Raw genomic sequence first — 56556 nt, 5'->3', positions numbered from 1 at the left:
TCATGAACGAGGATTTATGAATAATGGGGAAGTGGAACGACTGATTAAGCTTCTCAAAGGTTTCGGTCTGCCGGTAACCATTAAGAATAAAGATCCTCAAGCATTGATCAATCTTATGGGAGCAGATAAAAAGAACTACAAAGGACAAAAAGTTCTGGTCTTACCTAAAGGGATAGGTCAAGGGATCGTGATTCGTGATGCGGATAATGAGGAAATTCTAAGAGCTTGGAATAAAGTGATTGAGTAAGAAATTTAACTTCAAACATAAAAGAAAACCACGGCTTTGCGTCGTGGTTTTTTAGTATCTCTACGGTTTAGGGTCTTTGAAAAGCCTTAAAGTCGAATAGCACTAAAATAAGTAAGAAAACCTTTGAATAAGAAAAATTCTCCCTAAATTAAAGAAAGATTGTCTAATAAGAGTTCTAAAGAAGGAATTCTTCATGGAATTGGTAGAATATTATGTTTGTATCCAAAATAGGACTAAATTACTATGGAATATAGGAGAATGGTATGATTTTATGGGGAATCAACGTAAACAGGAAGGTTTTACACTGCTTGAAGTCCTTTTGATTCTTTGTTTGATGATGGTAATTATCGGTATTGCATCACCCCGATGGAGCTCAGCTGAGAATTACACTTCTACCCAAGGAGATTTAGCCAATCGAGTGCGTATCGAAGGGGCAGTGGAGCTGTACAAATTGGATACAGGAATGTTGCCTGAAGGAATTGATGCTTTATATTCACCCCCTCCGGGAATAAAAGGCTGGCGGGGGCCTTACCTCAGACAAGATTTTGTCAAACCTACCCGTAATGGAGAAAGTTATGAACTTAATGAGCGAGGTAAAGTCATCCCATGAAAAGTTATGGTGAAAAAGGCTTTGTTCTCTTGGATGTCATCCTGGCCCTCTTTCTTTTTACCGTAGGTTTTGTGGCTTTGTATGGTTTAAGCGAGAATGCTTTGGCTGAAGCGGACCAAGCCCTTCGTCTTACGGAAGCGGCCAATCATGCTCAAAGTATCATGGAAACCTTAGGGGCGGAGTCTTGGCTCGACAACATCCATAGAGGACGCATTATTCCTGGTGGAGAAGTGGGAGGGGAAGAGGGGCTTTTCCGCTGGAAAGTTCATGCCGATTGGGACATCCCGGACGAACTTTTGAGAGTTAAGGTAGAGGTTTCCTGGCCGGAACAAGGAAATGTTCAGAGTTATGCCTTAGAAAGCCTCTATTCATTGCAATGAATCCAATAGTCCCGATTAGGCGGAGGGGCTTCGTTATGCAAAATATTCGAGGGAATCAAAAAGAGCGTTTAGACAGAATAGGACAGGATAGGGGCTTTACCTTAATAGAAGTTTTATTTGCCCTTTTAATAACCGGCATACTTTTAACTGTCGCCTTGAGGTTTTTTACGGGGAGTGGAATACCAGCCGGACCATAAAAGATAAAATGGAGGCTCATTATGCTGTGGTCACTGCCGGAAGATGGGTGAGTGATGCCATCCGCGAAGCCGAGTCGGTTCAGTGGGCCCATCTAGGAAAATGGACTCTGACAGTAACCCCCAGCGGGGAGACCTATAGTGACCAGTATTATCTTGATGATAAAGATTATGATGGGGTTAAAGATTTGTATCGTTATCATAAAGGTGCCCATAACCCCGTAGTGGGCGGGATTGTGGATTGGAATTGCACTCAAGGAGTATCAGGGTTGTGGACGATAACCTTTCAAGGAGAAATAGGGAAGCAGAAGGTTTATTGGCAGGGAAGGATCAGAGCAAGGGACGAGGTGAATTAGGGTATATTACCCTCTTAATCCTCATTCTCGTTGCCACATTTTCGTCGTATGGTTTGGAAATGTATGTGAAGGCCCATTCGGAAAATAAGATTGCCCGGCGGGAGGTGAGCTCCCGTCAGGCAATCTACGGAGCTGAAGGCGGTATTGAATGGGCTAAGGTGATGCTGGAAAAGGATCCGACCTTTATGGGAGGAGACATCAGCATCGGGGAAGGTACAGTGAAGGTTAAGGTCATAGCCAGGGAAGGAGATTATACTATAACTTCTTTGGCTCAATACGGCCGGGCCCAACGGAAGCTTAAAGTGGAACTGGAAAAGGTGGACGGGCGTTGGCTGATTACAAAGTATCAGGAGATTCACGGGAATGAATAAGATACCCCTTTGGCTGAATCGTCGCAAGAGGGCTGGAGGCCAGGAGAGTTTTCGAGAAGAGTGGAAGCAACAGACCTCCCGTGAGGGAGGATTTGGACAATATTTAATAAGTCAACAGAAAATTGACTTCGGTCAGTTGTCCAGTGCTTTACAGGAGCAAGAAAAAACAGGCGCCCGTTTGGGAGAAATTCTTGTCCGGCATAAGGCACTCGCCTTGGAGGAATTGCTCATCGAGCTTAGCAGATATCTGGGTGTCGTTAAAGTGGATTTGACTCAGGTCGATATCGACCCTGAAGTAGCCTCCCTGCTGAGTGAGCAGGCTGCATTGCGTTATGGTGCTATTCCTGTAGGACTTAAGGATAGAATTTTGCAGGTCGCCATGTTTGACCCGGGAAACCATCGTTATGTGGAGAATATTCGGATATTAACAGGTTTTGAGGTCGAGCCCCTGCTGGCAGAGGAGGCCCAGGTGGTGACGGCCATCAAGAAATATCTCACTGTGGAGAAAAGCATTGCGGAACTCACCTTAGGACAGGATGAACTATGGGGCAAAAGGAGGGGGCGGATAGATACACTTGATTCCGAGGAGGGAAAAGATGCCCCAACGATTCAGTTGGTGGATTTTCTGCTTCGGGATGCCATTATGCTGGGAGCCAGTGATATTCATTGGGAGCCGGGTGAGGTGGTAATGCGAGTGCGTTACCGGATTGATGGGAAGTTGGAAACCAAGCGTACCTTTCCCTTGGGGGTTGTCCGAAATGTGCTGGCCCGGATTAAGATTATGTCCGGCATGGACGTGGCGGAGCGGAGGCTGCCCCAAGACGGAAGAAGCAGCTTTTTTGTCAGCGGAAAAACGATTGATCTACGAGTATCCAGCCTCCCAACGGTCTATGGGGAGAAAATCGTAATACGTATTCTGGATCAGGATACGGCACAACGTTCCTTGCAATCTTTGGGGATGAGCGGATCGGTTGAAAAGAGTATTCAACGCTTAATCAAGGAGCCCCACGGAATTATCCTCGTAGTAGGTCCTACCGGCAGCGGGAAAACCACTACCCTTTATGCTTTGCTGCAAGAGCTCATTTCTGAGCAGCTTAATTTGGTCTCCATCGAAGATCCGGTGGAATATCAGTTGCCCGGAGTTGTATCTGTTCAGGTTCAGCCAAAGATTGGTCTAACCTTTGCCCAAGGGTTGCGCTCCATATTGCGACAGGATCCCGATGTAATTATGATTGGGGAAATACGAGATGAAGAGACAGCCCGCATTGCTATTGCTGCGGCCTTGACGGGCCATTTGGTTTTGTCTACCTTGCATACCAATACAGCTGCTGAAGCGTTTACCCGCCTTTTGGATATGGGTATAGAACCCTATCTGGTGGCGGCCGTTTTGAGGGGAGTTCTGTCACAACGTTTGGTTCGCCGTCTTTGTGAACATTGTAAAGAACTTTGGCGCCTGGATTCCCATGAAAAAGATGCCATGGATTTACCGGAGGGCATCCAGCAGGTATTTAGAGCAAGAGGCTGCCCTCAATGCCGGGGCACCGGTTATTCCGGACGTATCGGCATCCACGAATTACTGCTTTACCACCAGGATATCAGGGATTTGGTGTTGGAAGGTCAAGGCGCAGGGGCAATAGAAGAAAAAGCTATTGCCAATGGAATGATCCCCCTGCGCCGGGACGGGTATAGCAAAGTACAGCAGGGCTTAACAAGCCTGGAGGAAATCTGGTATTCAACCAGCGGCATAATGAGATGAGGAGAAGCCACTCAAAAAGTATACAGAGTGCGGGGAATGAGGGATGGTTTATGAGATGTCGTACCTTTGCATGGAGGGCTTTGGATCAAGAGGGGAATATACTCGAAGGGATTTGGGAAGTCCGGCAGGGGAGAGAAGTCAGAAGCCGTTTATTTGCCAAAGGATATTACCCTTTATCCATCAGCCCCCGCCGCCGCAGGCTTTTCGATATCCTCTCATACCTTGAATTCCTGAATAAGAAAAGTGATCAACTAAGGATCTGGGCAGGTATCACTCAGCACCTATCCCTTCTTTCAGGGGCTGGTCTGCCTTTGCTCAAAGCTATTAATATTTTGGAAAAGCGGAGTAAGGGACTGCGGATAACACCCTCAGCCTGGAGTGGGGCGAAAGAACAACTGGAAGCGGGTGTGGAATTATCAGAAGCCCTTGACTTCCTGATACCCCCTCCTACACCTTATATCCGGGCCATGGTTCAGGCCGGTGAACGTGCTGGCAGATTGCCGGAGATTCTCGATAATCTTTCCAGAGACCTTTTTGAGGAGCATACTTATCGTCACAGACTCAAAGGCGCCCTGGCTTATCCTCTATTCTTGCTTGTGCTGACATTAGGGTTGATTTATGTTCTAAACCGCTTGGTTTTACCTGTATATGAACAGATCTTCCTAGATATGGATGCTGAATTATCAATTCTGACTCAAGTCATATTTCAGGTCTCCCATGGTTTGCCGTTTTTGGTCCTGGGGGTGTTAATCGTGGGAATTATTTATTTTCTCGTTCTGCGCTTTCGTCGGCCGGATGATTGGAGAGAGAAACTATGGGATGCACTGAGTAAGGTACCTCTCTTTGGAAGAATATATAAGCTTAATGATTATCTGCAATTTTCTCAGGTGCTGGGGACATTACTGGAGGCAGGAATTCCACTTCTGGAGGCCTTAAAGCTGACCCAAGGGGCAGTACTCACCTCTTCTATGAAAAGAGTGGTCGGAGACCTTGAGGAAGGGGCACGGACGGGGAAGGGGCTGGCTGCTGTTCTGGTCAATCGATCCGATTTTCCTGGGGATGCGGCACAGATGCTTGAGGTAGGAGAGGAATCGGGTCAATTGAGTACAATGCTGCATCACCTAAGTCGATTGTTTCGGATGGAGCTTGAAGAGCAGATGAATAAAGTGCCCCACCTGGTGGGACCGCTGCTCGTCATGGTTTTAGCGGGAGTCATCGGCCTGGTGGCTGTCGGTGTACTATTGCCTATCTTTGATTTGGGGACGCACCTTCAATAGGGAGGAGTTTTGATAAAGGGAGAGTAGGATATGATGCACTTTGGGCAGAGAAAAAGAGGCAAAGGACAGGAGGGCTTTACCTTAATTGAAATATTAATGGTGGTCTTTATCATAGCCATACTGTCTGCAATCATCATTCCCAGGGTAAGTGCAAGTTCAGAAACAGCACGGAAGAACTCAGATATTGCTACAGGTCATCAAGTGAAGTCTGCTTTAGATCGTTATCAAGTGGAGAATGGGAGATATCCAAAATCCGCCGAAGTAACCCAAGATGGAGGGAATATTTCTATACCTGTACTTATCCCTAAATATATCGCCAAGTTGGGTGTGCACACTACACAGCAAGAAGTGTCTGAAGGGAAAAAGGGCTTTGGCATCGGAACCTTGGCTGCCGATGGGTCCATACCTGAGGGTAGCCAGACCCATCTTATTATGCTCTATCTCACTGCCGATGGATCGGCTGCGGAAGTACGAGTCTATGACGCAAACTTAACCAAGGTACTTTGGAGCTCAGCTAATTAAGCCAGCGAGCTCATTGAACTAACCTTCAGTGATACATCATTATTTCCATAATAGAAAGGACGAAGCGAGTGGGAGTTGAATTCAGTATATTATCCGGAATAGTGGGGGTGATCATCGGGAGCTTTTTAAATGTGGTGATTTATCGTGTTCCTCAAGGAAAGTCTATTGTTTTCCCCGGTTCTCATTGTGCCGCATGTGGTCATAATCTTCGCCCTTGGGAACTGGTTCCGGTTCTAAGCTTTCTCATCTTAAAGGGACGATGTGCTCAATGTCAGGAGAAGATTTCATGGCGTTATCCCTTAATTGAGGTCCTCAATGGATGTTTGTATTTTTATGCTGCTTGGCTAAACAAAAGTGGCTCATTTCTCCAGTTGGGGATCAATTTCTATTTTCTATCTGTGCTTTTAGTTCTCGCTGCTATTGATTGGGATACCTACAGTCTGCCGGATGTTTTCACTCTTCCTTTACTGGGCGTCGGCATTATGGCAGGCTTTTTTCTGCCCCAGGGTCCATCGGGGTGGGAAAGTCTGGCTACAGCTCTGGGGGTAGGTGGAGTATTTTGGATGATCACTCGGATCTATCCTGAAGGGATGGGCTTGGGGGATATAAAGCTTATTGCCGGACTGGGCGCATTTTTGGGGTTTCCGGAAGCTTTAATAGCTATTTTCATTGCTAGCTTTACAGGGTCCATAGGTGGACTTTTGATCCTATCCTTCAAAAAAAGAAGTTACAGGGATCCGATTCCTTTTGGACCTTATTTGGTATTGGGGGCTTGGATTGTGTTCTTTTGGGGACAAGATATCCTTTCTTTTTATAATTCTCTGTTTTGATATTGGTTTTTGGAGGATTTGATGCATGATGTTTGCAGATCAAGGTCGAGTCTGTGTTGAACTAACCGATCACGAACTGCGTTGGCTTTGGTATACCCAAAAAGGGAAGGACAAGTGGTCTTTTCTACCTACTCAGTTCGAGATTACCCCTCTTCCCAGAGGGTTAATAAAGCAGGGCAAGATTCTCCATCCAGACACCTTCCTGGCGATTTTACAAGGATACCTTGAGCAACGAAAGGCGGATTTCAAATTCTATCGTAGCCCAAAGATTTGTATTGGGTTACCTCTCCAGAACCAATTCATTCGTGAGTATCATTTGCCTTGGGTGAAAAAAGGAAACCGTGCCGGACTTCTTCACTATCTGGCGGAGGAAGAAATCCCTATTCCTCAAGAAGAATTGGTTTACGATTACTCCCTTGAAGAGCAAAAGGAGTCATCCCAGGGATTGAAGGTGATTTTATCAGGGATAAGGGATTCGGTTTTATCTCCGGTCATTCTTTGCTTTAGGAAAGCAGGCTTTGAGATTAACAGGGTATGCTTTTCTCAGCTGGCTTGGGGAAAGGCATTGGGGTTTGGCTCAGATGGGAATACTCTGTTTCTCCGGGAAGATGAGGGGCAGATTCAATATATCTTCTATAAAGGAAGGATACCTGAGATCGTTCGCAGCCTTCCCTTCGCCCTTCAATCCTTCGGCGAGAAAGAATGGAATCATGAGATTTATCGGATGCTGCTCTATCTTTCATCACTTCATGACCAAGTGGAGTTGAATAGAATCCTCTGGGGCCAGAACAGGGAGGCCGAAAAAACAGGAAAAAGAATAGGGGAATACCTAAAGGGCGTCGGAGGAAAAGTACCCGCCTTGCAAGGGGTGGATGAAGCTTTCTATGCTTTTTGGGGAGCGAAATCTTTCGATGCCTTTCATTCTTATGACCCGGAAAAGTACTTAACCGTATTAGGGCTGGCCCTTGAGGAGGAGAAATGGGCGCTGAATAATTTCCATAGAACCGAAAATCTAAGGAAAAAGGAACAACAGATAAAGTGGATTGCCGCAGGGGTCATGTTGCTTGTGAGTATAAGCGGTTCGGGAATGCTTGTATCCACCCGGCAGACCCTTGATAGCTTGCAGGTAGAGGCTCAACGGCTCAGTGAAATAAACACCAGCCAGGCTTGGGAGAATGAGAAGCAAACTGCCCAAAAGCAGACCTGGGATAAGATTGCGGGGAACCCCACCGCTGTGGGTCAGGGGATAAAGGAGTTAACAGCCAATGCACCTAAGGGGATTCACCTTGAACGGATTGAGATTAAAGGGCGGACTTTGTCAATACAAGGCCTTGCCACAGAATCCCTGGAGGTTCAAAGGATGTTTCAGCAACTTCAAGCATTAGGATGGGGGAAGGTCCAATTGGCAAAATATCAAACAGCAGGGGATTCAATTAGGGAGGGAATGCTGATTCAATTCGTTTTGAAGGCGGAGGGATATGATTAAAAAGAAAGAGATCATGAGGAAACACCTCCCAAAGCTCAGCCATATCGTCCTGTTAACCCTGGTGATTGTGCTCTGCCTGATTGGTGGGATATTGGTTCTTCGCCGACAAGAGGTTGGGGCTCTTCGCAAAGAGATAAGCCATATAGAAGGGCTTATCCTTCAGACTTCGGCAAAAGAGGCTGCTTCAGATCCATTGCTGATGGATGATTTGCTTGTGATCATGGATGAATGTGTTAAGGGTTTCACGGATGAAAAGCTAACGGTCTTTTCTTATCATCTTGAAGGGATTCTTGAAGGAGAGGTTAATCCATCTATTCTCCGCTTCGCATTAATTCGTTTACGGGTGCAAGGCTCGTGGGCAGAGATAGAGAGAGGATTAACCCATATTGAAACCATGCCCCGGGGTGGTATTCATGTGGAAGAAGTAGTTTTAGAAGAGAATGGGGGAGAAATTCTCCTTAAGCTCTTTTTCCTTGAACCTGACAATCTCTCTTAACCATAAGATGGGTAAGAGGGGGTGGACCCAGTGGAAGACTATCTGATTCAACCGGGAGATACCTTTTACCGGCTTGCCCAAAGATGGGGGGGAACCTGTGAGGAGTGGCAATTAGCCAATCCGGGGATGAACCCGGATTATCTGCAAATTGGCCAGAAGGTTTATCTTCCCCGATTGGCGAATCCCAGAGGGAATGAGCACTATGCTGTTATTACACCACATCAGGGAATGGAGTATTCGGGAGATCATCTTGACGAAGTGGAGATGGAAGTCGAGGGAGTAAAGTTCAGAATCAAACGGATAGGGGAAAGTAGAATTCCTCATGAAGTTCATCTTACAGTACCGAGAACCGAAATACGTAAGATTCAGCCTTATGGTGATAATGGTCCCTGTGAAGTACAGATTATGCTAAGTAATGTCAATCTCATTCATTCTCCCCGCTTAATGAGCGATCGGCCCCGCACTGAAACCCAGAATAGCGGTACAACCCAAGGTAATCAAGAGAATGCTCAGCAGAATAATAGCGGAGCGCCGGAACTTTCTCAAGTCAGGGAGCTTTACTCCGATGTGCGGCAGGATCGGCCTATTTTTTAGTCATTTGACGACCGATGGAATCCCTTGATATGGCAAAGAATAGAATATCATGACTTTTTGGGCGTATGCTAATATTCGTTTTTAGAAAATGATCTTACACCTAACCGTAGGGAGAGACCTCTGTGGTATTCTGAAAGGGAAAAAACCTTCCTTTTCGGATGTTCTGAGGGTCAATCTCTACGTTTTTTTGTCGTGGACACTGGTGGAAAGAAGAAAATTATGATAAAATTCTGGGGTGTACGGCGTGTATTAAGGAAGTGAATACTATGGGAAAGATTTGGGTGCTTCATGGCCCTAATTTGAATTTGTTGGGACGACGTGAGCCGGATAAATACGGGGTTCAGACTCTCGAAGAAATTAACAAGGAACTTATACATAAGGCTCAAACTGCAGGAATTCCTATACAGGTGGAGCAGACCAACTTCGAAGGGGAGTTAATTCAGTGGATTCATAGTATGGGACCGGATGACTTTCTGATTATTAATCCTGGAGCATGGACCCATTACAGCTACGCTGTACGGGATGCCATAACCAGCGTTCAGGTGCCGGCTATCGAGGTTCATTTATCCAATATCCATGCCCGGGAAGAATTCCGAAAGACCTCGGTCATTGCTCCTGTCTGCCGTGGACAAATTTCCGGCTTGGGTGGAAAAAGCTATAGTTTGGCCTTGGATTATGCCCTGGAGGTCTTGACACAGAATTAAAGAAAGTTCATTATATAGGAAGCTTGCTTGTTCACAAGCTTAGCCGACTTATCCTCTGTGAGGACAATTAAGAAGTAAATTTGGTTCGATTGGGATAAGCTAAACAACAATAAAAATGAATATTTAGGAGGATAATTATGATTTCATCCAATGAATTTAAGACGGGTCTAACAATCGAAGTGGACAATGATGTGTATACAATTATTGAGTTCCAGCACGTTAAGCCAGGTAAAGGTGCGGCTTTTGTAAGAACTAAATTGAAGAATGTAAAAACCGGCGGTATTATCGAGCGGAAGTTCAATGCAGGTGAAAAAGTGCCGAAGGCTCATGTGGAGCGTCGCGAAATGCAATATCTCTATAAAGATGGCGAGCATTTCGTTGCTATGGATAATGAGACCTATGAGCAAACCTCTTTGACTGAGGCTCAAATCGGTGATGGAGTAAAATATCTTAAAGAGAATATGAACTTAGGTATCCTTTTCTTCAACGGCACTGTCATTGGCGTCGACCTTCCTAACACCGTAATTCTTGAGGTTGCTCATACTGAACCCGGTGTTCGCGGCGATACAGCTACAGGCGGCTCCAAACCGGCAACTATGGAGACTGGTGCAGTGGTTCAGGTTCCTTTCTTTGTCAACGAAGGAGAAAAATTGATCATCGATACCCGCACAGGAAACTATGTCCAACGGGCTTAAGGATAGCATATCTTCATAGATTCTCGAATCATAATACCTCCTTTAGGGAACCCTTTTGTTAGAAAAGGTGTACCAGAGGGGGTTTTTATTGTATGAAGTTAAGTATTATCCCTTTAGGGGGAACCGGTGAAATCGGCAAAAATCTCTTGGTATTTGAATTTGGAGATTCCATTATTGTCATTGACGGTGGGGTTAAATTTCCCGACGATGAACTTTTAGGAATCGATCTTGTTATACCGGATATTACTTATTTAGAGAAACGGAAGAGCAAAATTCAAGGTATCTTCATTACCCATGGCCACGAAGATCATATTGGCGGTCTGCCCTTTATTCTGCCTAAATTAGAAGCCCCCGTTTACGGCACTAAGCTCACCATGGGTTTGGTTCGGGCTAAGCTAAGAGAACGTGGCGGATACCCGGAAAATTTACTGAGGATCATTAATCCAGGGGAGCCTGTTAAGATGAGGGACTTCGAGGTCGAAGCCTTTAGGGTAACCCATAGTGTACCGGATGCCGTAGGATATGGAATTCTGACTCCCATAGGACGAGTGGTATACACCGGGGATTTTAAAGTGGATTATACTCCCATTGATGGTCAGGAGATGGATTTAGGAAGGTTGGCAGCCTGGGGTCAGGAAGGAGTTTTAGCGCTGCTCTGTGATTCTACCAATGCAGAGCGCAGCGGCTCCACCATTTCAGAGAAGGTTGTGGGGAAAACTTTGAGGGATGCTTTCTCCAGGGCTGAAGGAAAAATAATTATGGCTACCTTTGCCTCCAATGTTCATCGTATACAACAAGCACTTGAGGCAGCGGCCATACTTAAGCGGAAGGTATGCGTGGTAGGCCGGAGTATGGAAGCGGTAGTGGCCACTGCCAAGGAACTAGGGTATCTCCACTTTCCTGATCCGGATATGCTGATTGATCCCGGTTCAGTGAATGAGATATCACCATCCCGTTTACTTATCCTAACCACGGGCAGCCAGGGAGAACCCTTGGCGGCTTTGACACGGATGGCTACCGGAAGTCACCGTCAGGTGAATGTTTCGGCAGGGGACACTGTAGTTATCTCAGCCACACCTGTTCCAGGGAATGAAAAACTCATTGGAAGAACGATCAATCATCTGTTCCAGATAGGAGCAGAGGTCATTACGAAGGATATGGGACTGGTTCATGTCTCCGGACACGCCAATCAAGAGGAGATTAAGCTCATCATTCGCTTAACCCGGCCGAGATTTTTAATTCCTCACCATGGTGAAGTAAGACATCAGGTGGCCTTCCGCAAGATTGGCAATCTTATGGGTTATGATGATCAAAAGATTGCCATAACTCAGATTGGAACTCGTGTTCTTCTGGATACGGATAAGATGGAATGTGCCGAACGGGTGGAATCCGGCAGCGTTTTTGTGGATGGATTGGGGATTGGTGATGTGGGGCAGATCGTCCTCAGGGATCGTCAGCAGCTCTCCCAGGATGGAGTGGTAGTGGTAGTGGCGGCACTTAGTAAAGGATCTCCTACCACATTGGTGTCAGGACCGGATATTATCTCCCGCGGCTTTACTTTTATGAAGGAGGCAGAGGAACTGGTGGAGGGGGCAAAGAAGGTTGTCGCGGCCAGTATCGAAGCTCAGATCAGCAAAGAGCGCTGGGAATGGGGAGTTCTCCGAGGGTCCATCCATGAATCCTTAAGTCAATACCTTTGGGATAAAACCCGCAGAAGGCCCATGATCCTACCTGTGCTCCTCCAGTTTTAGGAGCTATGGCTGGGAACCAAGGGAACTGATAAAGTGGTCCTCCGGACCAAGGTGCTTGTTGTGACAGCAAAGAGACTCGATGAGCCTGGATAGGCAATCGGGTCTCTTTTTTTTCCTGAAAAAGGTGACTGCCCATGGACAAGTTTTTTGGCGGGGAGTACGAAAAGCATGTCTAAAACTTTAGGTACAGACATACCTTTTTAACAAAGGGGGACAACACCGTGTCGCTGCGTTATACCTTACATTCCGCGAAACCCAATCCTGAACTCAAATCCAAATCGATAACTTTTTCTGTAAATCAGGAGAAAGAGGAAGAAAAAAAGTCCCTGGAGGATTTTGGACGTTGGTTCGGAAACAATCTCGCTCATATTTTCATGCAGATTCATGCTATGGCTTTCAAAGATATGGAAGAAATCCGCTTGCGCGTCAATCGGCCCCTTTTGATCCGGGGTCATCATAAAGAACTGTTCATTGATGGACAGGGTAGAGTTGTTGCAGCAGAAAAAGGGTATCGGGTTCAGCGGGAAGATGTTTTGCAAGCCTTGGAACGCATGACTCAAAGCTCCCTATATGCTGCCGAGGAGGAAATGAAACAGGGGTTTATCACTCTGCCTGGGGGGCATCGGGTTGGGATCACGGGTGAAGCTATCATGAAGAACGGGGAAGTACAGACTCTGAAGCATATTTCAGCTTTGAATATCCGCTTGGCCAAGGCCGTTGAAGGCAGGGCAGAGCTTATTTTACCAAAGCTTTTAACGAAAGAAGGGGCTTTGCATCATACTTTAATTCTTTCACCTCCACGAGGAGGGAAGACCACCCTGCTGAGAGATTTAATCCGAAGACTCAGCGATGGCAGTCCTGGACTAAACCTGCCGGGGCAGACTGTAGGGGTGGTAGATGAACGGAGAGAACTGGCCGGTATGTGGCAGGGGATTCCTGCTTATAACTTAGGGTGCCGTACCGATATTCTGGATGGCTGTCCCAAACGCATGGGCATCAACATGCTCATCCGCTCCATGGCTCCTCAGGTGGTGGCCGTGGATGAGCTAGGGCATCCTGAAGATGTGGAGGCTGTCTTGGATGCTTTGAGAACGGGGGTAAAAATTTTAAGTACCGCCCATGCATCCAATATGGACGAGGCATTGAAACGTCCCACCCTAAGGTCTTTGTTCGAGCTCGGGGTTTTTGAACGGGTGGTTGTACTCAGTCGCCGCCAAGGGCCCGGAACCGTGGAAGAGATTATCATTTTGGAGCAAATGCATAAGAGCCATTTAGGGATGGTAAGGGGGAATGATCTTTGATTTGGGTGGGTGCTTTTTTAATGATTATGGGTTGCGGAAGTTTAGGGCTCTATAGTGCCGCCCGCATCCGCAAAAGGCCGGTGGAATTGAGGGAGTTCCTGACGGCTCTAACCCTTCTTGATACGGAAATCTTTTGGGGGAATACTCCCTTGCCGGAGGCTTTTTCAATTTTAAAGGACAGGACGGACGGAGCATGGTCCGGGTTTTTTGCAGAATTAGCTGAACGGCTGCATAAAGGAGAAGGGGCCTATGATGCCTGGAATGCTACTATTGAACACCAAAAGAAGAATTTTTGCTTAAAGACTGAGGATTGGCAGGTGATAAAAGACGCAGGTAAAGGCCTGGGACGCTCTGATCGTCAAGAACAGCATAAGCAAATAGAGTTGGTCAAACAACAAGTTTCTCTTGTTAAAGAACATGCAGCCCAATGGTCTGAGAAACAAGCCAAGATGTGGTCCTATCTCGGATTTTTGGGGGGAGCCGCTGTAGTTCTCTTCTTAATTTAGGCAGATGAGGTGGAGAATATGGATTTTTACATGGTGATGAAAATAGCGGGAATCGGGCTTCTGGTGGGAGTTCTCGTCATGGTTCTGGAGCAGGCCAACCGCAAAGATATTGCACAGCTTACCGTTTTGGCAGGGGTTGTGGTCGTTCTCTATATTGTAGTTCAGGCTGTGGCTGACCTTTTTAACCTTGTACGCAGTGTATTTCAGATCTATTAGGGAGGTCTGAATGTGGAGATATGGCAGATTGTAGGAATTGCCTTAGTGGTAGCCATTATCGGGGTGGTTTTAAAAGAATTACGCAAAGAAATTGCCCTTCAATTGACAATATTGACCGGAGTCATTATCTTTACCCTGATTCTGGACAAAATCAAGATCGTCATCGATTTACTGCAGAATCTTGCGGATCAGGCCAATATTAGCTCTTACTACTTGATTATTGTCTTAAAAATTGTTGGGGTCGCCTATCTGGCGGAATTTGGTGCTGATATCTGTAGGGATGCGGGAGAAAAAGCCCTTGCAACTAAAATAGAGATCGCCGCCAAAGTGGGGGTCTTAGTTCTGGCGATTCCTATTATCGTAGCGATACTGGAGTCCGTTATGCGACTTGTGCCGTGAGGTGAAAAAATGCAGCGAGTAATTCTAATCTTTCTTTTCTTTTTTTTCATAGGAAATGGGACAACTCCCTCCTTGGTTTATGCTGAAGGAGAAATCACTGAACCTTCGGCAGACCTTGCCGTTCAAGTGGATCTGACAGAAGTTCGGGGATTTCTGGAGCAGATTGATCGGGATGTTCAGGAGTCTTTGCCCAATTTTTCCTTAGCTAAACTCTTTGATGACCTGCGCCAAGGTAATATTAATCTTCACCCTGTGGAGATTGGCAGAACACTGCTCGCTTTATTAGGAAAAGAGATTCTTGAGAGTGCTCCCTTAATCGGAAAGCTCTTAATTCTGGCTGTATTGACCGCTGTTCTTCAACAACTTCAATCGGCATTTAGCGGTGAAGTGGGAAAAATGGCTCAGATTCTTGCCTATTTAGTGCTGATGGGGATTGCCCTGGCCACCTTCCAAATAGCCATAAAAGTGGCCTCTGATTCCATTCAAACCATGACAGGGTTCATGCAGACCCTCCTCCCGGTCATGATGACCATGCTGGTGGCTATGGGAAATTTGACCACTGCCGCCTTATTCAAGCCTATAGTATTAGGCAGCTTGACCTTTTTGGCTACCTTAATCAAAACTGTAGCCTTACCCTTGTTCTTTTTGGCTGCAGTACTGAAACTCTTTAATCATATTTCCAACGAATTCAAACTCAGCAGACTAGCCGGCCTCCTGGAGTTTACCGGAAAATTAAGCTTAGGTATTATCCTAACCGTCTTCATTGGAGTCATGGCGGTTCAAGGGGTTACGGGAGGAGTGGCTGATGGAGTGGTTCTGCGTACAGCAAAATACTCCGCAGACCTGATCCCTGTGGTGGGTAAATTCTTTAAAGATGCAGTGGAATTGGTGGTTACTTCAGGACTCTTGTTAAAAAATGCTTTAGGGATCGTAGCCATTATCGCCCTGGCTTTAATTTGTTTAGGTCCGGTGGTTAAGCTGGTCGCCATGATTCTGGTTTTTAAAATCTCCTCGGCTTTGATTGAACCTCTTGGACAAAAGGAATTAGCGGATACCCTTCAAGAAATGTCCAAGAGTTTGATCTTTATTTTTGCATCCGTAGCCTCTGTAGCGATCATGTTCTTTATGGCCATTACCGTGGTGGTGGGGTCCGGCAATTTAACCGTAATGCTGCGGTAGGGGGGTGAGGTTTTTGGAGAGTTTACAAACTCTTGTTCGCAATTTAGCTATCATCTTGCTTTTGGCAAGCTTTCTGGAGATGCTGCTCCCTAATAAGTCCATGAAGGGCTTCGTCAAACTGGTTATGGGATTGTTTGTCATTTCGGCGATCCTTACTCCCATTACTTCATTATTGGGAATGACCATGGAGAGCACAATACCGGCTTGGACCGAAAGCTCCGCCCAGGAGTTGGCGGTTCTTGCCTCTGGGGAAGAGGGCGAGACCATCGGTACCAATGCAGTGCAAGAGCAGTACAAAGCCATCGTCGTCAACCAGATTAAAGCCTTAAGCGTCGGAATTGAGGGAGTTAAGGAGCTTCAGGTGAACGTGGATTTGGCTGAAGGCTCAAGAGGATTGACAGATATACCTCGCATCAACCGGATTATGATTCATTTGGATCCCGAGGAACAGGGAATCCAACCTATTGAAGACATTGTGATCAGCATGGATGAGCCCAAGTCGGATAAGGAGCCGGTATTGTCGGCAGCAGCTCTGGAAATCCGGGATAAAGTAGCTGTCTTTATGCAGATGCCCAGGGAACAGATCATTATAACGGAAGGGTAGATTTTCATACTGCCTGCGGCAGTGCCGGCAGTGGGTGAAAAAGCTGCTTGGGTCGTGTAGCTTTGCGCACAACGCTCACTCTATAGCTCCGGGGCTGGTCAACCCGCTTTCTTAACAGTCAAGCCAAACCTCTGGGTAATACCTGATGTGAACCGGTGGCTCGTCCAAGTTAAGAAAGCCTTGTTGACCCGACCACCCCTCCGCTAAAGCCGTTCGCCCTTGTGCGTAAAGCTACGCTTGTAGGTCTCTTTTAGCACTTCTTTAGAGCATATTTTATGAGCCTTTTTCAGATCTATTTTCTGGGTAGACTCCCATGCTGCTGCTGCAGCACCAGCAAAAGATGAGAAGTGTTATCCGGGTCAGGTAGCGTACCTATATCACACCGCTCAGACCCGAAAGGCAGCCCAAGGATTTTGCTTTACAGAAGTGAACGGATTTAAGCGAGCAGGTAAGCAATCTTTGCGAAAGACTGCAGCGGAGTCGGGTTGGAAACAGGACGTTTCCAACCGGCCATTGAGAACAAGTGCGAAAGCAGTGCTTTCGAGGAGCGATTTGGCCGGACCGAAACCCGGACGAGGGTTTCGCCCAAGCCGCCACACCACAGAGAATGACTTAACGGCGCAGGTACCGACGGAGTGGAGGTCTTGAGCGATTAGATTGCTCCGCATAGCTTATGGAGTGAACGGCGTAAAGCAAAATCCTGAAGATCCCCGCCCCGGGACCCCTGTTTCTGGAGAATCCGCTTCCAGCCAACCGGCTTGCAACTTTTTTTCGCAGTCGTTGCCCATGCTGCTGACAGCACGATCAATGATAAAAACAGAAAAGATTAGAAAGTAAGGGAGGAATAACTCATGAATCTTTTTAAAGATATCCAGCCCAAAATCCTAATTCCCGCTGTGCTCGTAGTAGCTGCGGTATGTATGCTGCTCTATAGCAAAGGTGGGGGCAGTGCGCCGGTGGTGCCCATGAATCAGGCCGTGGAGACCCGGGATCCCGTTGAAGTTACCCGAATCAGCACTTTGGAAAAAGAAATGGAGAAGAAGTTGGTACAGAACCTTCAGCAGATGTCAGGGGTTGGAAGTGTTCAAGTATCCGTAACCTTATCCTCCAGTCTTCGTTCCGATTATGCTACCAATGGCAGTGTGACCAAGAAAACGACGAAAGAGTCCGATAAAAGTGGCGGGACACGGGAGTCCACAGAGGTCACCGAAAACAATCAGCTGGTGATGCCCAACGGTGCCAGCCAACCGGTGATTGTCATGGAAGAACGGCCTAATGTTGCAGGAGTTCTGATCATTGCCGAGGGGGCCAGCGATCCGAATGTCCGGGAAAATATCCATAACGCCGTACGAACTTTATTAAATATTCCTTCCGATAAGATCAATGTTCAGCCCATGGGAGGGGTACTATGAAAATCATGACTCTGAAACGTTGGGGTGATTTAAGCAAAGGACAAAAATGGCTGCTGGTGGGAGTTGTCATGGTAGCGTTTCTGCTGCTGTACACTATTTGGCATCTGGTTCACGGCAATGAAACCTTTAGCCGTCCCACTCAAGAAAGTGTACCGGTCCAGGCACAGCCGGAAAGCCGGAGCATTTATTTTTCCTCGGAGGTGGTCAAGCCTTTGCCTCAAGGAGGGGATTATTTTGTCAATTATCGGCTGCAGCGGGAAGCTTCCCGGCAAGAGGCCAAGAATATGCTGGCTCCCCTTTTAGATTCCAGTGTTGTAAAAACAAGGGAGGAAGCCCAAGGAAAATGGCTACAGCTGAGTCACAAGATTCAAAAGGAAGAAGAGATAGAGAATCTCCTTAAAATCAGTGGAATTAAGGATGCCATCGCTGATTTTGGGAATAATGAAGTTGCAGTTATTGTCTATGCTCCCAATCTGGAAGCAGCAGAAATCAAGCTCATTCGCGACATTGTTCTTCGTGTTACCAATACTTCCAAAGATCAAATCCGAATATCTTACCGTTATTAACATCAAAAAGATTCTGTGCATGGCAGCCATGGGATTATCAAAATATAAAGTACAGAATCTTTTCGATTTGCGCATAGATCCGATCTCGAAGTATATACTGTATACTTTGGCGTGATATTGTATACTTGACGATGTTTCGTTGAAAAAGATTTACCAGTTTCATATAATAAAACATAAACCAAATTTAGAAAGAGAAAAGTGATACAGGGTATTAGAGAGAGGGGTTATGCTGGATGAAACCGGTAAAAATTACGGATACGACACTGCGTGATGCTCATCAAAGCCTTTGGGCTACCCGGATGAAGACAGAAGATATGCTCCCTATTCTAGCAGAATTGGATCAAGTGGGATATCATTCCCTTGAGGTCTGGGGCGGAGCGACTTTTGATGTGTGCCTGCGTTTTCTTGGGGAAGATCCCTGGGAAAGATTAAGAACAATAAAACAGCATGTCAAGAAAACCCCATTGCAGATGCTGTTAAGAGGGCAATCTTTAGTGGGGTATCAGCATTATCCTGATGATGTGGTTCGGGAATTTGTTCAACTGAGTGTAAAAAATGGAATTGATATTATTCGAATTTTCGATGCTTTAAATGATGTTCGCAATATGATTGTTCCCATGGAAGCGGCCAAAGCAGCCGGAGCCCATGTTCAAGCTTCCGTGGTCTATACCATCAGTCCTGTGCATACTTTGGAGCATTACCTGGAAACAGCTAAAGCCCTTGTGGATTTAGGAGCGGACTCCATTTGCATTAAGGATATGGCTGGTCTGCTGACCCCACAGCGTGGGCATAAACTCGTCAGATTGCTCAAAGAGGAACTAGGGGTCATGGTTCAGTTACATACCCATTATATCGGCGGTATGGGAACCATTGCCTATCTCAAGGCTGCCGAAGCGGGTGTGGATGTTATCGATACAGCCAGTGTTCCCTTAGCCTTCGGTGCAAGTCAACCACCCGTAGAGCTTGTGGTACGGGCGCTTCAAGAATTTGAATTCGCTCCGGAGATGAACATTCCTCAGCTCTTTACCATTGCCAATTATTTTGAGGATCTCCGCAAGAGCAGAGGCTTTGAACGGGGAATCACTCGCATTTCGGATATGCGTGTCTTTGAACACCAAGTACCCGGAGGAATGATCTCCAACCTCGTATCCCAACTGGAAGAGCAAAAAGCCCTTAATCGCATCAATGAAGTGCTTGACGAGATACCCAGTGTTAGGGCAGAATTGGGTTATCCACCCTTGGTAACGCCAACCAGCCAAATCGTGGGGACTCAAGCTGTATTGAATGTGTTGAGCGGGGCAAGATATAAATTAGTGCCTGCCGAGGTTAAGGCCTATGTCCGTGGGCTTTATGGCAGACCTCCCGCACCCGTGGATCCCGAGATCCAGAAGCTGATTATCGGAGATGAAGAAGTCCTCACTATTCGTCCTGCGGATAAATTAGAACCTGGTCTTAAAAAGGCAGAACAGGAAAGCAAAGAGTTTGCCTTATCCCGGGAGGATGTCTTGAGTTATGCCCTGTTTCCACAGGTGGCTAAAAAGTTCTTTATTGAGAGAGAGAAGGGAGTCACGGTCGCTGCTAAAAGCCCGTCGGTCCCAGTTTCGAAGGAGGATTCCAAAATGGATTTAAAAGAAATCAAAGAGCTCATAAAACTTATCGGAGACACCGATATCACAGAGTTGAACCTTGAAAGCCAAGGAGTAAAAGTCGCCATCAAAAAGGGCAGTACGGCCGTACCGGCCATGGCACTGCCTGTAATGGGAGGAACGGCCACGGAAGTCAGCCTCCAGCCTGCATCGACAGTGGTCGGTGCACCGGTGGTTAAAGCTTCCCCAGAAATTCAAAACCCTGCTGAAGCTCCTAAGAAAAACCTACAATACATCAAAGCGCCTATGGTGGGAACCTTCTATCGTTCGCCGGCTCCAGATGCTCCATCCTTTGTTGAGCTGGGACAGATGGTTAAAGAGTCCCAGACGGTATGTATTATTGAAGCCATGAAACTCATGAATGAGATAGAGGCGGAAATCAGTGGACGAATCGTAGAGATTTTGGTGGAAAACGGTCAACCGGTGGAATTCGGTCAGCCTTTGTTTGCAGTTGAATAATGAGGAGATAGGCAGCATGTTTAAAAAGATATTGATAGCGAATCGGGGAGAGATTGCCTTACGGATCATAAGGGCGTGCCGGGAAATGGATATTGAGACCGTGGCCGTCTTTTCCGAGGCTGATCGGGATGCTTTGCATGTCCGGGAAGCTGACCAGGCACTATGCATCGGTCCCCACCCTTCAGCCAGGAGTTATTTGAATATCCCCAATATCATCAGCGCTGCTGAGTTAACCGATGTGGATGCTATTCATCCCGGTTATGGGTTCTTATCGGAGAATGCACGATTTGCCGAGATTTGTGAATCCTGCGGTATCACCTTTATCGGTCCTTCGCCGAAAGCGATTGAAACCATGGGCGATAAAGCGACTGCCCGTAAGACCATGATCGAAGCCGGGGTCCCGGTGGTTCCCGGTTCCAAAGAGGTGCTTACCGATGTGGAATCCGCCTCGGTTTTGGCCAAGGAGATTGGGTATCCTGTCATGATCAAAGCCTCGGCGGGAGGCGGAGGTAAAGGGATGCGCATTGCCCAGAACCCCAAAGAACTGGCCAAATCCATTCAAGCTGCTCAAAGTGAAGCTCAGGCAGCCTTTGGCAATTCGGAGATTTACTTAGAGAAGTATGTGGAGGAACCTCGTCATATCGAGTTTCAAATTCTGGCGGACAAACATGGCAATGTGATTCATCTCGGAGAACGAGACTGCTCCCTGCAAAGGCGGAATCAAAAATTACTGGAGGAAGCTCCTTCCAGTGCCCTTACTCCCGAGCTGCGTCAAGCCATGGGAGAAGCGGCAGTAAAGGCTGCCAAAGCTGCCAATTATTCCAGTGCCGGGACCATCGAATTCCTTCTGGATAAGCACGGAAATTACTACTTCATTGAGATGAACACACGAATTCAAGTCGAGCATCCGGTGACGGAGCTTATAACCGGGATTGATCTGTTGAAAGCGCAGATCCGCGTTGCAGCCGGTGAGCCTTTAGGAATTAAACAAGAAGATGTTCAAATTCGCGGCTGGGCTATGGAATGCCGGATCAATGCAGAAAACTCAGAAAAGAACTTTATGCCCTCACCGGGGACCATCGAATTCTATCATCCTCCGGGCGGCCCGGGAGTTCGGGTGGACAGTGCTGCTTATCAGGGCTATACCATCCCACCTTATTATGACTCCATGATAGGAAAGCTGATCGTTTGGGGTGCTGATCGGGAAGAAGCCATCCAAAGAATGAAGCGTGCTTTGGAAGAGTTTTATATCGAAGGAGTTCACACCACTATTCCCTTCCATCTCAAAGTGCTGGACAATGCTTTTTTCCGTCGGGGAGAAGTGTACACAAACTTTATACAAAGGCGGATTTTAGGAGAATAGATAGTACATTCACCTTTGCCAGCATGGTATTCTTTTGTTATAATGACAAAAGATACTTATGGATTTATTAAGTGGATATGAGGTGAAAATATGGAAAAACCAGATATAGAAAATACACTGGGAACGATAAAGATTGCAGATGAAGTGGTAGAAATCATTGCCGGTCTGGCTGCTTCTCAAGTGGAAGGTGTAGCCGGCATGAGCGGTGGTCTTGTGGGAGATATCGCCCAGATGCTTGGTCGCGGCAAGAACCTCTCCAAGGGCGTTAAGGTTGAAGTTGGAGAACAGGAAGCTGCTGTCAATCTTTATCTCGTTGTGGAATATGGTGTGTCTATACCTGAGGTGTCTTTAAAGGTTCAAGAAGCCGTGAAAGAGGCTATTGAAGGTATGACCGGTCTATTAGTAGTAGAAACCAATGTCCATGTCCAGGGAGTTAATTTCCGCCCTGTTCCAGAGATTAAAGATGAAGAACTTGCTCGGTTAAAATAAGCGAATGGATTTACCCCCCCTGGTGACCAGGGGGGGTAAACAAATATAAGGTGGTGACCGATTTGATAGGGTATAGTGTTGGTGCCTTATTGGTAGTCATAGGGGGATATATTTTAGCCATAGGTACTGGGTGGAGACTTCCTTATGAACTTATATTGGATGGATTAAACTGGTTAAGAGCCAATACTTGGGAAAGCTTAATCATAGCCATCTTTATTATAGTTCTGGGAATATTGCCCTTCATAAAACCCCGAAAAAGCATAGACCATACCTTCCGCACAGTTTCCCAGTTAGGTGAAGTGCGGGTTACTGTGGATGCCATTGGGGATCTAATTGTGCGCAGTGCTCAGAGTAAAAATGGGGTGCGTCTGGTCAAGCCTTTGATTAAGCAGAGGGAAGATGGACTGGAAATTCTTCTGGACTGCCAATTTAATCCTGAAACGGTGATTACAGAGGTGTCAGAGCAACTGCAGACTCAAATCAAAGAGGATGTAGAACGTTTCACCGGAATTAAAGTTGCTGAGGTGAAAGTGTTGGTGCGCCGTTTGGATCCTGTTCAGCCCAATCGTTCCCCGCGAGTCAGGTAAGCTTTTGAACGGAGAGTAATACATAATATAGTGATCTATGACATAAATCCGTGACCTAAATTAATAATTCTAGGAGGAACCTATGAGCCGCAGATTAGCTCGGGAGACCGCATTGCAAGTTTTATTCCAGCTGGACATGACCGGGGAAAACCAAGATCTGAAGCCCACAATTCACAAATGGGCGGAGGAATTTGCTGTTCCGGAAGGAAGCATTCCTTTTGCGGAGGAACTGGTGGAAGGAACATGGACCCATAAAGAAGTGATCGATGAGAACCTGGAGAAATTATCCGAAGGCTGGTCATTATCACGCATGGCCAATGTGGATCGGAATCTTTTACGTCTTGCCAGTTATGAAATTCTCTTTCGGGAAGATATTCCCGGCCGGGTGACCATTAATGAAGCCATAGAGATTGCTAAACGCTATGGTAGTGAAGAATCCGGCAAATTCATCAATGGGATATTGGATAAGGTCGTAGAAAGCGTCAACAAAAGGGATGAAAAAGGGAATGACACTCTACCTCGGAATTGATACAAGTGCATATACCACTTCATTAGCGATTGTGGATGAGCGGGCTGAGCTGGTCTATGAAAATAGGAAGGTTTTGACCGTTCCCAAAGGTGAAAGAGGGCTCGCTCAATCGGCAGCCCTTTTTCAGCATGTTCAGAATTTGCCTCAACTGGTGACCTCGGTGCCGTCGGAATACTGGGAGAAAATCAGTGCTCTGGGAGTAAGCACTGCACCTCGTCCTCTCAGAGAGTCCTATATGCCGGTTTTTCTTCCCGGATATGGTGTGGCATCGGCTATGGCTTCTGCCCGCTGTATCCCCTTGGTTGAAACCAGTCATCAGGAAGGCCACTTGGCGGCAGGAATTGCCTCCAGCAAGCTGAAAGAATCTCATTTTCTGGCCGTTCATATTTCAGGGGGAACCACTGAGCTATTGGAAGTTCATCATGTTCAGCCGGGAAAACTCGATATACGGCTTTTAGGAGGGACAACGGATCTCCATGCCGGTCAATTCGTTGATCGGGTGGGAGTCCGTTTAGGTCTGCCCTTTCCAGCGGGCAAAGACTTGGAGGAGTTGGCCCGCAAGGCCGATCCAGAGGCAGCGGCATGGCTTCCTTCGGCTGTCAGGGGATTTGAAGTGAGTTTTTCCGGAGTGGAAACCGCTGCGCAAAGGTTAATCGATCAGGGCAAAAATCCCGCCGATGTGGCTCGAGCCGTGGAAGGGTGTATCGTTCGAACCTTAGGAAAACTACTGCGGGCAGGAATGGAAAAGACAGCATTAGCAGAAATTCTCATTGTGGGTGGTGTAGCTTCCAATCAATTCATCCGCAAAGAACTGGAAAAGAAACTTGTTAAACATGCCAACCTTCACTGGGCACAACCCGATTGGAGCCGGGATAACGCGATTGGTGTGGCAATACTTACCTTGGAAAAAGTCAGGGGACGTATAATATAGGCAGGAAATATGACAGACCATATCGAATAGTTAGAAAGTTGTTATCTTTTTGTATAGAAATTAAGGAGGAGTGCACGTGTATCGGGTAGTGAAAAGAAGGCAGCTCGCTTCAGCTCCCTGCATCGTTTTGCTGGAAGTTGAAGCCCCAGCAGTCGCAGCAAAAGTCGAACCAGGCCAATTTGTCATTGTGCGTATGGATGAACAATCTGAACGTATCCCGCTCACCGTCATGGACTTTGATCGGGAAAAGGGCACCATAACCATTGTTATTCAGGATGTAGGCTATTCCTCAGCTATGATTAACTCCATGGAGGAGGGGAGCTACTTCCTTGATTTTGTAGGTCCCCTGGGGGTTCCTTCCGAAATTGAGAATCATGGTACAGTGGTCTGCATTGGAGGAGGACTCGGCGTGGCACCGGTATACCCCATTGCCCGGGCCTTAAAAGAAGCAGGCAATAAGCTTATTTCTGTCATTGGTGCACGGAGTGCCGACATCCTTATTCTTGAAGAAGAAATGGCTGCTATCAGTGATGAGCTTGTCATTGCCACCGATGATGGGAGCAAAGGGATCAAAGGCTTTGTCACCAATGGCCTGGAGCAGATTCTTGCTCAAGGGACTAAGATCGATGCCATTTGGGCTATCGGTCCGGTGGTCATGATGCGTTCCGTAGCCAACTTTACCCGTCCCTTAGGTATCAAAACCATCGTCAGCATGAATCCCATCATGGTGGACGGTACGGGGATGTGCGGTGCATGCCGCCTTACTGTAGGGGATGAGACCAAGTTTGCCTGTGTGGATGGGCCTGAGTTTGACGGTCACCTGGTGGATTTTGATCTGGCAATGAAGCGGCTCAGTTTTTATAAAGATGAAGAAGAGCGTGCCAAAATCTCTAAAGACTGTGATTGCGGAAAGGGGGCGCAATAATAATGGCTTTAAAAGTACCCCGTCATGAAATGCCCTGCCAGGACCCAAAAGAGCGTGCTCACAATTTCAATGAAGTCGCCTTGGGATATGCTTCGGAAACTGCTATCGAAGAGGCTCAACGTTGTCTTCAATGTAAGAATCCCAAGTGTGTTCAGGGCTGCCCTGTGAATATTTCCATTCCAGAATTTATCCAAAAAATTACGGAAGAGGATTTTGAAGGAGCTGCAGCAATTATTAAGCAAAGCAGTTCCTTGCCCGCAGTGTGCGGTCGGGTCTGTCCCCAGGAGTCCCAGTGTGAGGCTAAATGTATCTTAGGGATCAAGGGTGAATCGGTGGCCATTGGCCGCCTGGAGCGCTTTGTTGCTGACTACGAAATCAGCAAAGGATGTAAAATTCCTGAGGTGGCTCCACCCAGCGGTAAGAAGGTTGCCATCATCGGTGCGGGGCCGGCAGGCTTAGCCTGTGCCGGCGATTTGGCCAAGGCTGGGCATAAAGTAACGATCTTCGAGGCGCTCCATGTCGCCGGCGGAGTTCTGATGTACGGTATTCCTGAATTCCGTCTGCCCAAAGATATTGTTCAAAACGAAATCTGTAACCTAGAACCCATGGGTGTTGAGATTCTGGTTAACCAAGTGGTGGGTAAGGTGACCTCTGTCCATGAGCTTTTGCAAAATGGCTATGATGCGGTGTTCATCGGCACAGGGGCCGGACTGCCTAATTTCTTGGGAATTCCCGGTGAAAATTTAAACGGAGTCTATTCCGCCAATGAGTTCTTAACCCGTACCAATCTTATGAAAGGGTATCGTTTCCCTGAGTACAAGACTCCGGTTAAAGTGGGCAAGAAAGTTGTTGTCTTTGGTGCCGGTAACGTAGCCATGGATGCTGCCCGTACAGCGCTGCGTTTGGGTGCGGAAGAAGTCAGCATTGTCTACCGTCGTTCCCGGGCGGAAATGCCTGCCCGTCATGAAGAGCTTGAGCACGCAGAGGAGGAAGGGGTTAAATTCCAACTTCTTACCAACCCGGTATCCATCCAAGGGGATGAAAAGGGTGCGGTCAAGTCCCTTACCTGTCTCCGCTACGAGCTGGGAGAACCGGATGCCTCCGGTCGTCGCTCTCCCGTGCCCATCCCTGGATCTGAGTTTGACATTGAAGTGGATACTGTCGTTGTCGCGATTGGGCAAGGCCCCAATCCCCTGGTCACTCAATCCACTGAAGGATTGGAACTGAACAAATGGGGCAATATCGTAGTCAATGAAGAAACCCTGGAAACCTCTATTCCCGGAGTTTTCGCAGGGGGCGATATTGTGACCGGTGCCGCTACGGTTATTCTGGCTATGGGCGCCGGCAAGAAAGCCGCTGCGGGAATTAACGCCTATCTTAAGAATAAGGGTTAATTCCAGGCAGTAGAATTCAGGCAATTCAATAGCCAAAAAATAAAGCAAGCCTCTGGAGAATCATCTCTCGAGGCTTGTTTCGTATTTTTCAACCCCCCCAATCATGGATAACCCAGGGAGATTCTTCGGTTTCTTTAATAGGAATATAATCCCAATTATCCATACCTCTTCCTTCCCAGCCTTCGGAAAAAATCACATGAAGGCACATGGATTTATAGGGGTCCTGACCGTAGTTGGTACGATAGCTGCTCGGGGGAATGTTAGCTGTGGTATATTGACCCGGATATTCGATAGACTCAATTTTTAGTGTGTAATTACCAATGTTGCCATTGTTATAAAGCTCTTGTTTATACCTGCCGATTGTTTTGTTTAACGCTTTTAAATCTCCGTTATTTAAAGCATCAATATGATCTTTGATCACTTGTTTGCTTTCTTCGATATCTTTCGTGGTAATATTTTGCTCGACTAAAGAACTATTATTTTGAGTGTTGTTTTGCATAGGGGAGCAAGCTATCACAGTGAAGGAAAAAATGAATAGGAAGGCGGCTAAAATGAGCCTTTTCATGATTAAGGATCGCTCCTTTCGATATTTAAGTAAGGATGAGAACGGAATTGCTGAATCATTCAAAACAAATTCCGTTCTCGTGATATAGTTTGATTAACTACTGAAATTAGCGCTATTAAAGGACATTTTTCTGATATAGCAATTATTTCCGCCCCATGCTGTAATAAGCTCCCAAAGGTTACGGTTATATTTATCGTATGTGTGTTGAGACACCAGTACCTGGTTATATTCCGTTGTCGAAGAATCCAAGCTGTAGGTTACAAATACTGAGTGAGCATACTCTCCAGAACTACCGCTTCTAATCTGTAAAGCATTTCCATAATAGATGCTGCTTGGTGGAAGGTTATAGTAGGGCTGATTGTTGTTTGCTCCTGTTGCTCGCGGTCCGTCTCCTGTATTTGTCGTAACATAGTTCCACAGATTGGTGGCATTTTCCCAATTAGGAACTCCTCCTCCGATTGCACCCGCTTGCCATACATTGTTAACCATTCTGACCCTATTATAGATATTATTTTTGGTCTGCGTATCATTTCCTTCAATATATCCTCCGTAACCGGCCCAAATACATTGAGAGACAAAATTGGTACAATCATTTCCGCAAGCAGTATAAAAGAACCGGTCAGATTCACCTAGTTCAGCAAATCTATGCGCCCAATTACGGGCAAGCATTCTATTAAAGGAGTATGTTGCCATAGGAGTTACTTCGTTTGTCGGCTCCGTACCATTTATTGAATTATTTTCACTGCTTAGGGGATTGCCGGAAATATATTTAGTGGTATCTCGAATGCCCTGTGACCACTCCTTTGCTGTTTTATTAATAGCATCTATTTTGCTTGTCCGGGAAGAAGTAAGCTTTTCCTCAACGGATTGTTTGAAATGATCAAATTCATGGAAATCGGATTCAATGAAAGTTATTTTATATCCATTATTTTGATTGACTAGCTTAAATCGATAATCAATATTACTCATCGAAGATTCTGCGTCCGGTGTTGTGGAATACATATAATCACAATTCATCAACAGGCTTACATTAATGGCATCTTTTGCATAAGTAATCTCCTGATAATCCAGATCAGCTTTATAAGTGGTATATCTTAATCCTACTAATTTATTCCCATCAACGAAAACCTCGTGCATTTTCTTATATAATAAGGTGTTTTCGTTCTCTTCAACCAGATCATCTGAATCGATAAGCTCAAGGGTCTGATATGATTTGAAATAATTGTCAAAATACTGGGAGATCACAGATTTGACCGCCTCTTCCGCAGATAAAGGATTTGAATTACTTGTTGCTGCCAAAGTGTTAGGCGCAATACCGAATACAAATAACACAGCTACGAGCAGGAAAGCGAAGAAGTTTCGTCTGGTTTTCATTAAAATCAACCTCTTTCCAACTAAAAGGAGTGTTAATTTGGAAATAAAACATTCCGCTTGTCAATACCAATAACTTGAACTTGTGTAATAAGCCTTCTCTACCGATGCATCATTCTGATAAACTGCCCCTGTCGAAATCAGGCGGTAATAATACCCGCTTACGACATACTTTTTTGGACTAAATACCCGCTGTTGCTGTTTGAAGTACTCGCCCAGCTTTTAACCGTTTGCCAGCTTCCATTGGTGTATTGCTGGATGCTGGCGTCTATGACGACTTTATTTATGTTGCTGCGGGCATAAAGACTGGTATCAAATTGAGCTAAACCACTGCTGGAAATGTCAAAGGAATTGGTGAATTCAGTAATATTGACCCACATTGGGCCTACTTCTGGCTCCATTGCCTGACTTGTGCTCTGAGCAAATATCTGCATAGGGGTCAGACAAAGAATAAAAAGGGACAGGGCAAGAATTACTGCTTTTCTCCTCATGGTAATCACCCCCCTTCTTTGACTTAAGCATATACTTATGCTTTCGCCTATGTCTATTTTCGCAGGGGGCGATATTGTGACCGGTGCAGCTACGATTATTCTGGCCATGGGAGCTGGAAAGAAAGCCGCTGCGGGAATTAACGCCTATCTTAAGAATAAGGGTTAATTCCAGGCAGCAGAATTCAGGCAATTGAATAGACAAAAATAAAGCAAGCCTCCGGAGAAGTGTCTCTTGAGGCTTGCTCATATTATTCAAATTCCATAATCATGGATAACCCAGGAGATTCTTTGATTTCTTTAATATAACATGGAAGCACATGGATATATACCTTTGCCTCAAAGATTGCTACGTTCTAATTAGTTAGATAAAGTACATACAAAACGCACCATATTAAAGCGCAAACAAGAGTCATAATGAAAGTTTCTATCTTGGTGCTTTTATTGTCGCGAATTTTTTTGATTGCGGTGATGAGGGTCACGGGAAAGATAAGGACTCCAACCAGGCTTCCAAGTATTGCAATTACTTCAATAATCATATTAGTAGCTAATAATGTTTCCAGTATTGGTCATTCTTACAGCCTTTTCGACCATTTTTTCAACACCTGCAGAAAATCCTATACCAAACGCAACAGGTAATGAGAGAGAAGGTTCCAGAGACAAGATAGTATGTCCGTATCCAAAAACAAACGCAGCCTCTTTAATATGGTTAGTTCCTGTTCGACTTACTGTAACTATTAAAGCTCCTTTTTTGACATAATCGCTACTACTACCATTAATACTCATTGGAAATTTTGAGTAAGCGTGACCATAAGGGTTATCTGTTGCAACAGATGCAGTCGTTGAGAATTGATAAGTAGTACCGGTATAATTATAATGGTGTAATGTACAAGACGAAAATTCAAGTGCTAAATTGATTGGTTGACCAGCGGTATCTGTACCTTGCCATCTTATGCCGACAATATCCTTAATGGCAGGCCCAGACAGTATCGGACAATTCGACCAGTCCCAACTGAACTTAATTGAAAGAGTACCAACAGTTGCCGAAATCCCCTCAACAGTACAAGTCATTGTAGCAAGGATCGCACGCAGCTCTGGCGATTTTTCAATAGGAGAACCATCATAATTTTTTATGATTTGTGCTTGCTCTTTAGTGTATCCATACTTTTCTATCAGTTCTTCTGTAGGCATCTTAGAATACTTGAGTAAAGTTTCTTCAATTAAGTTAGATTTGATGGCTTTAATGGTTTCTGTTTCATACCCCTCTTTAAGCAATTGTTCATTTGTTTTATTTCTTGTGGAAACATAGACATCATATTCGTTAACAGTAAATGTATATGGTTGTGAATTGGTGATTTTTTCATCTAAAGAATTAGTGTTTAACTCTGAACTAGAAATTTCAGTTGCTAATACAGTAGTCCCCATAGTTAAAATCAACACAAGAGACAAAACACTTGAGAGTAGTTTTTTAAACATAGATATTCCCACTTTCTTGCTGTTTAGATTTGAATTATGTTGCTAGTCTATCAAACTAAATTAACTTAATACCAATAGCTTGACCCTGTGAACGAAGTTTGCTCCATCAGCACATCATTCTGATAGACGGCTCCTGTCGAAACCAGCCGGTAATAGTATCCGCTCACGACATACCATTTTTGAGCCAGATAACCGCTGTTGGTGTTGGAAGTGCTCGTCCAGCTTTTAATCGTTTGCCAGCTTCCATTGCTGTATTGCTGGATGCTGGCCTCAATGACAACTTTGTTTACGTTGCTGCGGGCGTAAAGACTGGTATCAAATTGAGCTAAACCGCTGCTGGAAATGTCAAAGGAATTGGTGAATTCAGTAATGTGGGTCCACATGGGGCCTACTTCTGATTCTGTTGCCTGACTTGTGCTCTGAGCAAACATCTGTATTGGGGTCAGACAAAGAATTAATAGTGACAGAGCAAACGCTATTATTCTCTTCCGCATAATATCACCTCCCTTCATTGTCCTTCATACCAATTAACAAATGAGGGATGAGAAATGTTACACATATTGAACAAAACTTTCAAAAAGATTTAGGGCGATTCTTATAATGCACTAAGAGATTGGCCGGAACCTGTAAGATAAGTCCTGCATAGAGAGAGCTTAAATGGGGATGTTTTCCTCTAGTTTGGTTTTTTCCACAAGTACAAGAGGGTGTCGCAAAACGTATTTTCATCACGTTTTGCGGCACCCCCAAGGACTTTACTGTGCCTATGAAACACATATACACATTACTATTGGAGTCGGCTTAAACGATCTACTCAACATCTTCAACGCCAGCATTATTGAGCAGTTTATTCACTATTTCTTTACTGTCTTCAGCTAAAGGGTTAAAGATTTTAAAGCTACCAACGACAGTCACACCATCAAAATCATATAGCGGTACTTCGCGATATGCTGGAGCGCTCTCCAGTTTTTTGTTCCACTCCAGAGCTTCTGTTGGGTTTTTAGGTAAATCATTATTAATATCAGCCTTTTTTATATACCCTTGAACACCATTATCTCCATCTGCCAAAATTAAGTCGGGTAAGCTTAAAGAATCAGGTGCATACATCCCGGAGCCATACGTCTGGCCATTCTCGTTAATTTTATATTGAGGAACAGCAGCAGTCGTTTGAACGGTCTCGGCAAATAAAGATATTGGACCAAAACTTAACGATCCAGCTATTAGACCTATAACAAGAGCGCCTGCGATAGTTAAAGCATGAGATCTTCTTTTAATCATAACTGTTACTCCACCTCCTAATTGTGTAAATATGGGGTATAACCACTAAACTTCTCAGTATAGTCATAGCCATTATATATGTTGAAATTACCTCTTGCTCTATAGTAGTCACTATAACCGCTATACCAATCCGTTGAAGTCCCCCATGACGTAGCAGTGAGTGAGTTGTAAGACCATTCAGAAAGACTTACATAAGATCCCACCGATTGCCTATACAAATACGCACGTGCTCCCATGTAACCTGCAGGTGCTGAATTGCCGCATTCTATGCCAGCGGATCCAGCGGCATGTCCACTATCGGTAAAGACAGTTGCATCACCCCAGTAAGCGTGATTATAAATGGTTCCAAATGATGATAGTGGGCTGGATGCACTAGCTGCTAAGGCCACAGCTGAAAACGAGAGAAAAAAACCCAAAACGAAAGTAAAAAAGGTAATTCTGAATCGCTTAAACATAATTTTCTCCTTTCATAATTTATACAGGTAAGTTATCCATGAATCTGAGGTTTAATATAGATACTCACCTCCCTTCTTTGACCTAAGCATATGCTTATACTTTCTTTTATGTCTATTCTGCATCGTTTTATAATGCTGGTCTATCCTCCACATGGAGGATATTTTCGACTGTTTTCTTCCTAAATGTGCATTTTATACACGAATTGAATCAACTCAATTTGGCTTGAAACTCCTAGTTTGCTGTAAATATGTTTGAGATGAGTCCTTACTGTAGTTATTTCAATATTTAATGTAGCTGCGATTTTTTACTGCTATAGCCTTTCGCCCTTAATCGCAGTACTTCCTTTTCTCTGTAGGTCAAGCTTTGGATAACCCGGTTTTGATCAGCCGGAAAATTCATGCCTTTCCTCCTTCCTAAAACGTTACACTTTAAAAGAATTAAAACTATAGTGCTGGATGCCGGCACCAATAATGATTTTGTCCTTCATACTAATTAACAAATGAAGAAGGGAGTCTGTTACACTTATTAAGAAAAAACTTTGAAAAGATTTAAGGATAATTGTTATAAGAGTTGCCTGTTTCTTGAAGAATCTCCAAACCTGTAAATTTAAGGATATTGTGCTATAATATAATAACCTTATTGCCCTGCCCAGATCACTAAAGCTCACCCTGAAAAAGGAGGATAAACTCATGCTGATCGCTTTGGCATTCGTACATAATAAAAAAAGCCGCAGCCAGCTGGAAGTTTTATATAGAGATCATGCATCCGCTATGTATAAGGTAGCTTATCGAATCCTGAAGGATGAACATCTGGCCGAGGACGCTGTTCAGGAAGCCTTTATCAATATCGCCCGCAACCTTGATAAAACCATGGGCACCGAGTGTAACAAACCAAGAGCTTTATGCGTTATTATTGTTAGGAACTCCGCCATAAATATTTATCGGCGAAGAAAAAAACAATATAGCGTGGCTGCGGAAGAGATTGAAGAACATATCTCTGAGCCGGGCCCCAGTGTTGAGGACATCATCCTGGGCAATGAGGCTTTTACCAGAGTAACAGAACTTATCAAAGAATTACCGCCTGCTTATGCCGATATTCTTTCCCTTAAACTCTATTACCACTATAACGACGAGGAAATAGCCCGGGTGTTGAATATTACGCACGGAAGCGTCCGCACCCGGCTCCATCGGGCCCGCAAGAGTCTGCTCAAGTTATTATCCCAAGAACAGGAGGGAAGGCATCATGAGTGAACAAGAATCAGCAAAAATACTAGCCAAAGAAAAAATGCTGGAAGCCCTCCTGGAATATGCTGCGGCCTGTCATGTGGAAAATATAAACTCTGAGTATCCTCTAGAGGACGATTCCTCTTCCGAGGTCACACTTCCGCCTGATTTTGACCAGAAAATGCAGAAGCTGATTGCTAAGCATGACAGAAAGGAAACATTGACCAGGATAAAAGAACGAACCATCAGGTTCCTGCCTAAAGCAGCTGTTTTCTTGCTGGTTTTATTAGGAAGCTTTACAATCGTCGTGGCCAGTGTTCAAGCATTAAGAGTAAAGGCTTTAAATATCATTCTGGATATACAGAATCAATACACCAGTATTCAATCCACAGACAAACATAAAGGGCAAGCTAACCAGGGACATAAGCAAATTCCGCCGGATTGGCAGGGGTATGCTCCTAGCTATGTTCCTCAAGGATTTAATGTGGACAAAACAGAAAAGCGGGAGCATCTGGAAATCATTTACTACTCCAACGACCAGGGTCAAACCATCCGTTTCACCCGATATTTGAACAGCAATACCGATGTGAGAATAGATACGGAAGGCGCCGTGCTGCAAAATATTTTAATTCACGACAGAGATGCACTTTTAGCCGAAAAGCAGGGCTTGGTCAGCATTGTCTGGGAAGATGATTCATTGTTTTCCCTTATCGGAGAAGTAGACCGAGCAGAGTTGATTAAGATGGCCGAAAGTGTCAAAGAAAAATGGATGACAGAATAATCGAAAGGTTTACAAAAATACTTCACAAATTGCTTCCAAGGAGAGGGAATTCAAGTCGTAATGGAGAATAGTAAAGGGCGAACTTATATTTCATACATGAGAAAGAGAGGAGTGGGATTTCATTGGCTCAATTGTTAGACGGAAAAGAAATTTCTAAAGTCTTAAAAGAAGAGATCAAGGAAGAAGTGAAGAGGTGGAAGGAACAAGGGGTGAATCCTAAGCTGGCGGTGGTTCTCGTTGGGGACGACCCGGCCTCTGTGGTCTACGCGAAATCCAAGCAAAAAGTAAGTGACAGCTTAGGCATTGATTTTGAACTTTCCGTTTTGCCTGCCGACAGCTCAGAAGAATCCATCCTGGCCCTTATTGATTCCCTTAATGCCAATCCGGATGTTCATGGTATTATGATTGAGCTGCCCTTACCGAAGCATATCTCAAAAGAGCGTGTCATGGCAGCCGTGCGTCCTGATAAGGATGTGGACGGAGTTCATCCCATTAATCGTGGATATATCCTTAGCGGAGAAGAAGGCCTGTTCCCAGCGACTCCCGAAAGCTGTATTGAAATTATGCTCCGTTCAGGGGTTGAAATTGCCGGAAAGCATGTGGTCATCATCGGGCGGGGAGAGACGGTAGGAAAGCCTTTGGTCTTCCTAATCCTTAAACATAATGCTACTGTAACCATCTGCCATTCCCGTACTCCGGATCTGGGGGCCTTTACCCGCCAGGCAGATATCATCGTAGCAGCTGTAGGCAAAGCGAAACTCGTCAAGAAGGATATGGTAAAACCAGGTGCCATAGTCGTTGATGCCGGTATCAATGAGATCCCGGGCGGAATCTGTGGGGACGTCGATTTTGAGGAAGTTAAAGAAGTCGCCTCTCTCATTTCCCCAGTACCGGGTGGAGTAGGCTCATTAACGACTGCGTTAATCATGAAAAATGTTCTGAAGGGGATTACCTTGCAGCATAAGGAGGGTCAATAATGTCTGAGAACACAATCTGGCAATGGACAACCGCGGAATTTTTAGCACAGTCCGCCAGCGCTGCCCCCACTCCCGGTGGCGGAAGCGTGTCTGGATATGTAGGAGCTTTAGGCGCCTCCATGGTGTGCATGGTTGCAAATCTGACTGTAGGTAAAGAAAAATATAAGGATGTAGAGCCTCAAGTCCAGGTAATCTTGGAAAAAGGTGAGAAGCTGCTCCATGACCTTAAGAACGGCTTGACTCAGGATATTGAAGAATTCTCCAATTTTATGGCTGTATTGAAGCTGCCTAAGGATACGGAGGAACAAAAACAAGTGCGCTCGGCAAAAATGCAGGAAGTCTTGGTTTCAGCTACGGATACTCCCTTGGCAATTGCTCAAAACTGCTACGCAGTTTTGGAGTTGGCACAAGAACTGGCCCCCATCGGCAATAAAGGGGCCATTAGTGATGTGGGTGTGGCCGCCTATCTAGCCGAAAGCGCCCTCAAAGCAGCCATGTTCAGTGTGGATATTAATCTTCCCCAGGTCAAAGACAGCGACTATCAGGATAAGGTGAAGCTAGAGCGGGAACGCCTCTTTGCCCAAGCTGAAAGGCTTAAGAATGAGACCGTAGCTGTGGTGCAAAGCAGACTGTAGTTCTTGACGCCTAACCTTGAACTTTTGTGCGAAGTTTGGATTAAACAATGGAAGCTCTGTAATCCAGGGTTGTATATAAATGTTAGTGTTTGATTAAAAATGGGAGTGTCGTAAAACTACTTGCTTTAAGGTAGCCGACGGTGCTCCCATTTCATATCTTAACACTATCCTAAAAGAGACCAGAAAAGAGCAAAAAAGACCCGCAAGCGGCATGGCCAACTACCCTGAAAAATGACAGACGGTGATAGAAGTATGTTTATGTTTTTCTTTTGGCCATAATAGTAATATCTTTTAACCTATTTTTCCAGTGTTTTGGAGAGAAGCTTTTGCCTTTGAGAATAAAAAATATGTAACACTATGCATTTTTATAAGAGAGTAGCTTATTGACACATATTAGTTCAAGGAGTATAGTTCTAATGTAGCTTAGAATGATGGGATGTGATTAAACTGGACGCAGGAGGCCCTAGTCGAAGGAAATTGAATAGTTTATCCAAAAATAAGGGTGTGTCCGGTTTTGAAGCAAGGTTTGTGATTCAGCCGGCCACCTAAAGGGGGGGACCGGATGCTCAAAATTTGTAAAAATGATGCGGGCAATTATCAAGAATTATCTTTGAACGATCTGGTTAAAGGAGTCTGGATTCAACTTGTGAATCCGACCTCATGGGAACTCAATGCCGTAGCTGAGGCTACGGAAGTGCCCATGGATATTCTCAAAGCTGCCTTGGACGAAGAAGAACGATCACGTATTGAACTGGAAGACCATTGCATATTGGTAATTACTAATATTCCTTTGATGATTAACGAGACCAATTACGATACTCTGCCCCTGGGGATGATTGTGACAAAAGATCATATTATTACGGTCTGCTTGGAAGACAACCCAGTGTTTGCGGAGTTTAATGCCGATACTTGTCGGAGCTTTAATACGGCGAAGCGGACCCGCTTTTTATTCCAGCTCCTCTATAAATCTGCTTCCTATTATCTGAAGTACCTGCGCCAGATTAATAAGTACACGGATCAAATTGAGATGGACCTGCGCACTTCCATGAAAAATCAGGAGATTTTTCAATTGATGGATCTGCAAAAAGGATTGACCTATTTTACGGTCTCACTTCGCTCCAATGGAGTGGTCATGGACCGTTTGATGCGTTTACGTTCCAATAGTCAAAGCCAGCACTTGATTAAGATGTATGAAGAAGATGAGGATTTGCTGGAAGATGTCATCATTGAAAACAATCAGGCGATCCAAATGGTTGAGATGTACAGCCATATTATCGTTGGTTTCTCCGATGCTTTTGCTTCGATCATCTCCAACAATCAGAATATGGTCATCAAGCTTTTGACTTCTATAACCATTATTATGGCGGTACCGACCATGTTGGCCAGCTTTTGGGGAATGAATGTTCCCGTTCCTTTTGGGGATAACCCTTACGGTTTTGGCTTGGTTACCGTGATTGCGTTTAGTATTGCCGGTATCAGTGCCTTGGCCTTGTGGAAAAAGAAAATGTTCTGATAGGGAGGGAAACCTCCCTTTTTGCTTTTACTCTATCTTGAAAAGTCGCAGGCGTCTTTGTATTATGAGTAAGAGGTGAAAATTGTGCCCAAGATTTGGACAGTTGCTGAATTAACCCGAGAAATCGGTCAGACCCTCAATGACAACCCGGATTTTATAAATTGCTGGGTCAGCGGGGAAATTTCCAATTACAAAAACCACCGTCCCTCGGGACACTGGTATTTTACCTTAAAAGATGAACATTCCAGCATTAAAGGGGTCATGTTCCGAAGCCGTGCCGAACGGGTTCGCTTCACCCCTCAAGATGGAATGAAAATCCTGGTGCGGGGAAGTATTCGCATCTATGAGCGGGATGGCACGATTCAGCTTTATGCCGAGGAGATGCAGCCCAGCGGGGTAGGTGCCCTTTATTTAGCTTTCGAACAGCTAAAGGAGCGTTTAGCCCAAGAAGGTTTATTTGCTCCGGAACGCAAAAAGGCCATTCCCCGCTACCCCCGTCGCATAGGTATTGTTACCAGCCCCACGGGAGCTGCTATTAAAGATATACTGAAGGTCATGTTTCGCCGTAATCCGCAAATTTCCTGGATTCTGGCACCTGCCGCTGTTCAAGGAGAACTTGCTCCCAGGGAAGTAGCTCAGGCTATAGCCCGGCTGAATCGGCACTCTCAAGTGGATGTGATCATTGTCGGCCGCGGCGGAGGCTCCCTGGAAGAGCTTTGGGCTTTCAATACCGAAGAGGTAGCTCGTGCCATTGCCGCATCCGGGATACCGGTGATTTCTGCAGTAGGCCATGAGACCGATGTGACCATTGCGGATATGGTGGCAGATCTGCGAGCTCCCACTCCTTCGGCTGCCGCTGAACTGGCTGTTCCTGTGTGGCTGGAATTAAAAACCGATCTCGAGCAGTTGAAGTCTCGGCTACACAGCGCCATGAACTCGCAGCTTCAGCGCAAAAGGCAGCGGTTGGACAGCTTGAAAGGAATAGGGCCCCTTTCCAATCCTTTCTGGCGTATCGACCAAAATCGCCAACGCTTGGATTCCCTCAGTGAACGTATGGAGCAAGGGATGACTAGATTTGTTTCTGATAAAAATGGTATACTAAAACTATTGACTGCGAAGCTGGATCTACTAAGTCCTTTAGCGATTTTGGGGAGGGGTTACTCCCTCACTTATGGTCCGAAAGGGAATGTTCTGCGCAGGAGTGAAGATATCAATGTGGGTCAACAGGTGCAAGTACGGCTGCAAGAAGGTATACTGACTTGCGCCGTATTAGCTAAAAGTGTTGATTCCAATTAATAAGCAGATTCTTAAAGGGGAAATACGATGGAAACAGTGAATAAAGAACTATCCTTTGAAGAGGGGATCGAGCATTTAGAGCGTATTGTACGGGAGCTAGAGCAAAAAGAAGTACCCCTTGAGCAGGCTTTGAATCTCTTTCGCCAGGGAATAGAGCTTGTTCAGAATTGCAATAACCAGCTTGATTATGCTGAAAAGCAAATGCAAATTCTCTTGGAAAATCCCAATGGGGAATTAGAAGTACGTCCGGCAGATTTTCCTGTGGAAGGATGATTTAATGTTTCAGAAGGAATTAGATGATTATGCTCGATTAGTGGACTCCTATTTGGCACGACTTCCTTGGCAGGCCGGTACCCTTACTGAAAGCATGAAGTATTCCCTTTCTGCAGGGGGCAAACGCATTCGCCCTGTTCTGGCTCTTGCGGCGGCTCATGCTGTGGGGGGTGAAGGTGAAGATATCCTTCCGGCAGTCTGTGGTTTGGAGCTTATACATACCTATTCCTTAATCCATGATGATCTTCCCGCCATGGACGATGACGATTACCGGCGGGGGAGTTTATCCAATCATAAAGTTTTCGGGGAAGGACAGGCCATTCTTGCCGGTGATGCCCTTTTAACTTATGCCTTTGAACTTCTTGCTCAACCCATGGGCGGGGTAGAGCCCCAACGTCAGCTTCGGGCCATCAGGGAAGTTGCCCAGGCAGCAGGACCTGCGGGAATGGTAGGTGGACAGGTGCTGGATTTGGAAGCTGAAGAAAAGCAGCTGAACCTTTCCGAGCTGGAGCAAGTCCATCGTCTGAAAACCGGGGCGATGCTGGTAGTTTCCGCTCGTTTAGGAGCTATTCTTGCCGGAGGAACGGAAGAGAAGATCGACGCTTTGACCCGGTACGCCCAAGCCATCGGTCTCGCTTTCCAGATTAAGGACGATATCCTCGATCTTGAAAGTGATAGCGAAACCCTGGGTAAGCCCGTTCATAGCGATCTCCGACAGCATAAATCCACCTACCCCTCTTTAATGGGACTGGAAGGCGCTAAGCTGGAATTGAAGGTAAAGACCGATGAAGCTCATGCCGCCTTGGAGGTTTTAGGAGAGCGGGCCGGCTTTCTGCACGAATTTGCTGATTATATTGCTCAGCGGAAGCATTGAGGTGAAGCATGAGCGTAATATCAGGAATTCTCGATAATATCATACTTATCTCTGCTATTATGGCCTGGTTTATTGCCCAGACCTTGAAACTTATCATCAACTTTTCCATTCATAGAACCTTTGATGTGGGCTTCCTCTTCAGCTCAGGAGGATTTCCCAGTTCACACTCCGCTACAGTGAGTGCCCTGGCCATTGGGGTTGGGAAATACTATGGATGGAGTTCGCCGATTTTTGCTATTGCTGTGATTTTTGGCATGATTGTTATGTATGATGCGGCCGGGGTACGAAGGGCAGCCGGCAAACAAGCCGAAGTGATCAATCAATTGGTTGAGGAGCTTTATCAACAAATGTCCCATCTGTCCCAAGAACGCCTTAAGGAATTAATCGGTCATACCCCTTTTGAGGTTTTTGCCGGGGCGATTGTGGGTATTATTGTCGGGGCGTTGATGTAACGGATCGATTTGGAGGGTCACTATTGGGGTATAAACGCAAGAGTTGGAAGCATATCGCCTTTGTCTTCCTGCTTAGTTTTTCATTAGCGGTCATTGCCAGCTTGGGAACCGAAATTTTAATGCGAAAAACAAATATTTTTTTAGCCCTCGTTCTTTTGCTGGTCATTATTACTATCAATATTGGTTTTGATATAATTGGGATCGCTGCCACGGCTGCCACGGAGAAGCCTCATCATGCCAAAGCGGCAAACAAGGTTCCCGGTGCACGGCAAACCGTCTTTTTAGTCCGACATGCGGATACCGTTGCCAATTTTGCCAATGATATTGTCGGCGATGTGACAGGTGCCATAAGCGGAGGGATGTCCGCCTCCATTGTCTTAGAAATCATTAGGACCTACCCTACCCTGGAAGCCCATGAGATTTGGATCAGTACCTTGCTGATTGCTCTGGTGGCCTCCGTTACAGTGACGGGAAAGGCGGCGGGTAAGACCTTTGCTATTCAAAAAGCCGACGAGATTATAGGGCAGGTGGGAAGTCTCATGGCCCGAGTTGAAGATTTAACAGGTTGGACAGTTACAGATAAAAAACGGAAGGGGGGGAAGCGTAGTGGGGATTCTCGAAGAAATTGACCAGCCCCAGGATCTAAAAGGGCTGACTTATCCCGAACTAGAACAGCTTGCCCAGGAAATCCGCACAGAAATGATTGATGTGGTCTCCTCCAATGGAGGGCATTTGGCTCCCAATCTTGGAGTCGTAGAATTAACCCTTGCCTTGCATCGCGTTTTTGACAGCCCGAAGGATAAAATCATCTGGGATGTGGGCCATCAGAGCTATGTTCATAAATTAGTCACAGGTAGACAAAAGGAATTTAAAAGCTTACGACTTTATAAAGGCCTATCCGGTTTCCCCAAACGCTGTGAAAGCCCTCATGATTGCTTTGAAACAGGTCATTCCAGCACCTCCATTTCGGCAGCTGTCGGCTTTGCTAAAGCAAGAGATCTGCGCAAAGAGAAGAATCAAGTGGTTGCTGTCATCGGTGATGGAGCTATGACCGGGGGAATGGCTTTTGAAGCATTGAACCACGCTGGTCATACCAAAACCAATATGATTGTGGTCCTCAATGATAATGAAATGGCTATCGCCCAAAATGTAGGGGCTATGTCCTCTTATCTTAACCGGTTGCGTACAGACCCACGCTATGATCGCAGCAAAGATGAGATCGAAAATCTCCTCAAGAGGATTCCGGGAATTGGTTCCAAGGTGGCCAAAGCCGCGGAGAAAGCCAAAGACAGCTTGAAGTATCTGCTGGTGCCGGGACTATTATTTGAAGAAATGGGATTTACCTATCTTGGCCCTATTAACGGTCATGATCAAATTGCTTTGGAACAGGTTCTCGAACAAGCCAAAATGGTGAAGGAACCTGTACTTGTCCATGTTTTGACTCAAAAGGGAAAGGGCTATGAGCCTTCAGAAAAAAACCCCTCCCTCTTCCATGGGGTGGGACCTTTCAATAAGGTGACAGGGGAAGTAATCAAAAAGCCGGCCCCACCTACCTATACCGAAGTCTTTGGGAAGACCCTGTGCGAGATTGCTGAAACAGATCTGCGGATTGCAGCGATTACTGCGGCCATGCCTGGTGGCACAGGCCTTAATCTCTTCGCTCAAAAATTTCCCGACCGTTTCTTTGATGTCGGAATCGCGGAACAGCATGCGGTGACCTTTTCAGCGGCCTTGGCCTTTGGGGGGATGAAGCCCGTGGTGTCCATCTATTCTACCTTTTATCAACGTGCTTATGACCAGGTTCTCCATGATGTCTGCTTGCCCCATGCCAATGTGGTCATGGCTATTGATCGTGCCGGCGTGGTCGGGGATGATGGACCGACCCATCACGGAGTTTTTGATATTTCCTTTTTAAGGGTGATACCGAATTTGGTCTTTATGGCGCCGAAGGATGAGAATGAGCTGCGCCATATGCTTTACACTTCTTTGCAACTGGACGGACCTGTCGCTTTACGTTATCCCCGTTCTGTGGGTCAAGGGGTGGAATTGACTGAAGAGCTCAAGGAACTTCCCGTGGGTAAAGCCGAGGTCATTCAAGAAGGCAAGGATATTACCCTGATTGGGATTGGTCCTATGGTGTATACCTGCATGGCCGCGGCAGTGGAGCTCCGTCACCGCGGAGTGGAAGCAACCGTCATTAATCTGCGTTATATCAATCCTTTGGATCGAGAGACGATTCTTCGCTATGCCCGGATGACCAAGCGCCTCATTACAGTCGAGGACCATATGCTGGCAGGGGGCATGGGAAGCGCCATTATAGAAGTTCTGGCTGATGAGGGATTGGCCGATGTGGTCGTCGAACGTTTAGGTTATGACGATTATGTAGATCAAGGAGCCATTTCTTTGCTGCATCAAGGGTATGGTTTATCTGTTGTTGGTATACTAAAGGCAGCGGAGCGTTTAAAGGTTTTACAGCGGATTGAGGGTAGAAGCAGTGTCTAAAGGAAAAGAACGACTGGATAGTTTGCTGGTAAAAAAGGGTCTGTCCCCAAGCCGGGAAAAAGCCAAGGCCGCCGTCATGGCCGGGCTGGTCTTCAGCCAGGGACAGCGGCTGGATAAACCGGGCTTGGAACTGGCAGAGGATACTGTCCTGGAAGTCAGGGGAGACTTGATACCCTATGTTTCCCGGGGCGGCCTCAAGCTGGAGAAGGCTCTCAAAGTATTTCCCGCATCCTTTGCCGGAGCTGTTGTAGCTGATATTGGGGCCTCTACCGGAGGGTTTACGGATTGTGCTTTGCAAAACGGTGCTCAGCGGGTCTATGCCATCGATGTAGGCTATGGTCAGTTGGATTGGAAGCTGCGCACGGATTCTCGGGTTGTCTGTATGGAACGCGTCAATGCCCGCTATCTTAAGCGGGATTCCTTGCCGGAACAGGTGGATTTTGTGGTGTCTGATGTGGCCTTTATCTCCGTCACGAAAATATTTCCGGCCATGCTGGAGATACTCAAAGAGGATGGCCAAATTATTACTCTGATTAAACCACAGTTCGAGGCGGGACGGGAGCATATCGGGAAAAAGGGAGTTGTGAAGGATCCCCAGGTTCACCAAGGGGTCTTAGTCCATGTTCTTGAAGAGGCGGAGAAAAATGGACTTAAGGTTAAAGGCTTGGATTTTTCCCCTATCCGAGGCCCAGAGGGAAATATCGAATATTTGGCTTGGTTAAACCGTGAACAGGATCATAGTTTGCCTTGGCGGGAACTGATTCCTGAGATTGTACAAGATGCTCAACTAGGAAGGTAGTGAAAAGCTGTGGATCGAGTCGGCTTATGGATTAATCGCAGTAAACCTGAAGCCATAACCTTAGCCGAGCAGATCACCCATTGGTTTGAAGAACGTGGGTGGGATGTTTATACCGATTGGGAAAAGATCACTGCTCAGGGTGTGAGTTTTCTCATCTCCTTAGGAGGAGACGGGACATTGCTCGAAGCTTCCCGGGAGGCTGCTCCTTATGCTATTCCCGTCCTAGGTGTCAATCTTGGCCGCCTGGGTTTTCTTTGTGAAATTGAACGAAATGAGATCTTTGATGCTTTAGACAAGGTCATTGATCATGAGTATAACATCCAAGAACGTCTTATGCTCACAGCAACAGTAAATGATTCAGACCAGGCTTTCTGTGTGTTAAATGATGTGGTCTTTTTAAGAGATCCTTCTTCAGCCATGGTTACCCTGCAGGCTAACCTAACGGGAGAACCCTCTGTAAGCTACCCGGCCGACGGCTTGATTGTATCCACGCCCACAGGCTCTACTGCCTATGCCCTATCCGCAGGGGGCCCCATCATGAGCCCTAACGTAGAGGCCATATTGCTGATTCCACTGGCAGCTCATTCCTTATCAGCCCGTCCCATGGTCATTTCGGCTAAGGAGAACATTGAAATTATCTTAGCCCGTGGGGAAGAGTGTATCGTCAGTTTTGACGGCTATCATCGTACGGTTGTCAAATATGGCGAAAAGGTAGTTATTAAGCGGGCTTCCATTAACGCTTTATTGATTCGCCTGGGGAAAAGGAGCTTTCCCCATGTGGTGCGGGAAAAGTTAAAGGATCGTTGGCATGAATAACCGACTTCAAGATATACAAGGATTTCTGAGGACTATTCTTAGGGCAAGTATACAACCAGGAGATATTGTCTTGGATCTCACAGCCGGCCGGGGACGGGATACTCTGTTTCTTGCCCAGCAGGTGGGAGGGTCAGGAAGGGTTTATGCCTTTGATGTTCAGGAGGTTGCCCTTCAGCAAACCAAAATACTTCTCGAGGAACATCAAGTTGAAGATCGTGTTTGTCTGTATCATTGGGATCATGGGCGGTTACTGGAAAAGGTTCAATGCCCCGTCCAAGCAGCTATGTTTAATTTGGGATACCTGCCAGGGCATAGTCAGGAGATTACCACCCAAGCCGCCTCAACCCTTGCGGCCCTGGAGGCTGTACTCCAATTGCTTCGCCAAGGCGGTGTCATCGCGCTTACGGTGTATCGCGGTCATCCCGGTGGGGTGGAAGAAGCGGCTGCAGTGGAGGAGTTCTTAAGCTGTTTACCTCGACGAAAGTACAGTGTTTTGCGGGGAGAGTATATCAATCAAGCTCTTAATGCGCCGTACTGGATTTTGGTTCAGAAGAATAAGGGGGATACTGAATGAAGACCCGTCGCCAGATGAAAATCCAAGAAATTATTAATAATCAAGTGATTCATACCCAGGAGGAGCTTGCAGAGTTATTAAGGAAGGAAGGCTTTGATGTAACCCAGGCTACCGTATCCCGTGACATCAAAGAAATGGGATTAATCAAAGTACCTACCTCAGAAGATGATTACCGGTATGCTGTTCCGGGTACGACTCAGCCTCTCAGCACACCGGATCGGTTAAAACGACGGATGAGAGAAACTGTAGTTACAATTAATGACAGCGAGAATTTAGTGGTCCTGCGGACCATTCCCGGAAATGCGCAGGCCCTTGCCAGCCTGATCGATCACAGCAATTGGGAAGAAGTGATCGGAACGGTGGCAGGGGATGATACCATTCTCTTAGTGGTAAAGCCTGCCGATGCGGTCCCCATCGTCCGGGGACGTATCGCTCAGTTCATGGAATAGGGTCATTAGCCAAAGGGGAGATGGATGGACATGTTAACAGAAATCCATGTGGAGAATTTCGCCTTGATGGAAGCGGTGCAATTATCCTTTTCCAGGGGATTGACTATTTTTTCGGGAGAAACGGGTACGGGTAAATCCATGCTTATTGATGCTCTTGGGGTATTGCTTGGGGGTAGAGCCAGCACGGATTTTATTCGCCATGGTATGGAAAAAGCTTTGGTGGAGGGAATTTTTGAAGAATGTCCCCCGGAGGTTATTGAAGGTCTGGAAGAAGCCGGTTATCTTCTTGAAGACGGCCAACTTATCCTTTCCCGTGAAATTAATCGCAGTGGCAGAAATATCTGTCGTGTTCAAGGAAGAACAGTCCCCTTAACCCTCTATCGAACCTTAGTCCAGGGTTTGGTGGATATCCACGGTCAAATGGAACACCAATCCCTGTTTAACCCGGACAGTCATCGCGGGTTACTGGATGCTTTCGGAGGAGAGAAGCAGCTGGTGCTCCTTAACCAGGTAAATCAAGCGGCCAGAGCTTATCGCACTCTTCTCCAAAGAGAGCAGCAACTTCTGCGCAGCGAAGCGGACAGAGAGCGTCGTGAAGATATTTTGCGCTATCAAATCGATGAGATCACCTTGGTCGATCCTCAACCGGATGAAGAGGACTCATTATTACAGGAAAAGAAGCGTTTGGTCAATTCGGAAAAGATCATGGGAAATATTACGGAAGTGTATGCCCTTTTATATGAGGGCAATGGGCAATCCTCCGCTTTTGATCAAATCGGACGGATAAGGAAAGCATTGCAGGAAATCCTCCGGTATGATGAGGACTGCAGCACTATGCTTGAGCCTATCGAGTCCATTTATTACATGATTGAAGATTTGGCCTCTCAAGTCATGTCTTACCGGGAAGGCTTTGACTTTGATCCTGGTCGCTTAGACCAAATCGAGGAACGCTTAATCCAATTGCAGCGTTTGCGAAAATACGGACACACGGTGCAGGAGGTTCTCCAAACCAAAGAAGAGATGTTGAAAGAGCTTCATACCATAACCCATCTCCAGGGTGAGCTTGAGGCTTTGGTCCGGGATAAGGAAAAAAGCCTCAAGGGCTATGAACAAAAAGCCAAGGTGTTATCCCAGCTCCGGGGATTTCAAGCTCAACGGTTAGCAGAAGGTTTGAAAGAAGAATGTGCTGATTTGGGGTTGGAGAAAAGCAGTTTCGAGGTTCATTTCACAGCCTTGAGTGAGCCTCAAGTCGGTGGATCCGAACAGGCTGAATTTTATTTTAGTGCCAATGTGGGGGAACCCCTTAAGCCTCTGGCCAAGGTAGCCTCGGGTGGAGAGATGTCCCGCTTAATGTTGGCCATGAAAAGCTTACTCTCGAAAATTGAAAGTGTGGGAACCTTTGTCTTTGATGAAGTGGACAGCGGTGTCGGTGGGCGTACCATTCAGAAGGTAGGAGAAAAGTTAGCCAAGATAGCCGAGGGAAAACAGGTTTTTTGTATAACCCATGCTGCTCAAGTGGCCGCTTTTGGGGATCATCATTTTGGCATTCAAAAAGAAATTATCAATGAAAGAACGCGAACCCGCATTCAACAGTTAACGGAAGAAGAGAGGATTCATGAATTGGCCCGTATGCTGGGCGGAGATGAAGAAACGATTGCTCTGGAGCATGCACGCAACCTTAGGAAAAAAATTTAATAATCTCTTATAGAAATGAACTATTATGGAGATTTTATAGAATAGAAGGTGAATTTGGCCTTCTATTTTTTTATTTGGTAATTCAGAACGGAATTGACAGGATGAAAAGAAATCGCAATGGTTAATTTATTATTAGATTCCGAAAAAAATAATTGCATAGGGAGAAAGGAAGAACATGGGGAGACAAAAAGACGGAGGGTGATAAGAGAGTGAAAACGAAGAGAGCCATGGTCTTCGCCAGTGTTCTTCTCTGTACCTTTCTCAGTCTTAATCCAACACTCCATCAGGTAGCCAGGCTTCCGGTGCTCCAAGAATCCAGTCAGAGCAATCTTCCACAACTGACGGGAGTTTTGTCCAACCTGATCGTTACAGAAGAAGTAAAAGCTGCCGAAACGGACGCGATCATGGCTGCGAATACGGGAAAGTCTGAAGTTGTTCAGGTCACTTACAAACTGTTTGGACTGATTCCCTTTAAATCCAGTGCCATTCAAGTCATGCCCCAGCTGATGCTTTTACCAGGTGGACAATCCATTGGAGTAAGCTTACAGGCTAAAGGTGTCATGGTGGTCGGTCAAGCAGCAGTACAGAACCAAGAGGGGAAATTAGTGTATCCGGCCAAAGATGCAGGAATCGAAGTGGGAGATATCATACTAAAAATTGATGGCCGCGAAATGAACAGTGATCAGGATGTAGCCAATGCCATCAATCGTGCCGGTGAAAAGCAAGGATTCTCAGAAATTCTTTTAAATCACAATGGTCAAACCACTCAAAAGCGGGTGTCAACAGTCTATTGCCCTGAAACCAATCGTCATCGGGTAGGTCTTTATGTAAGAAATGAAGCGGCGGGTGTAGGAACTTTAACCTTCTACGATCCTACAAGTCACAAATACGGAGCCTTAGGTCATGTCATCAATGATGTGGATACCAATCAAAGAATTGAGATCCTCAACGGCAATGTGGTAGCTTCCACAATCTATGCCATTGAGAAAGGGAAACGAGGACATCCCGGAGAAAAAATTGGCTCATTCGTTAACCAATCAAAATTCTCAGGCAATATCGAGAAGAACACTGTCTCTGGAATTTTTGGTTCTTTAAAAGGAGAAGTCAATAATCCCTACTTCAAAGAACCTGTTCCCGTAGGCTGGGAATCTGAGATTAAAGAAGGGCCGGCAAAAATTTACACTGTATTAGAAGGAGAACGAATTGAAGAGTATGATGTACAGATAGAGCGGATTATGAACAATCGTATGGATAGCAAAAATATGGTTATTAAAGTAACCGACCCGGAGCTTATCGAGAAGACGGGCGGGATTATTCAGGGCATGTCAGGAAGTCCTATCGTTCAAGATGGCAAAATCATTGGAGCGGTCACTCATGTTTTTGTCAATGATGCTTCCCGTGGATATGGTGTTTTCATTCAAAATATGCTTAAGGATGCCGAAATAATTGATAAAAAAGAAGTAGCATAATTAAATCTAAATCACCTTCCTTGCTTCCATTGAGATGTGTTCTCAATGGAAGTATTTCTATTTGGAGAGATTTATTAGATTTATTAGATTTATTAGATTTATTGTCGAATAATAAAACATTTGACTGAATGTTAGAAAAATTTGGGAAGTAGTCTTGAATAGTTCATTTCAAATGGTATACTGTAATAAGTTGCTTAATTTTTTCACAAAAAGTAGAAAATTAAGAACTAATTAAGCTAGGATTGTAAATTTATCTGTGTATAGCAGGAAATAAATGTACAATTGTCGAAAGACTAACCATGTTTTCGTGCAAGGGGGAGCCGTTTTTTATGCAAAAGCCCATCAGAGTTTTATTAGCCGATGATAATCGGGAGTTTGTAGAGGTTTTAAAGGAGTATATTATACGTCAACAGGATATGCAGCTGGTAGGAATTGCCTACCATGGTAATGAAGCATTGGACCTAATCTACCGTGAACAACCCGATCTGGTGGTCTTGGACATAATCATGCCCCACCTGGATGGTCTGGGAGTTTTAGAAAAACTTCAAGGAGACATTAAGAAACCCCGCGTGGTTATACTTACAGCTTTTGGCCAAGAAAGTATGACCCAAAGAGCTGTTCAACTGGGTGCGGATTATTTTATTCTAAAGCCTTTTGACTTAGAGATACTGGGCAAAAGAATCCGCCAACTCCAAGGCGTCATTCCTTTGGCCAAATATAACAATAATGAGAACTCTGGAAACGGTGCGGCTCCGGTACCTCCTATTGCTTCGGCCTCCCCTTCAGCCGTTGGTACGAATCCACGCAATCTTGAAGTGGAAGTGACCCGTATGATCCATCAGATGGGTGTACCTGCTCATGTCAAGGGCTATCAATACTTAAGAGATGCTATCGTCTGTGTGGTTCAGGATGTATCTCTCCTGGGAGCTGTGACAAAAGAGCTTTATCCAATGATTGCTGAAAAATACAATACCACTCCCAGCCGGGTGGAACGAGCTATCCGCCATGCAATTGAGCTGGCTTGGGACCGTGGCAATATCGAATTTATGAATCGCTTTTTCGGTTATACTATCAATGTGGACCGGGGTAAACCCACCAATTCCGAATTCATCGCGATGGTGGCGGATAAATTAAGAATGGCGAAAATGCTGTAAAAAAACCACCCTTTTCAATCAATAGTCCCTATTGATTGAAAAGGGTTTTTTTATGGTTAAAATAGTATGAAGTAAAAAGTTTACAACTTATATCAGGCATTTGATTGATAGTTTTAGTAAAATAGAATGGGAGTGAGGCAAATGTCAGTGCAAACCATAGAAGCCATGGCAAAATGGGTCGAGGATAATATCGCCAAGAATCCAACCTTGACAGAAATGTCGTCCTATGTGGGATATTCACCTTACTATTGCTCGGCGAAGTTCCACGAACATATCGGCATGACATATAAACAATTTCTTGCCCAGTGCAGATTGAAGGCCGCTGCACACGATCTGCTCAATACCAAAGATAAGATAACGGAAATTGCCTTCCGTTATGGTTATTCCTCGTCGGAATCCTTGACGAGGGCTTTTGCCGCCGTGTTTAAATGCTCCCCGAGTCAATTCCGGAAATCTCCGCCAGGCACATCTTTTCCTGAGCTTTAAACGGGGCAGGATTCTATTTTTTCAAGGTGGGGTGTCTTTATGTTGAATAAATTAAGCAGGAATGAAGCGTGTTGGTGTGGCAGCGGACAAAAATACAAAAAGTGTCATGCCATTCTGGATGAAAGAATAATAAGTTATGCCGCAAAAGGTTATGAGATACCGGAACGCAGTTTACTGAAAAACCCAAAGCAGATTGAGGGTATCCGCGAGAGCAGTAAGCTCAACATAGTCCTGCTGGACTATATAGAAGATTTTGTCGTTGAAGGTGTAACCACCGAAGAGCTTGACCGTCTCATATACAACAAAACAAAAGAACTGGGCGGGATACCTGCAACCCTGAACTACAAGGGATTTCAAAAAAGTGTTTGTATTTCTATCAATGAGGTGGTATGCCATGGTATCCCGTCAAGCCGGGTAAGGCTGCAAAACGGGGATATAGTCAATATTGATATTTCCACTCTATACAGGGGCTATTATTCAGATTCCTCACGCATGTTTTGTATTGGCGGAGTCTCTGATGAAAAGAGAAAACTTGTCGAGGTGGCCAAAGAATGTACGGAGCTGGGAATACGACAAGTTAAACCCTGGGGATTTCTTGGGGATGTGGGGCAAGCGGTGAATGACCATGCGAAAAAGAACGGTTACTCTGTAGTTAAAGAGATAGGGGGACATGGCATTGGCGAGAAGTTCCAGGAAGATCCATGGGTGAGCTATGTATCTAAACGAGGTACAGGAATGCTGCTTGTGCCTGGACTGGTGTTCACTGTAGAACCGATGATCAATATGGGCAAGGCAAACATAGTTCTCGACCAAAAAGATGGCTGGACAGTTTATACAGCTGATGGCAAGCCCTCTGCCCAATGGGAAAAGACGGTTCTGGTTACAGATACAGGATGCGAAGTGTTGACCTATTAAAGTGGCATATTTTGACGGTGGCTTTGAGATTAAAGCTGCCGTTTTTTGGCACTTTAATACAATATATTTTAGTCGGGCGCAGAAGAAAGAATTTCTCTTTACCGTCTATACTATTAAACAGAATACATGATACTATGATAAAAAGGGAGGGGGAAATCTTGGTGGGCTTTTCGTTAATCATGGTTTTAGGAATAGCCATAATAGTCGTTGTCTTGGTCATCGCAGGAATTGCGTTATCAGTGCGCTCACATAATCGGAATGAAGAACCAACTGAGCAAAAGGAAAGGGGAAAAGGAATGATTAAGACTGTATACACCTATTTGATATTGTTCGCTACCTTGATGATGACCATCGGGGGAAGTGTGGCGGCCTTCATGGCTGTGGCGGATTTATTGGCTCCTCAGAGTTACTATATGTCTTTCGAAGAATATAAACGGAGCCAGAGCTACGATAAAGGAATGGAAACCACGCCCCCTGCTGTGGTAAAAACTGAAGAACAGCTGAAAGCAGATTATCAGACCATGGTGAATGATGAGAAAAACAGATCTAAAGAGCGGGCTTTAAACAGCCTGATTAAGAGCTTTGGCTGGATCGTGATTCCTCTTCCTGTCTTTATTTATTATCAGCGTCGTCTAAGGCCGGAATAACAAACAGAGCGTAGATTATGAATTTCCATACAGAAATGCAGCCCAAGGGCCTTAACCAACCCTGGGCTGCTTTATTTTGTCTTACAATCCCCGGCGAGATATCTAGCACCCGCCATGATTTCATTGAAAACGTCTATGTTTGTCTCAAATACGAATGCGCGGCTGTAGCCGCGCATTTTTTGATTTGCCTAGCATGGGTGACGTAGCTAAAGTGAAAAGGGAGCATCGCCCACTATGCCATGCTCCCTCCAATATTTTTAGAAAATCACGCCTAAAGCAATAAGAATCAAGATAGCAATAGCTATAATTCCTACACCGATCCCTGAGCCGAATCCGCCGCCGCAGCAAACTGGGGTGATAGGTTGAGGGCAACATCCCCCGCCCATTCCAAAAGAACCCATTCCGTACATAGTTTTACCTCCTAAGAATTTATTTTAGAATACGATTCCTAATGCAATTAACAACAGAATGATAACCACAATAATTGCAATCCCTGCACCGAAATTAGTGCCGCCTGCGCAACCAGTGCCAAATGCCATTTTGAGTTCCTCCTTTGTGTGAAGATACTATAGCTTATGAAATCTCTTATGAATTGCCACAATATGGAAATTGATTTTTTATTCTTTTTTAAAAGAAAGAAACCAGCCCGATAACGATAGTTAACGCGCCATTGGTTCTTAGCCAAAATGCCGTCTCATGGCAGGGCATGACCTTTTTACAGACATCAATGCCCTGTAGCCGGGGATATGGAAGAATTAAAGGCTAACTATTCCTGCGAAAACTCTTGATTATAAAGCCGATTAAATCTATCCACTAAAAGCAATAACCAACAACTTTGAAGTAAACACTTTCTTGGTTGTTGGTTATTGCTATTAATTATTTTCTATGCTTTTAAACGGTAAAAATTGTGAAGAGGCGGTAATTAGATTTTTTTAATACCGCTGCTTACAAGGAGGGGAATTTTAACAAGTTCCCCTTCTTGTGTTGTAGAGCTAAAAACACAGTCCTTTTCTTCCTTGATATCTACGCTTTCCAAGCCGGCTTCATTTAACCATTTCGCCATCTGATCCGGATTAAAGCCGGACCATAGATCTCTGTTGTTTTTAACAAAAAGGTTATAATTGTGAGAGCCAAAATCGCCAATGATCAGCTGACCACCAGGCTTAAGGGTCCTGGTCATTTCTTTAATCGCTTTACCGGGATCATAAAGATGGTGAAGAACTACCAGGCAATACCCAATATCTAAAGTCTCATCTTCTAAAGGGATAGAATTTAAATCCGCAGGTAAACAATGGATATGGTGAAGACCTTTGCGCTTAAAGCGCTGTTTGGAAAAGTTAATCATATTCGGAGAAATGTCAAAGGCATAAGCCTTTTTGAGATTTGTTGAGGAGGAAGCTTTCAATGTAAATTGTCCGGTTCCTGAACCGAAATCACCAATCATATGGGGATCCTCATTTAAAACTCTGCTTAAGATAATTTGATCCAGATGACAGGGGTAAAGAGAATTTCTAAATTTATCAAAAGAGTCGGCAGAGTTATCAAAGTAATTCTTAGCCTTATGAACGATCTCCTGTTCCGGGTTCTCCGGCCAAGCATCAATGCCGAACCAACGGTATAAGACAGTGTACTCCTTAGGGGTAAAAAGACCCTTTTCCATTTTTGTGCAAGGAGCCATGATTAGTTTAATGAACCTATTTCTTGCCCGACTTAACAATGAAGTATAGGCTGACACACTTATCCCCATAATTTCAGCAGCATCGTCATAGGACAATCCCTCAATTTCACGAAGGATCAGTGCTCTTCGCTGCTCACTTTTTAATAGATTTAAAACCTTATAAATTTGTTCGGCTGTCTCCTCATTTTCAATTGCTGCCAGGGGCTTCAAAGCTATATCTTTACACTCTAGAGCATCCTTAAGCAACAGTTCACTGTTGCTAATTCTTTTGTTTTTTCGCCAATAATCATTGCAAAGATTCCTGGCTATGGTATGCAGCCAGGCAGAAATATTATGATTCGGTCTTGTACCTATATTAACAAAAGCCCGTAAAAAAGTTTCCTGTGCTAAATCCTGGGCACAATCTTCGTCTTGGGTCATCCACCGAATAAACTTATAGATACAGGGATAATACTGCATGAAAATATCATCAAATTTTAATGGCTCCTTCGTCGACTCAGCTAAATCCTTAGACATTATCCCTCACCCCTTTTAATAGACAAAATGAAAAAAGTCTAGATGAGAATGCTTACTTATATTTGTAATGTACTAATATATCTTATCCAATAAGATATGAAATTACAACAATGAGCTGCTAAACAATTGGCTTTTATTCAAAAGAAGCGGTTTTTGTCTGCGGAGGTATCATAATGAGCACACTCTGTTGCGTCCTTCATTCTTCGCCCGATATAGATTCTTATCTGCCATAGCTATCAATTCAGATACGTTTGCTACGCCAGAATCTTTAAAGATTGTCTGGATGCCTATACTGCAGGTGACAATGAGTTCTTTTCCTTTATAGTGAAAAGTACAATTTTCAATCGCTTCTCTGAGCCGATTGGCGACGCTCTTGGCGATTTTTTTTCCGCTGCCAGGCAGGCAAATGAGTATCTCGTCCCCCCCGTACCGGGCAACCCATCCACTACCCCTGCGCAGCTGCTTTTGCAGCAGGAGAGCCAGCTTCTGAAGAACTTGGTCACCTGCCATATGTCCATTTTGGTCATTGATTCTTTTAAAGTAATCAATATCTATAAAGAGAACGCTTAAAGGCTGATCCAATTCGAAAGAACTTTGCATATCGATGGGTAGCCGTTCATCAATATATCTTCGATTATAAAGCTTTGTGAGGGAGTCTGTGATAGCCATTTCCTTTATTTGATGGATAGATAAATCTTCGAAATTTCGAGATTCTGGACTGTAATGGATATTTTTCCGGATAAACTGTCTGAACTCCAGTGAATAAGGTTTATCAGCAATCAGGATGGGTATTGTTGTTACGGCAGTAACCCAATTATCAATGAAGAGAATTCCAAATGCAGCGTTTCTGGAACGGTAAAATCCATTGTCAATTTTATTATGATCATCCGGACGGAGATTTTGCTTATGATCTTTCCTTGCGCTCTCATAAATGATGTTATGGTCAATGTCTATAATGTTAATTGAGGTATTTGCCGACTCCAATGCTTGAATACTAGTTAAGGCTTCCGCTAAAGTATTAAAGACCATTTTATTCACCTTTCTTTCAGGAGTATAAGGAAATGACGCGCCTATGCGCGTCATTTTGGGAATCGGTCGATGTTATCCGCAGACTATTTTTTTTTGTCTTTCCATACACATTATATGAATATAAATTTTGATTCACAAGGTGAGTCACCATGAATAAAATCCCCTTATTTACACATTATAAATGTATCATTAAGTATTGTACATCAATAATGGATTTATGTCAATACATCAGTAATGTGTATGGTATTATTTCATACACCGATAAAATGTAGAAGGGGCGAGTCATGAAAAAATCATATGAAATAATCCGTGGGCTTCGGGAAGATAAAGATTTGAGGCAACGCGATATTGCAGAAATTATTGGAACGACACAACAGCATTATTCCCGATGTGAGCAGGGAGAATGTGATCTTCAAACCCGGGCGATTATTAAACTGGCGGATTTTTACAATGTTTCAACAGATTATCTTTTGGGCAGAACGGAATGCCAACAAGGAATTGAAGCACTGAATCAATCTCTCGTGGGAACTTACACAACCGGGCGTCTTTTGACAGAAATACTCTCCTTAAATAATATCGGACGTTGTGCAGTAGTTGAGTATATCGGACTTCAAAAACTAAAAGAGAAAATTCATAAAACCAGAGAATAGCGGTGTCATCATAGTACTTATCCTAGGCTTTCGAATTAAAACCGAAGGAACCAGTTTTTCTTCGGTTTTTACGTCTATAGAATAAAGTGAGAACGAAGCGGCGGATAGTAATTGTGTATTTGGGGGGATAACAGGTGAAAGGTCAAAAGATTGGGCTGGCTCTGGCGATGGTTTGTTTAATCACTGTTTTGGGTTGGAATACTTACCTGGAGACGACAATAGCGGCAAGCGACGATAGAAAAGCAGAGAAGGAAATTCAGCAAGAAATACAGGTGGAACCGCTGCCCCTTGTAGGATCTTTCGATAATTTCAAAAAACTGATGGCAGAAGCTGAATCCAACACTCGGACTATAAAGATGTACAGCGGTCGCGATACGGTAGCAGCTGAGAGTGTTTTAAACGGTGATGACGGTGGGAGGGCCGGGTCTGCCGATCAAAATAGTAAGCAGAATTATTCCGGAACCAATGTCCAGGTTTGGGGCGTGGATGAGGCCGATACCGTAAAAACAGATGGAGAGTACATCTATAAGATCACCGATAATCAACTGATCGTAGCCAAAGCCTATCCTGTGGAGGAGATGGAAGTCGTTTCAGCTCTACAGTATGACGGGGAAGTCTACCCGCTGGAGATGTATGTGGATGAACAGTATCTTACTGTTATTCTTAACCAAAGCTATTACCATGGGAGAGAAATCTATCCGTCACCGGTTTCTTCTTTTCAGAACAGTGTCAAGGTCCTGGTCTATG

The 56556-nt window shown here is 45.1% G+C and carries 66 protein-coding genes (2 of these 66 only partly in view); 55 read left to right on the top strand and 11 right to left on the bottom strand.

What is annotated here, in order from left to right:
* The 32 genes from aroB to gltA form a co-directional block, all read left to right on the top strand.
* Positions 1-247 carry the 3' portion of a 3-dehydroquinate synthase gene (aroB, locus tag DESPCE1_RS0114835; protein ID WP_028305589.1) on the top strand. 836 nt of this gene lie to the left of the window's left edge, so only the last 247 of its 1083 coding nucleotides appear in the window; its start codon lies off the left edge, out of view; the stop codon is at positions 245-247.
* Positions 248-440: 193 nt separating this feature from the next.
* The gene (locus tag DESPCE1_RS0114830) at positions 441-857 is read left to right on the top strand and encodes a type II secretion system protein GspG (RefSeq protein ID WP_014794748.1); all 417 of its coding nucleotides are present in this window, start codon (positions 441-443) and stop codon (positions 855-857) included.
* Positions 854-1237: a hypothetical protein gene (locus DESPCE1_RS0114825; protein ID WP_014794747.1), complete on the top strand. Its 384-nt coding sequence runs from the start codon at positions 854-856 to the stop codon at positions 1235-1237. The genes DESPCE1_RS0114830 and DESPCE1_RS0114825 overlap by 4 nt, the downstream gene beginning before the upstream one ends.
* Before the next feature lie 35 nt (positions 1238-1272).
* A complete protein-coding gene (locus DESPCE1_RS23825) occupies positions 1273-1434 on the top strand; it encodes a type II secretion system protein (RefSeq protein WP_019850910.1) in 162 nt (53 codons plus the stop codon).
* Between the two features lie 26 nt (positions 1435-1460).
* Positions 1461-1787, top strand: coding sequence for a hypothetical protein (locus DESPCE1_RS23820; RefSeq protein WP_242835398.1), 327 nt, complete (start codon positions 1461-1463; stop codon positions 1785-1787).
* A complete protein-coding gene (locus tag DESPCE1_RS21495) occupies positions 1703-2158 on the top strand; it encodes a hypothetical protein (RefSeq protein ID WP_242835397.1) in 456 nt (151 codons plus the stop codon). Before DESPCE1_RS23820 ends, DESPCE1_RS21495 begins: the two co-directional genes overlap by 85 nt.
* On the top strand, positions 2151-3914 hold the full coding sequence (locus tag DESPCE1_RS0114810; protein WP_014794744.1) for a GspE/PulE family protein: 1764 nt from the start codon (positions 2151-2153) through the stop codon (positions 3912-3914). The genes DESPCE1_RS21495 and DESPCE1_RS0114810 overlap by 8 nt, the downstream gene beginning before the upstream one ends.
* 50 nt (positions 3915-3964) lie before the next feature.
* On the top strand, positions 3965-5191 hold the full coding sequence (locus DESPCE1_RS0114805) for a type II secretion system F family protein (protein ID WP_019850908.1): 1227 nt from the start codon (positions 3965-3967) through the stop codon (positions 5189-5191).
* 33 nt (positions 5192-5224) lie between these two features.
* Positions 5225-5713, top strand: coding sequence for a type II secretion system protein (locus DESPCE1_RS0114800; RefSeq protein ID WP_014794742.1), 489 nt, complete (start codon positions 5225-5227; stop codon positions 5711-5713).
* 68 nt (positions 5714-5781) lie between these two features.
* Entirely contained in the window at positions 5782-6543 is a 762-nt protein-coding gene (locus DESPCE1_RS0114795; RefSeq protein WP_019850906.1) for an A24 family peptidase, read from the top strand.
* A gap of 25 nt (positions 6544-6568) precedes the next feature.
* The gene (locus DESPCE1_RS0114790; RefSeq protein ID WP_019850905.1) at positions 6569-8029 is read left to right on the top strand and encodes a PilN domain-containing protein; all 1461 of its coding nucleotides are present in this window, start codon (positions 6569-6571) and stop codon (positions 8027-8029) included.
* On the top strand, positions 8022-8525 hold the full coding sequence (locus DESPCE1_RS0114785; RefSeq protein ID WP_014794739.1) for a hypothetical protein: 504 nt from the start codon (positions 8022-8024) through the stop codon (positions 8523-8525). Before DESPCE1_RS0114790 ends, DESPCE1_RS0114785 begins: the two co-directional genes overlap by 8 nt.
* A gap of 21 nt (positions 8526-8546) precedes the next feature.
* Positions 8547-9119: a LysM domain-containing protein gene (locus tag DESPCE1_RS0114780; RefSeq protein ID WP_028305586.1), complete on the top strand. Its 573-nt coding sequence runs from the start codon at positions 8547-8549 to the stop codon at positions 9117-9119.
* Positions 9120-9385: 266 nt separating this feature from the next.
* Complete coding sequence (aroQ, locus tag DESPCE1_RS0114775) at positions 9386-9823, top strand: type II 3-dehydroquinate dehydratase (RefSeq protein WP_019850903.1); 438 nt, start codon at positions 9386-9388, stop codon at positions 9821-9823.
* Positions 9824-9960: 137 nt separating this feature from the next.
* Positions 9961-10518: an elongation factor P gene (gene efp / locus DESPCE1_RS0114770; protein WP_019850902.1), complete on the top strand. Its 558-nt coding sequence runs from the start codon at positions 9961-9963 to the stop codon at positions 10516-10518.
* 92 nt (positions 10519-10610) lie between these two features.
* Positions 10611-12269: a ribonuclease J gene (locus DESPCE1_RS0114765; protein ID WP_014794735.1), complete on the top strand. Its 1659-nt coding sequence runs from the start codon at positions 10611-10613 to the stop codon at positions 12267-12269.
* Positions 12270-12490: 221 nt separating this feature from the next.
* On the top strand, positions 12491-13570 hold the full coding sequence (gene spoIIIAA, locus DESPCE1_RS0114760; RefSeq protein WP_014794734.1) for a stage III sporulation protein AA: 1080 nt from the start codon (positions 12491-12493) through the stop codon (positions 13568-13570).
* Positions 13567-14076: a stage III sporulation protein AB gene (locus DESPCE1_RS0114755; RefSeq protein WP_014794733.1), complete on the top strand. Its 510-nt coding sequence runs from the start codon at positions 13567-13569 to the stop codon at positions 14074-14076. The genes spoIIIAA and DESPCE1_RS0114755 overlap by 4 nt, the downstream gene beginning before the upstream one ends.
* A gap of 18 nt (positions 14077-14094) precedes the next feature.
* Positions 14095-14292 (top strand): stage III sporulation protein AC, encoded by a 198-nt coding sequence (spoIIIAC, locus tag DESPCE1_RS0114750; protein WP_014794732.1) that lies wholly within the window; start codon positions 14095-14097, stop codon positions 14290-14292.
* A gap of 12 nt (positions 14293-14304) precedes the next feature.
* Positions 14305-14691, top strand: coding sequence for a stage III sporulation protein AD (gene spoIIIAD / locus DESPCE1_RS0114745; RefSeq protein ID WP_014794731.1), 387 nt, complete (start codon positions 14305-14307; stop codon positions 14689-14691).
* A 9-nt stretch (positions 14692-14700) separates the two neighbouring features.
* Entirely contained in the window at positions 14701-15870 is a 1170-nt protein-coding gene (spoIIIAE, locus tag DESPCE1_RS0114740) for a stage III sporulation protein AE (protein WP_014794730.1), read from the top strand.
* Positions 15871-15883: 13 nt separating this feature from the next.
* Positions 15884-16474, top strand: coding sequence for a stage III sporulation protein AF (gene spoIIIAF, locus DESPCE1_RS0114735; RefSeq protein ID WP_014794729.1), 591 nt, complete (start codon positions 15884-15886; stop codon positions 16472-16474).
* An 851-nt stretch (positions 16475-17325) separates the two neighbouring features.
* Positions 17326-17886, top strand: a complete 561-nt coding sequence (locus tag DESPCE1_RS0114730; RefSeq protein WP_014794728.1) for a stage III sporulation protein AH — start codon at positions 17326-17328, stop codon at positions 17884-17886.
* Entirely contained in the window at positions 17883-18452 is a 570-nt protein-coding gene (locus DESPCE1_RS0114725) for a SpoIIIAH-like family protein (RefSeq protein ID WP_014794727.1), read from the top strand. The genes DESPCE1_RS0114730 and DESPCE1_RS0114725 overlap by 4 nt, the downstream gene beginning before the upstream one ends.
* A gap of 233 nt (positions 18453-18685) precedes the next feature.
* On the top strand, positions 18686-20557 hold the full coding sequence (gene accB / locus DESPCE1_RS0114720) for an acetyl-CoA carboxylase biotin carboxyl carrier protein (protein ID WP_014794726.1): 1872 nt from the start codon (positions 18686-18688) through the stop codon (positions 20555-20557).
* Positions 20558-20573: 16 nt separating this feature from the next.
* Positions 20574-21920 carry an acetyl-CoA carboxylase biotin carboxylase subunit gene (accC, locus tag DESPCE1_RS0114715; RefSeq protein ID WP_014794725.1) on the top strand — a complete coding sequence of 449 codons (1347 nt, stop codon included), beginning with the start codon at positions 20574-20576 and terminating at the stop codon, positions 21918-21920.
* A 90-nt stretch (positions 21921-22010) separates the two neighbouring features.
* Positions 22011-22409, top strand: coding sequence for an Asp23/Gls24 family envelope stress response protein (locus DESPCE1_RS0114710; protein ID WP_014794724.1), 399 nt, complete (start codon positions 22011-22013; stop codon positions 22407-22409).
* A 62-nt stretch (positions 22410-22471) separates the two neighbouring features.
* The gene (gene amaP, locus DESPCE1_RS0114705; protein ID WP_014794723.1) at positions 22472-22996 is read left to right on the top strand and encodes an alkaline shock response membrane anchor protein AmaP; all 525 of its coding nucleotides are present in this window, start codon (positions 22472-22474) and stop codon (positions 22994-22996) included.
* A gap of 82 nt (positions 22997-23078) precedes the next feature.
* Positions 23079-23525, top strand: a complete 447-nt coding sequence (nusB, locus tag DESPCE1_RS0114700; protein ID WP_014794722.1) for a transcription antitermination factor NusB — start codon at positions 23079-23081, stop codon at positions 23523-23525.
* A complete protein-coding gene (locus tag DESPCE1_RS0114695; RefSeq protein ID WP_014794721.1) occupies positions 23503-24456 on the top strand; it encodes a peptidase in 954 nt (317 codons plus the stop codon). Before nusB ends, DESPCE1_RS0114695 begins: the two co-directional genes overlap by 23 nt.
* A gap of 76 nt (positions 24457-24532) precedes the next feature.
* Positions 24533-25381 (top strand): sulfide/dihydroorotate dehydrogenase-like FAD/NAD-binding protein, encoded by an 849-nt coding sequence (locus DESPCE1_RS0114690; RefSeq protein ID WP_014794720.1) that lies wholly within the window; start codon positions 24533-24535, stop codon positions 25379-25381.
* Positions 25382-25383: 2 nt separating this feature from the next.
* Positions 25384-26775, top strand: a complete 1392-nt coding sequence (gene gltA, locus DESPCE1_RS0114685; protein ID WP_014794719.1) for an NADPH-dependent glutamate synthase — start codon at positions 25384-25386, stop codon at positions 26773-26775.
* A gap of 88 nt (positions 26776-26863) precedes the next feature.
* Here gltA and DESPCE1_RS0114680 read toward each other — a convergent pair whose 3' ends face one another.
* From DESPCE1_RS0114680 to DESPCE1_RS23815, 8 genes are all read right to left on the bottom strand, one after another.
* Complete coding sequence (locus tag DESPCE1_RS0114680) at positions 26864-27340, bottom strand: hypothetical protein (protein WP_019850901.1); 477 nt, start codon at positions 27338-27340, stop codon at positions 26864-26866.
* Between the two features lie 93 nt (positions 27341-27433).
* A complete protein-coding gene (locus DESPCE1_RS0114675; protein WP_019850900.1) occupies positions 27434-28714 on the bottom strand; it encodes an amidase domain-containing protein in 1281 nt (426 codons plus the stop codon).
* 158 nt (positions 28715-28872) lie between these two features.
* Positions 28873-29202, bottom strand: a complete 330-nt coding sequence (locus tag DESPCE1_RS21940; RefSeq protein ID WP_019850899.1) for a hypothetical protein — start codon at positions 29200-29202, stop codon at positions 28873-28875.
* Positions 29203-29739: 537 nt separating this feature from the next.
* Positions 29740-30675: a hypothetical protein gene (locus tag DESPCE1_RS0114660; RefSeq protein ID WP_014794716.1), complete on the bottom strand. Its 936-nt coding sequence runs from the start codon at positions 30673-30675 to the stop codon at positions 29740-29742.
* 65 nt (positions 30676-30740) lie between these two features.
* Positions 30741-31169 carry a hypothetical protein gene (locus DESPCE1_RS0114655; RefSeq protein WP_014794715.1) on the bottom strand — a complete coding sequence of 143 codons (429 nt, stop codon included), beginning with the start codon at positions 31167-31169 and terminating at the stop codon, positions 30741-30743.
* 313 nt (positions 31170-31482) lie between these two features.
* A complete protein-coding gene (locus DESPCE1_RS0114650; protein ID WP_014794714.1) occupies positions 31483-31950 on the bottom strand; it encodes a hypothetical protein in 468 nt (155 codons plus the stop codon).
* Between the two features lie 17 nt (positions 31951-31967).
* Positions 31968-32405 (bottom strand): hypothetical protein, encoded by a 438-nt coding sequence (locus DESPCE1_RS0114645; RefSeq protein WP_014794713.1) that lies wholly within the window; start codon positions 32403-32405, stop codon positions 31968-31970.
* A 179-nt stretch (positions 32406-32584) separates the two neighbouring features.
* Positions 32585-32683, bottom strand: a complete 99-nt coding sequence (locus DESPCE1_RS23815) for a helix-turn-helix transcriptional regulator (protein WP_242835440.1) — start codon at positions 32681-32683, stop codon at positions 32585-32587.
* 412 nt (positions 32684-33095) lie between these two features.
* On the opposite strand from DESPCE1_RS23815, the gene DESPCE1_RS0114635 reads away from it, so the two are divergent.
* From DESPCE1_RS0114635 to DESPCE1_RS0114535, 21 genes are all read left to right on the top strand, one after another.
* Positions 33096-33656 (top strand): RNA polymerase sigma factor, encoded by a 561-nt coding sequence (locus tag DESPCE1_RS0114635; RefSeq protein ID WP_014794712.1) that lies wholly within the window; start codon positions 33096-33098, stop codon positions 33654-33656.
* On the top strand, positions 33649-34410 hold the full coding sequence (locus tag DESPCE1_RS0114630; protein WP_014794711.1) for a DUF4367 domain-containing protein: 762 nt from the start codon (positions 33649-33651) through the stop codon (positions 34408-34410). The genes DESPCE1_RS0114635 and DESPCE1_RS0114630 overlap by 8 nt, the downstream gene beginning before the upstream one ends.
* 122 nt (positions 34411-34532) lie before the next feature.
* Positions 34533-35387 (top strand): bifunctional 5,10-methylenetetrahydrofolate dehydrogenase/5,10-methenyltetrahydrofolate cyclohydrolase, encoded by an 855-nt coding sequence (locus tag DESPCE1_RS0114625; RefSeq protein WP_014794710.1) that lies wholly within the window; start codon positions 34533-34535, stop codon positions 35385-35387.
* Positions 35387-36022 carry a cyclodeaminase/cyclohydrolase family protein gene (locus DESPCE1_RS0114620; protein ID WP_014794709.1) on the top strand — a complete coding sequence of 212 codons (636 nt, stop codon included), beginning with the start codon at positions 35387-35389 and terminating at the stop codon, positions 36020-36022. Before DESPCE1_RS0114625 ends, DESPCE1_RS0114620 begins: the two co-directional genes overlap by 1 nt.
* Positions 36023-36584: 562 nt before the next feature.
* Positions 36585-37535, top strand: a complete 951-nt coding sequence (locus DESPCE1_RS0114615) for a magnesium transporter CorA family protein (protein ID WP_014794708.1) — start codon at positions 36585-36587, stop codon at positions 37533-37535.
* An 84-nt stretch (positions 37536-37619) separates the two neighbouring features.
* A complete protein-coding gene (xseA, locus tag DESPCE1_RS0114610) occupies positions 37620-38831 on the top strand; it encodes an exodeoxyribonuclease VII large subunit (RefSeq protein WP_014794707.1) in 1212 nt (403 codons plus the stop codon).
* 27 nt (positions 38832-38858) lie between these two features.
* A complete protein-coding gene (gene xseB / locus DESPCE1_RS0114605; RefSeq protein WP_014794706.1) occupies positions 38859-39104 on the top strand; it encodes an exodeoxyribonuclease VII small subunit in 246 nt (81 codons plus the stop codon).
* Between the two features lie 4 nt (positions 39105-39108).
* Positions 39109-39978, top strand: coding sequence for a polyprenyl synthetase family protein (locus DESPCE1_RS0114600; protein WP_014794705.1), 870 nt, complete (start codon positions 39109-39111; stop codon positions 39976-39978).
* A gap of 8 nt (positions 39979-39986) precedes the next feature.
* Positions 39987-40430 (top strand): divergent PAP2 family protein, encoded by a 444-nt coding sequence (locus DESPCE1_RS0114595; RefSeq protein ID WP_014794704.1) that lies wholly within the window; start codon positions 39987-39989, stop codon positions 40428-40430.
* Positions 40431-40453: 23 nt separating this feature from the next.
* Positions 40454-41059, top strand: a complete 606-nt coding sequence (locus DESPCE1_RS0114590) for a hypothetical protein (protein ID WP_014794703.1) — start codon at positions 40454-40456, stop codon at positions 41057-41059.
* Positions 41037-42932 (top strand): 1-deoxy-D-xylulose-5-phosphate synthase, encoded by a 1896-nt coding sequence (gene dxs / locus DESPCE1_RS0114585; RefSeq protein WP_014794702.1) that lies wholly within the window; start codon positions 41037-41039, stop codon positions 42930-42932. Before DESPCE1_RS0114590 ends, dxs begins: the two co-directional genes overlap by 23 nt.
* Positions 42925-43731, top strand: coding sequence for a TlyA family RNA methyltransferase (locus DESPCE1_RS0114580; protein WP_014794701.1), 807 nt, complete (start codon positions 42925-42927; stop codon positions 43729-43731). The genes dxs and DESPCE1_RS0114580 overlap by 8 nt, the downstream gene beginning before the upstream one ends.
* Positions 43732-43740: 9 nt before the next feature.
* A complete protein-coding gene (locus tag DESPCE1_RS0114575) occupies positions 43741-44547 on the top strand; it encodes an NAD(+)/NADH kinase (RefSeq protein ID WP_014794700.1) in 807 nt (268 codons plus the stop codon).
* Positions 44540-45121: a class I SAM-dependent methyltransferase gene (locus tag DESPCE1_RS0114570; protein ID WP_014794699.1), complete on the top strand. Its 582-nt coding sequence runs from the start codon at positions 44540-44542 to the stop codon at positions 45119-45121. The genes DESPCE1_RS0114575 and DESPCE1_RS0114570 overlap by 8 nt, the downstream gene beginning before the upstream one ends.
* Positions 45118-45570 carry an arginine repressor gene (gene argR, locus DESPCE1_RS0114565; RefSeq protein WP_014794698.1) on the top strand — a complete coding sequence of 151 codons (453 nt, stop codon included), beginning with the start codon at positions 45118-45120 and terminating at the stop codon, positions 45568-45570. The genes DESPCE1_RS0114570 and argR overlap by 4 nt, the downstream gene beginning before the upstream one ends.
* 30 nt (positions 45571-45600) lie before the next feature.
* Positions 45601-47265: a DNA repair protein RecN gene (gene recN, locus DESPCE1_RS0114560; RefSeq protein ID WP_014794697.1), complete on the top strand. Its 1665-nt coding sequence runs from the start codon at positions 45601-45603 to the stop codon at positions 47263-47265.
* Between the two features lie 209 nt (positions 47266-47474).
* Positions 47475-48734: a SpoIVB peptidase gene (gene spoIVB / locus DESPCE1_RS0114555; protein ID WP_014794696.1), complete on the top strand. Its 1260-nt coding sequence runs from the start codon at positions 47475-47477 to the stop codon at positions 48732-48734.
* Between the two features lie 329 nt (positions 48735-49063).
* On the top strand, positions 49064-49888 hold the full coding sequence (gene spo0A, locus DESPCE1_RS0114550; RefSeq protein WP_014794695.1) for a sporulation transcription factor Spo0A: 825 nt from the start codon (positions 49064-49066) through the stop codon (positions 49886-49888).
* A gap of 141 nt (positions 49889-50029) precedes the next feature.
* The gene (locus DESPCE1_RS0114545) at positions 50030-50374 is read left to right on the top strand and encodes an AraC family transcriptional regulator (protein WP_014794694.1); all 345 of its coding nucleotides are present in this window, start codon (positions 50030-50032) and stop codon (positions 50372-50374) included.
* A gap of 39 nt (positions 50375-50413) precedes the next feature.
* Positions 50414-51289 (top strand): methionyl aminopeptidase, encoded by an 876-nt coding sequence (locus DESPCE1_RS0114540; protein WP_019850895.1) that lies wholly within the window; start codon positions 50414-50416, stop codon positions 51287-51289.
* A 158-nt stretch (positions 51290-51447) separates the two neighbouring features.
* Positions 51448-51936, top strand: a complete 489-nt coding sequence (locus DESPCE1_RS0114535) for a hypothetical protein (protein WP_019850894.1) — start codon at positions 51448-51450, stop codon at positions 51934-51936.
* Positions 51937-52193: 257 nt separating this feature from the next.
* On the opposite strand, the gene DESPCE1_RS23375 is transcribed toward DESPCE1_RS0114535, so the two are convergent.
* The 3 genes from DESPCE1_RS23375 to DESPCE1_RS0114515 all read right to left on the bottom strand — a co-directional run bounded on the left by DESPCE1_RS23375 (position 52194) and on the right by DESPCE1_RS0114515 (position 55159).
* The gene (locus DESPCE1_RS23375) at positions 52194-52346 is read right to left on the bottom strand and encodes a hypothetical protein (RefSeq protein WP_014794689.1); all 153 of its coding nucleotides are present in this window, start codon (positions 52344-52346) and stop codon (positions 52194-52196) included.
* A 512-nt stretch (positions 52347-52858) separates the two neighbouring features.
* Positions 52859-54130, bottom strand: a complete 1272-nt coding sequence (locus DESPCE1_RS0114520) for a sigma-70 family RNA polymerase sigma factor (RefSeq protein WP_019850893.1) — start codon at positions 54128-54130, stop codon at positions 52859-52861.
* A gap of 168 nt (positions 54131-54298) precedes the next feature.
* Positions 54299-55159, bottom strand: coding sequence for a GGDEF domain-containing protein (locus tag DESPCE1_RS0114515; protein ID WP_014794686.1), 861 nt, complete (start codon positions 55157-55159; stop codon positions 54299-54301).
* Between the two features lie 284 nt (positions 55160-55443).
* On the opposite strand from DESPCE1_RS0114515, the gene DESPCE1_RS0114510 reads away from it, so the two are divergent.
* Both DESPCE1_RS0114510 and DESPCE1_RS0114505 read left to right on the top strand, forming a co-directional pair.
* Positions 55444-55809, top strand: a complete 366-nt coding sequence (locus DESPCE1_RS0114510; RefSeq protein ID WP_014794685.1) for a helix-turn-helix domain-containing protein — start codon at positions 55444-55446, stop codon at positions 55807-55809.
* Positions 55810-55943: 134 nt separating this feature from the next.
* Positions 55944-56556: the start of a beta-propeller domain-containing protein gene (locus tag DESPCE1_RS0114505; RefSeq protein ID WP_019850892.1), read on the top strand. The gene runs 1454 nt beyond the window's last position; only the first 613 of its 2067 coding nucleotides appear in the window; the start codon lies at positions 55944-55946; the stop codon falls past the right edge of the window.

Origin of the sequence: Desulfitobacterium sp. PCE1, from assembly GCF_000384015.1 — a bacterium.
GTDB classification, from domain to species: Bacteria; Bacillota; Desulfitobacteriia; order Desulfitobacteriales; family Desulfitobacteriaceae; genus Desulfitobacterium; species Desulfitobacterium dehalogenans.
Note: the sequence above shows the minus strand (reverse complement) of the source record. Positions and strands in the feature narration are given on the sequence as shown.

Bases quoted from the DNA above. Each gene is read 5' to 3' on its own strand.
- DESPCE1_RS0114830 (WP_014794748.1), top strand. From the start codon at position 441: ATGGAATTGGTAGAATATTATGTTTGTATCCAAAATAGGACTAAATTA.
- DESPCE1_RS0114825 (WP_014794747.1), top strand. From the start codon at position 854: ATGAAAAGTTATGGTGAAAAAGGCTTTGTTCTCTTGGATGTCATCCTG.
- DESPCE1_RS23825 (WP_019850910.1), top strand. From the start codon at position 1,273: ATGCAAAATATTCGAGGGAATCAAAAAGAGCGTTTAGACAGAATAGGA.
- DESPCE1_RS0114810 (WP_014794744.1), top strand. From the start codon at position 2,151: ATGAATAAGATACCCCTTTGGCTGAATCGTCGCAAGAGGGCTGGAGGC.
- DESPCE1_RS0114805 (WP_019850908.1), top strand. From the start codon at position 3,965: ATGAGATGTCGTACCTTTGCATGGAGGGCTTTGGATCAAGAGGGGAAT.
- DESPCE1_RS0114800 (WP_014794742.1), top strand. From the start codon at position 5,225: ATGCACTTTGGGCAGAGAAAAAGAGGCAAAGGACAGGAGGGCTTTACC.
- DESPCE1_RS0114790 (WP_019850905.1), top strand. From the start codon at position 6,569: ATGATGTTTGCAGATCAAGGTCGAGTCTGTGTTGAACTAACCGATCAC.
- DESPCE1_RS0114785 (WP_014794739.1), top strand. From the start codon at position 8,022: ATGATTAAAAAGAAAGAGATCATGAGGAAACACCTCCCAAAGCTCAGC.
- aroQ (WP_019850903.1), top strand. From the start codon at position 9,386: ATGGGAAAGATTTGGGTGCTTCATGGCCCTAATTTGAATTTGTTGGGA.
- efp (WP_019850902.1), top strand. From the start codon at position 9,961: ATGATTTCATCCAATGAATTTAAGACGGGTCTAACAATCGAAGTGGAC.
- DESPCE1_RS0114765 (WP_014794735.1), top strand. From the start codon at position 10,611: ATGAAGTTAAGTATTATCCCTTTAGGGGGAACCGGTGAAATCGGCAAA.
- spoIIIAC (WP_014794732.1), top strand. From the start codon at position 14,095: ATGGATTTTTACATGGTGATGAAAATAGCGGGAATCGGGCTTCTGGTG.
- spoIIIAE (WP_014794730.1), top strand. From the start codon at position 14,701: ATGCAGCGAGTAATTCTAATCTTTCTTTTCTTTTTTTTCATAGGAAAT.
- DESPCE1_RS0114730 (WP_014794728.1), top strand. From the start codon at position 17,326: ATGAATCTTTTTAAAGATATCCAGCCCAAAATCCTAATTCCCGCTGTG.
- DESPCE1_RS0114725 (WP_014794727.1), top strand. From the start codon at position 17,883: ATGAAAATCATGACTCTGAAACGTTGGGGTGATTTAAGCAAAGGACAA.
- accB (WP_014794726.1), top strand. From the start codon at position 18,686: ATGAAACCGGTAAAAATTACGGATACGACACTGCGTGATGCTCATCAA.
- accC (WP_014794725.1), top strand. From the start codon at position 20,574: ATGTTTAAAAAGATATTGATAGCGAATCGGGGAGAGATTGCCTTACGG.
- DESPCE1_RS0114710 (WP_014794724.1), top strand. From the start codon at position 22,011: ATGGAAAAACCAGATATAGAAAATACACTGGGAACGATAAAGATTGCA.
- nusB (WP_014794722.1), top strand. From the start codon at position 23,079: ATGAGCCGCAGATTAGCTCGGGAGACCGCATTGCAAGTTTTATTCCAG.
- DESPCE1_RS0114695 (WP_014794721.1), top strand. From the start codon at position 23,503: ATGACACTCTACCTCGGAATTGATACAAGTGCATATACCACTTCATTA.
- gltA (WP_014794719.1), top strand. From the start codon at position 25,384: ATGGCTTTAAAAGTACCCCGTCATGAAATGCCCTGCCAGGACCCAAAA.
- DESPCE1_RS0114680 (WP_019850901.1), bottom strand. From the start codon at position 27,340: ATGAAAAGGCTCATTTTAGCCGCCTTCCTATTCATTTTTTCCTTCACT.
- DESPCE1_RS0114675 (WP_019850900.1), bottom strand. From the start codon at position 28,714: ATGAAAACCAGACGAAACTTCTTCGCTTTCCTGCTCGTAGCTGTGTTA.
- DESPCE1_RS21940 (WP_019850899.1), bottom strand. From the start codon at position 29,202: ATGAGGAGAAAAGCAGTAATTCTTGCCCTGTCCCTTTTTATTCTTTGT.
- DESPCE1_RS0114660 (WP_014794716.1), bottom strand. From the start codon at position 30,675: ATGTTTAAAAAACTACTCTCAAGTGTTTTGTCTCTTGTGTTGATTTTA.
- DESPCE1_RS0114655 (WP_014794715.1), bottom strand. From the start codon at position 31,169: ATGCGGAAGAGAATAATAGCGTTTGCTCTGTCACTATTAATTCTTTGT.
- DESPCE1_RS0114650 (WP_014794714.1), bottom strand. From the start codon at position 31,950: ATGATTAAAAGAAGATCTCATGCTTTAACTATCGCAGGCGCTCTTGTT.
- DESPCE1_RS0114645 (WP_014794713.1), bottom strand. From the start codon at position 32,405: ATGTTTAAGCGATTCAGAATTACCTTTTTTACTTTCGTTTTGGGTTTT.
- DESPCE1_RS0114635 (WP_014794712.1), top strand. From the start codon at position 33,096: ATGCTGATCGCTTTGGCATTCGTACATAATAAAAAAAGCCGCAGCCAG.
- DESPCE1_RS0114630 (WP_014794711.1), top strand. From the start codon at position 33,649: ATGAGTGAACAAGAATCAGCAAAAATACTAGCCAAAGAAAAAATGCTG.
- DESPCE1_RS0114620 (WP_014794709.1), top strand. From the start codon at position 35,387: ATGTCTGAGAACACAATCTGGCAATGGACAACCGCGGAATTTTTAGCA.
- DESPCE1_RS0114615 (WP_014794708.1), top strand. From the start codon at position 36,585: ATGCTCAAAATTTGTAAAAATGATGCGGGCAATTATCAAGAATTATCT.
- xseB (WP_014794706.1), top strand. From the start codon at position 38,859: ATGGAAACAGTGAATAAAGAACTATCCTTTGAAGAGGGGATCGAGCAT.
- DESPCE1_RS0114600 (WP_014794705.1), top strand. From the start codon at position 39,109: ATGTTTCAGAAGGAATTAGATGATTATGCTCGATTAGTGGACTCCTAT.
- DESPCE1_RS0114595 (WP_014794704.1), top strand. From the start codon at position 39,987: ATGAGCGTAATATCAGGAATTCTCGATAATATCATACTTATCTCTGCT.
- DESPCE1_RS0114570 (WP_014794699.1), top strand. From the start codon at position 44,540: ATGAATAACCGACTTCAAGATATACAAGGATTTCTGAGGACTATTCTT.
- argR (WP_014794698.1), top strand. From the start codon at position 45,118: ATGAAGACCCGTCGCCAGATGAAAATCCAAGAAATTATTAATAATCAA.
- recN (WP_014794697.1), top strand. From the start codon at position 45,601: ATGTTAACAGAAATCCATGTGGAGAATTTCGCCTTGATGGAAGCGGTG.
- spo0A (WP_014794695.1), top strand. From the start codon at position 49,064: ATGCAAAAGCCCATCAGAGTTTTATTAGCCGATGATAATCGGGAGTTT.
- DESPCE1_RS0114545 (WP_014794694.1), top strand. From the start codon at position 50,030: ATGTCAGTGCAAACCATAGAAGCCATGGCAAAATGGGTCGAGGATAAT.
- DESPCE1_RS0114540 (WP_019850895.1), top strand. From the start codon at position 50,414: ATGTTGAATAAATTAAGCAGGAATGAAGCGTGTTGGTGTGGCAGCGGA.
- DESPCE1_RS23375 (WP_014794689.1), bottom strand. From the start codon at position 52,346: ATGTACGGAATGGGTTCTTTTGGAATGGGCGGGGGATGTTGCCCTCAA.
- DESPCE1_RS0114520 (WP_019850893.1), bottom strand. From the start codon at position 54,130: ATGTCTAAGGATTTAGCTGAGTCGACGAAGGAGCCATTAAAATTTGAT.
- DESPCE1_RS0114515 (WP_014794686.1), bottom strand. From the start codon at position 55,159: ATGGTCTTTAATACTTTAGCGGAAGCCTTAACTAGTATTCAAGCATTG.
- DESPCE1_RS0114510 (WP_014794685.1), top strand. From the start codon at position 55,444: ATGAAAAAATCATATGAAATAATCCGTGGGCTTCGGGAAGATAAAGAT.